The organism is Rhizobium sp. 01N447_2 (assembly GCF_056399245.1).
On the sequence record NZ_JBFTQY010000053.1, the window covers coordinates 1 to 45,441 of the forward strand.

Annotated in this window: 41 protein-coding genes and 3 pseudogenes; 33 read left to right on the plus strand and 11 right to left on the minus strand. The window is 56.3% G+C overall.

Annotation, left to right across the window (positions count from 1 at the left end; genetic code table 11):
• Positions 1–207: transposase (locus tag AC1ECN_RS27265; RefSeq protein WP_477954674.1), on the plus strand; the 207-nt coding region annotated here is incomplete at its 5' end.
• A 117-nt stretch (positions 208–324) separates the two neighbouring features.
• Here AC1ECN_RS27265 and AC1ECN_RS27270 read toward each other — a convergent pair.
• From AC1ECN_RS27270 to AC1ECN_RS27280, 3 genes are all read right to left on the minus strand, one after another.
• Positions 325–1,416, minus strand: coding sequence for an ABC transporter permease (locus AC1ECN_RS27270; RefSeq protein ID WP_477954675.1), 1,092 nt, complete (start codon positions 1,414–1,416; stop codon positions 325–327).
• The gene (locus tag AC1ECN_RS27275; protein ID WP_477954676.1) at positions 1,413–2,558 is read right to left on the minus strand and encodes a toll/interleukin-1 receptor domain-containing protein; all 1,146 of its coding nucleotides are present in this window, start codon (positions 2,556–2,558) and stop codon (positions 1,413–1,415) included. Before AC1ECN_RS27275 ends, AC1ECN_RS27270 begins: the two co-directional genes overlap by 4 nt.
• 330 nt (positions 2,559–2,888) lie before the next feature.
• Positions 2,889–4,232 carry a hypothetical protein gene (locus AC1ECN_RS27280; RefSeq protein WP_477954678.1) on the minus strand — a complete coding sequence of 448 codons (1,344 nt, stop codon included), beginning with the start codon at positions 4,230–4,232 and terminating at the stop codon, positions 2,889–2,891.
• A gap of 737 nt (positions 4,233–4,969) precedes the next feature.
• Here AC1ECN_RS27280 and AC1ECN_RS27285 point away from each other — a divergent pair.
• The 7 genes from AC1ECN_RS27285 (at position 4,970) to AC1ECN_RS27315 (ending at position 12,300) form a co-directional block, all read left to right on the plus strand.
• Positions 4,970–5,554 (plus strand): hypothetical protein, encoded by a 585-nt coding sequence (locus AC1ECN_RS27285; protein WP_477954680.1) that lies wholly within the window; start codon positions 4,970–4,972, stop codon positions 5,552–5,554.
• A 12-nt stretch (positions 5,555–5,566) separates the two neighbouring features.
• Entirely contained in the window at positions 5,567–6,904 is a 1,338-nt protein-coding gene (locus AC1ECN_RS27290) for a TRAFs-binding domain-containing protein (RefSeq protein WP_477954682.1), read from the plus strand.
• A gap of 285 nt (positions 6,905–7,189) precedes the next feature.
• Entirely contained in the window at positions 7,190–8,059 is an 870-nt protein-coding gene (locus tag AC1ECN_RS27295) for a DUF4231 domain-containing protein (RefSeq protein WP_477954684.1), read from the plus strand.
• Positions 8,060–8,087: 28 nt separating this feature from the next.
• On the plus strand, positions 8,088–8,939 hold the full coding sequence (locus tag AC1ECN_RS27300) for an N-acetylmuramidase domain-containing protein (RefSeq protein WP_477954686.1): 852 nt from the start codon (positions 8,088–8,090) through the stop codon (positions 8,937–8,939).
• 49 nt (positions 8,940–8,988) lie between these two features.
• Positions 8,989–10,134 (plus strand): patatin-like phospholipase family protein, encoded by a 1,146-nt coding sequence (locus AC1ECN_RS27305; RefSeq protein WP_477954688.1) that lies wholly within the window; start codon positions 8,989–8,991, stop codon positions 10,132–10,134.
• A 138-nt stretch (positions 10,135–10,272) separates the two neighbouring features.
• A complete protein-coding gene (locus AC1ECN_RS27310) occupies positions 10,273–11,607 on the plus strand; it encodes a tetratricopeptide repeat-containing protein (RefSeq protein ID WP_477954690.1) in 1,335 nt (444 codons plus the stop codon).
• Positions 11,608–11,610: 3 nt separating this feature from the next.
• Entirely contained in the window at positions 11,611–12,300 is a 690-nt protein-coding gene (locus tag AC1ECN_RS27315; protein ID WP_477954692.1) for a hypothetical protein, read from the plus strand.
• 98 nt (positions 12,301–12,398) lie between these two features.
• Here AC1ECN_RS27315 and AC1ECN_RS27320 read toward each other — a convergent pair whose 3' ends face one another.
• From AC1ECN_RS27320 to AC1ECN_RS27330, 3 genes are all read right to left on the minus strand, one after another.
• Complete coding sequence (locus tag AC1ECN_RS27320) at positions 12,399–13,133, minus strand: hypothetical protein (protein WP_477954694.1); 735 nt, start codon at positions 13,131–13,133, stop codon at positions 12,399–12,401.
• 41 nt (positions 13,134–13,174) lie between these two features.
• Positions 13,175–15,412 (minus strand): TIR domain-containing protein, encoded by a 2,238-nt coding sequence (locus tag AC1ECN_RS27325; protein WP_477954696.1) that lies wholly within the window; start codon positions 15,410–15,412, stop codon positions 13,175–13,177.
• A gap of 547 nt (positions 15,413–15,959) precedes the next feature.
• Positions 15,960–16,541 carry a hypothetical protein gene (locus tag AC1ECN_RS27330; RefSeq protein ID WP_477954698.1) on the minus strand — a complete coding sequence of 194 codons (582 nt, stop codon included), beginning with the start codon at positions 16,539–16,541 and terminating at the stop codon, positions 15,960–15,962.
• Between the two features lie 596 nt (positions 16,542–17,137).
• Between AC1ECN_RS27330 and AC1ECN_RS27335 the strand changes: the two genes are divergently transcribed.
• Positions 17,138–18,586: a toll/interleukin-1 receptor domain-containing protein gene (locus tag AC1ECN_RS27335; RefSeq protein WP_477954700.1), complete on the plus strand. Its 1,449-nt coding sequence runs from the start codon at positions 17,138–17,140 to the stop codon at positions 18,584–18,586.
• Positions 18,587–18,894: 308 nt separating this feature from the next.
• Here AC1ECN_RS27335 and AC1ECN_RS27340 read toward each other — a convergent pair whose 3' ends face one another.
• A complete protein-coding gene (locus AC1ECN_RS27340) occupies positions 18,895–19,785 on the minus strand; it encodes a LysR family transcriptional regulator (protein ID WP_477954702.1) in 891 nt (296 codons plus the stop codon).
• 121 nt (positions 19,786–19,906) lie between these two features.
• Here AC1ECN_RS27340 and AC1ECN_RS27345 point away from each other — a divergent pair, with 121 nt between their 5' ends.
• From AC1ECN_RS27345 to AC1ECN_RS27365, 5 genes are all read left to right on the plus strand, one after another.
• The gene (locus tag AC1ECN_RS27345; RefSeq protein WP_477954704.1) at positions 19,907–20,170 is read left to right on the plus strand and encodes a helix-turn-helix domain-containing protein; all 264 of its coding nucleotides are present in this window, start codon (positions 19,907–19,909) and stop codon (positions 20,168–20,170) included.
• Positions 20,171–20,313: 143 nt separating this feature from the next.
• Positions 20,314–20,700 carry an IS66-like element accessory protein TnpA gene (gene tnpA, locus AC1ECN_RS27350; RefSeq protein WP_477954706.1) on the plus strand — a complete coding sequence of 129 codons (387 nt, stop codon included), beginning with the start codon at positions 20,314–20,316 and terminating at the stop codon, positions 20,698–20,700.
• A 26-nt stretch (positions 20,701–20,726) separates the two neighbouring features.
• A complete protein-coding gene (gene tnpB / locus AC1ECN_RS27355; protein WP_477954708.1) occupies positions 20,727–21,215 on the plus strand; it encodes an IS66 family insertion sequence element accessory protein TnpB in 489 nt (162 codons plus the stop codon).
• Positions 21,212–21,439, plus strand: a complete 228-nt coding sequence (locus tag AC1ECN_RS27360) for a hypothetical protein (protein ID WP_064697618.1) — start codon at positions 21,212–21,214, stop codon at positions 21,437–21,439. The genes tnpB and AC1ECN_RS27360 overlap by 4 nt, the downstream gene beginning before the upstream one ends.
• A gap of 267 nt (positions 21,440–21,706) precedes the next feature.
• Positions 21,707–21,952, plus strand: coding sequence for a pYEATS domain-containing protein (locus AC1ECN_RS27365; protein ID WP_477954710.1), 246 nt, complete (start codon positions 21,707–21,709; stop codon positions 21,950–21,952).
• Positions 21,953–22,125: 173 nt separating this feature from the next.
• Here AC1ECN_RS27365 and AC1ECN_RS27370 read toward each other — a convergent pair whose 3' ends face one another.
• Positions 22,126–22,971 (minus strand): hypothetical protein, encoded by an 846-nt coding sequence (locus AC1ECN_RS27370; RefSeq protein WP_477954712.1) that lies wholly within the window; start codon positions 22,969–22,971, stop codon positions 22,126–22,128.
• 568 nt (positions 22,972–23,539) lie between these two features.
• Here AC1ECN_RS27370 and AC1ECN_RS27375 point away from each other — a divergent pair.
• The 12 genes and pseudogenes from AC1ECN_RS27375 to AC1ECN_RS27430 form a co-directional block, all read left to right on the plus strand.
• Complete coding sequence (locus AC1ECN_RS27375) at positions 23,540–24,064, plus strand: hypothetical protein (RefSeq protein WP_477954713.1); 525 nt, start codon at positions 23,540–23,542, stop codon at positions 24,062–24,064.
• Positions 24,065–24,096: 32 nt separating this feature from the next.
• A complete protein-coding gene (locus tag AC1ECN_RS27380) occupies positions 24,097–24,435 on the plus strand; it encodes a hypothetical protein (protein WP_477954715.1) in 339 nt (112 codons plus the stop codon).
• 29 nt (positions 24,436–24,464) lie between these two features.
• Positions 24,465–25,268, plus strand: a complete 804-nt coding sequence (locus tag AC1ECN_RS27385) for an N-acetylmuramoyl-L-alanine amidase (protein WP_477954717.1) — start codon at positions 24,465–24,467, stop codon at positions 25,266–25,268.
• Between the two features lie 80 nt (positions 25,269–25,348).
• Positions 25,349–26,446 carry a DUF3616 domain-containing protein gene (locus AC1ECN_RS27390; protein ID WP_477954718.1) on the plus strand — a complete coding sequence of 366 codons (1,098 nt, stop codon included), beginning with the start codon at positions 25,349–25,351 and terminating at the stop codon, positions 26,444–26,446.
• Between the two features lie 179 nt (positions 26,447–26,625).
• Positions 26,626–27,030: a hypothetical protein gene (locus AC1ECN_RS27395; protein WP_477954719.1), complete on the plus strand. Its 405-nt coding sequence runs from the start codon at positions 26,626–26,628 to the stop codon at positions 27,028–27,030.
• 95 nt (positions 27,031–27,125) lie between these two features.
• Positions 27,126–27,503, plus strand: coding sequence for a transposase (locus tag AC1ECN_RS27400; RefSeq protein ID WP_477954721.1), 378 nt, complete (start codon positions 27,126–27,128; stop codon positions 27,501–27,503).
• Entirely contained in the window at positions 27,445–29,016 is a 1,572-nt protein-coding gene (tnpC, locus tag AC1ECN_RS27405; RefSeq protein ID WP_477954723.1) for an IS66 family transposase, read from the plus strand. Before AC1ECN_RS27400 ends, tnpC (AC1ECN_RS27405) begins: the two co-directional genes overlap by 59 nt.
• Positions 29,016–29,312, plus strand: a complete 297-nt coding sequence (locus AC1ECN_RS27410) for a hypothetical protein (RefSeq protein ID WP_477954740.1) — start codon at positions 29,016–29,018, stop codon at positions 29,310–29,312. Before tnpC (AC1ECN_RS27405) ends, AC1ECN_RS27410 begins: the two co-directional genes overlap by 1 nt.
• A gap of 755 nt (positions 29,313–30,067) precedes the next feature.
• Positions 30,068–33,121: a toll/interleukin-1 receptor domain-containing protein gene (locus AC1ECN_RS27415; protein ID WP_477954724.1), complete on the plus strand. Its 3,054-nt coding sequence runs from the start codon at positions 30,068–30,070 to the stop codon at positions 33,119–33,121.
• Positions 33,122–33,463: 342 nt separating this feature from the next.
• Positions 33,464–34,798, plus strand: coding sequence for an RNA-directed DNA polymerase (locus tag AC1ECN_RS27420; protein WP_477954726.1), 1,335 nt, complete (start codon positions 33,464–33,466; stop codon positions 34,796–34,798).
• Positions 34,799–34,816: 18 nt separating this feature from the next.
• The gene (locus AC1ECN_RS27425) at positions 34,817–35,503 is read left to right on the plus strand and encodes a hypothetical protein (protein ID WP_477954728.1); all 687 of its coding nucleotides are present in this window, start codon (positions 34,817–34,819) and stop codon (positions 35,501–35,503) included.
• A 43-nt stretch (positions 35,504–35,546) separates the two neighbouring features.
• Positions 35,547–35,777 (plus strand): annotated as a pseudogene (locus tag AC1ECN_RS27430) (transposase); the annotation flags it as partial.
• A 94-nt stretch (positions 35,778–35,871) separates the two neighbouring features.
• Here AC1ECN_RS27430 and AC1ECN_RS27435 read toward each other — a convergent pair.
• The 3 genes and pseudogenes from AC1ECN_RS27435 to tnpC (AC1ECN_RS27445) all read right to left on the minus strand — a co-directional run.
• Positions 35,872–36,072: a hypothetical protein gene (locus tag AC1ECN_RS27435; protein ID WP_477954729.1), complete on the minus strand. Its 201-nt coding sequence runs from the start codon at positions 36,070–36,072 to the stop codon at positions 35,872–35,874.
• A gap of 30 nt (positions 36,073–36,102) precedes the next feature.
• Positions 36,103–36,714 (minus strand): plasmid pRiA4b ORF-3 family protein, encoded by a 612-nt coding sequence (locus tag AC1ECN_RS27440; protein WP_477954730.1) that lies wholly within the window; start codon positions 36,712–36,714, stop codon positions 36,103–36,105.
• Positions 36,711–37,943: pseudogene (gene tnpC, locus AC1ECN_RS27445) on the minus strand (IS66 family transposase); the annotation flags it as partial. The gene AC1ECN_RS27440 and the pseudogene tnpC (AC1ECN_RS27445), both read right to left, overlap by 4 nt.
• A gap of 8 nt (positions 37,944–37,951) precedes the next feature.
• Here tnpC (AC1ECN_RS27445) and AC1ECN_RS27450 point away from each other — a divergent pair.
• From AC1ECN_RS27450 to AC1ECN_RS27480, 7 genes and pseudogenes are all read left to right on the plus strand, one after another.
• A pseudogene (locus AC1ECN_RS27450) lies at positions 37,952–38,265 on the plus strand (DDE-type integrase/transposase/recombinase); the annotation flags it as partial.
• 10 nt (positions 38,266–38,275) lie between these two features.
• Complete coding sequence (locus tag AC1ECN_RS27455; RefSeq protein WP_477954742.1) at positions 38,276–38,683, plus strand: hypothetical protein; 408 nt, start codon at positions 38,276–38,278, stop codon at positions 38,681–38,683.
• A 417-nt stretch (positions 38,684–39,100) separates the two neighbouring features.
• A complete protein-coding gene (dcm, locus tag AC1ECN_RS27460; protein ID WP_477954732.1) occupies positions 39,101–40,360 on the plus strand; it encodes a DNA (cytosine-5-)-methyltransferase in 1,260 nt (419 codons plus the stop codon).
• The gene (locus tag AC1ECN_RS27465) at positions 40,353–40,811 is read left to right on the plus strand and encodes a very short patch repair endonuclease (RefSeq protein WP_477954733.1); all 459 of its coding nucleotides are present in this window, start codon (positions 40,353–40,355) and stop codon (positions 40,809–40,811) included. Before dcm ends, AC1ECN_RS27465 begins: the two co-directional genes overlap by 8 nt.
• Entirely contained in the window at positions 40,808–42,031 is a 1,224-nt protein-coding gene (locus AC1ECN_RS27470) for a type II restriction endonuclease (protein ID WP_477954735.1), read from the plus strand. Before AC1ECN_RS27465 ends, AC1ECN_RS27470 begins: the two co-directional genes overlap by 4 nt.
• A 129-nt stretch (positions 42,032–42,160) precedes the next feature.
• Positions 42,161–44,047 (plus strand): sigma-70 family RNA polymerase sigma factor, encoded by a 1,887-nt coding sequence (locus AC1ECN_RS27475; RefSeq protein ID WP_477954737.1) that lies wholly within the window; start codon positions 42,161–42,163, stop codon positions 44,045–44,047.
• Positions 44,044–45,441: ATP-binding protein (locus tag AC1ECN_RS27480; RefSeq protein WP_477954738.1), on the plus strand; the 1,398-nt coding region annotated here is incomplete at its 3' end. The genes AC1ECN_RS27475 and AC1ECN_RS27480, both read left to right, overlap by 4 nt.

Below are 45,441 nucleotides of genomic sequence, written 5' to 3' on the forward strand. Positions count from 1 at the left end.
CGCGGCACGCAGCCGGTCATTCCCAACAATCCTACTCGAAAGCGCATGCAGCCCTTCGACCCCATTGCCTACAAGCGCAGGAATATTATTGAACGCACCTTCTGCCGCCTGAAGGATTGGAGGCGCATCGCAACACGATACGACAAGCTYATGATCAACTTCGAGGCAACTTGCTACATCGCTGCTCTCGTCATTTGGTGGGCATGATTGAGTCTGGAGCCTAGGCGGGCGCCGAACGTAGTCGGTTCGCCACCAGCAATGCCGGTGGCTTCGGTGCCGGCAGCGGCGAAGTACCGGCCGTCTGGGCTGAAAGGCGATAGCCTCTCATTCCGCCTTTTTGCTTGATCCCCGCGTCCAGATCGCGGCGGCAAGCAGGATTACCGGTACGCCGGCTGTGGCCCAGAAGGCCTCTACGCCAGCGATCGCGAATGTAGTGGTAACGATTCTTATGGCAACCGCCCCCAGCGCCGCCCCGACAACAGAACCGAAGCCTCCCCGGATAAGAACGCCGCCGACGACGACGGCGGCTAGCGATTCCAGACTGCTATTGGTGCTCATCATCGGTGCGATCCCACCGAGGCGCCCTACAAACACCCATGCGGCTAGCGCCGCGATGAAACCAGCGAGTGCGAAGACGGTAAACCTTACGCGAGCAATCTGAACGCCGGCCAGTCTGGCGCCTTCAGCGTCCTCGCCAACCGAGAAGACGCTGCGCCCCCAGTCGGAACGGCTGAGCAGCCATCCCAGCCCAAGAGCTGTGCCCATCGCCAACAGCGGACCGCCGAGTTTGGCACCGCTGCCGAAGAGCATCAGCAAGTTGAACTCGAAATCGTATGTMTCGATCCCGAGAAAACTCATACTGCCCGTCATCCCAAAGACGATCCCGATCATGATCTGTCCGGTGGCAAGAGTGACCGCGAAGGATGGCATCCGCGTCCACTCAAGCAGCACCGCGTTGAGAATACCGCAGCCAACTCCGGTTCCTAGGCCGGCAAGCAAGGCCACGGAGTCGGGAAAGCCGGACGTACTTGCAAGCACCATGACCGTGCCGGACATCACCATCGTGCCGCCCAGCGAAAGGTCGACTGCGCCCGAAATCACGACACATGCCTGGGCGATCGCGAGCAGGCAGCCGACGGCGGCGCCCATCGCGAGTGAGCGGATTAGCATGGGCGACATCTGGTGGCCGGCTACCAGAAGCATTGCGACAGCTGCCAGTGCAATGAGAATTATGGGCAACGCCGCGCCCTCGAACATCCCGTGGCTAGGTCGCTCGGCGGATGCTGCGCGAAAAGATCCCAGATTTGCGTCTAGCCCTCCCCAGGCGGTCGCAGGGCGGGCCCGGCGGCGCCCATAAAAAAACAGCACTATGATCGCGATGACAATCAACCAATGCCAGAGAGTGAACGAACTCATGGCGTTTCCTTTTGTGTCCGGCCCATGCTGGCGAGCAGGCTGACCGCGATCTGATCGGCAGACCCCCTCGCATATTGAAGCGAGGCGAATATGTAGCCGAGACCCCGCTCTCGTGGGAATTCGGTGAGCGCCCCGGCATAGATCGTCTTATCCAGTGCGTCGGCGAATTTGAGTTCGCGCCGGCAATGTTTCGAGGCGACGTAGCTCGGGCTCAGGAAGACCAGCAGCCCGGCCGATTTCGTAATCATGGTCTCCAGCCGCTCGTCCCATTCCTCGCTAACGGGAATTTGCTCGTCGATCCAGATGCGGCTTCCACTGCCTGTGATCTTGTCGAGAATCGGGCGGATAGCGGCGATGTCCTTGTGCGCATAGCTGACGAAGTAGAAGGGCTCGCCGACATCCACCCCCCCGGGCGCAACCGGCGGCGGCCGTCCCGGACCACCAAAAAAAAGTGGTAGCGGCGAGAGCTGCGGGGGCTCGGCCGGTCGGCTCCCCCGCCGCCACAGCCCTTCGCAGCGAAAGAGCTCCGCGGCGTCGGTATCGCTCCAGTAGGACGTCACGAGCGAAGCGTCGTCCGCAACTGGTTCCTCCCCCAGCAACACGTCCGGGTGGATGTGATTTGCGAACGCCTCCTGTTGAATGTCGCTGAGGGCAACCGGCGGGCGCGAGCGGGGGTCGGCCAAGCCGATATGGCCTGATGCGGCATTCTCGCTGAGCCAATGCCGAAGCCACGCCTTGCCGTCCTCGGAGGTCGAAACAGCTTCCTCGACTTGGCTATCCGTTTTTTCGAGGCTGGCGGCAACGGCCTCCTGGGCATTGGCAACGGAGCGAGGTACATAGGGGTGGCGCCTCAGCGCCGCCGCTGCCTTGCGAGTGCGCGCAATCAGCGCACGGTCGGGTCGCCCCGGCTTGAAAAGCGCCTGGTAGCTTAGCCTGTGTCCCATCTTAACAGCACTTGTCAGCAGAGCCGACAGCCGGTCGAAGATCCGTGCCGTATCGAAAACGAGAAGGCCATCGACCGCAGTCAATGGTGTGGTGTCGAGCCCCCATCGCTCTTCGGGGCCCGCAACATAGGCATTGTTAAACTCTTCAAGATTCGCGGGGCAGGTGACGACGGCGCCCTCCACGCCGTCGAGGCACATTAACGCTCCCATTGCTTGTCGACCGAGGGCGCTGTCAGCAGCCGTGGTCAGTCCGTGCCAGGTAACCGGCGCCCTGTCTGGTCCGACGTCAATGCGCAGAGACGCCGAGCGCGCGGGAAGCTGCAGCCAGAGGGGGGCCACGAAGCAGAAATGATTGAGGAAGAGCGAGCGTGCTGGGTCGCCGTCTTCGTTTGCAGTCAGCATAGGCCATTCAACCTTCGCTACGACATGCCGAAGCTTTTCCAAGTCATTGTCGATCGTTAGAACATACATGCTCGGTCTCCAGCCGAGATATCCACGACTGCAGTGCAGCGCCGGGCCACGTGGCTTTCAGCTGACGCGCCAGCGTCGTTTTTCAGCCTGGAGTCCGTGACGGTCGCGCTTGCTCTGGCGATCATAGCGATCCTTGTCCAAAGCGCTGTCGCGATCGCCGCGCACGATGGTGAAGTCGATCTCCTGATCGATCTTATGCTCCTCCATCGCCGCCTTGACGACGATGGTAACGTGGCGATGCACCACCTCCGTCAGGCTATCGACGTCGATCAGGTCGAACTGGTTTGGCAGATAGATGTCCGACGTCAGGCTCCGATACTCCACGACCTTGCTGCCTTCCCGGCGCGACGAGATCGGCCCCGTTTCCTTCCAGCAAGCCCAATTCACGTAAGAGTCCCAGCCGACGAACAGGTCGCCGCCAAACTGGTAAAGATGGATATGCGCGGTGCTCTGCTCTTTGGAAACGACGATGCGGTCGCGCTCGTCGAAGCCGTTCGGGGTCCGATAGCCGTAGCGTTCCACCTCGGCGACAATAGCGGCGCTGCGCTGCGCCTCCAGCCTTGTGATGAGCTTGTGCCTCAAATCCTCGCCGGCGGCGCCGAGGTCCGGGATGACCGCATGCCAGCCGTCCACACGGATGAGGTAGCGTGGCGGGATCGTTGGTCGGTCAATCACCGATACGGCATGTTTGCGACGCGCCACCACGACGGCCGTGATCAGCAGGGCGGCCGCCGCGAGGAACAGCAGCAGCGCCGTAAAGACTCCCTCGTTGGAATAGGCGGTCGAGAATGTTGAGAATGCGAGGAAGCCGACTATCAGGCCACCGATCCCAAACAGCATCGGGGCGGATATCGAGAAAGCATCCTTGTACGGCTTGGCGATGCGGTTCGAGTGTGGTCCCCGTGCAAAGGGCACCATCGAGACGAGCACAGCCTTTATGGCGTCTCGAAACGGTCTATAGCTGCCGGGTTTTGCGCTGCGGCCGCCGACTGCATACAAAGCCCATTCCACGGCATCGGCTTGCCAGAATTCAGGCCTTTCTGTGATAGAGATTTCCTCGCCGGCTACCTTCGTCCATGCGTTGGTGACGATCGTGTGCTCATGGTAGGGCATCGCTATGAACTGTAGATGAAGTTCGCCCCGCACGCGCGGATCGTCGTCGCTATGGCGGAAGCGTTCTGCAGCGGGCTGCCATGCTTCTAAGCGTATATGTGGCGGATACTGGCCGTTCTGCGACTTGGTAACAAGCGCTCGGATTTGCAGTCGGCCCAAGGCTTCGACGATCGCATCGTAACATCGGTCGCGCATATCGAACGCTCGATTCCACACCGTATCGCTCGATGTGCGGTGAAAGGGTCGGAAGTCACTAATGCTTTGTTCATCGAGCACCGTGCCCGGCATCGCACACCCCCCACCTATCATCGTTCTACGACGAGCCCCGACACTCAATCTGGCATGAAATCTCTGCAAAGGTAAGAGGGTGAAAGCATAAAGATGACGCCTGTCCCGCCAAGCAACGTCAGCTAAGCGCTAGAGACCAGCGCGGCCAGTCCGTCATGGCCTTTGCGAAAGTCGACCGGCTTAGTCTCTACCATGATCCGCACTTGGTTTGATGGAAAGATCATGCCGGGACCGCGCAGGCACGCGCGACGGCGACGATCCGAGCGACTGACGCGCCCTCCTCAACACGAATGGTAACAGAACCTTCCACGATCTCCGGGTGGCTGGCCTCTTTGATCGGCGGCTCCGCAGCAGGTTCGTCAACGACCGCTGCTGCAAACTCTATGCCGGGGGTATTTCGACTGCCCGTGCCCCGCATTCCCCCGCATCGTCATCGACGTGTGCGCCGAGCAGCAGCTTGACCGCGTGTTGGATGATGTGTTCCCGCCGATCGACAACGCGCCGGAAAATGAAATGGCCCAGCAAACGCGTTCGCTGCTCGCCGATGGGCTAAGATGGGCCTCATCCCCTCAAATGAAATGCACATGCTGGAGTTTCTGATGAGGTTGTCATGAGAGAATCGGTCATTTTGCCAACTGGTTGCATCGCGTTAATCCTTGTTGCCAATCTCGCTCCCTTCGACAAACACGTRCATCCGTGTATGCTTAGCCGTCTGGACCAATTTAGGTGTCTCGATGATGGCTGCAGCCCAGGCCCACAAGCCGCCGAACAACGTTGTGCTCTTCAGCGGCCATATGATTGACGCGCCCAATCGCACGGTGCCGCGGTTTCCTCCGAACAAGGAGTCCGTTGCTTCCGTGGCAATTGCAAATACGCTTTCGGAGGTTGGCGTCACCCGGGGTGATATTGCCATTTGCGGCGGAGCGTGTGGTGGCGATTTGCTGTTTGCCGAAGCTTGCCTTGCACGAAACATGGCGCTCGAGCTCAATATACCGTTTGATGAACCCACCTTTTTGGCCAACTCAGTCGATTTCGCCGACGCCGGTTGGCACGACCGCTTTCTCGCCGTTAGATCGAGAGCGACCCTGCATGCTATGTCTCATGAGTTAGGCCCGCTGCCAACTGGCGAAAATCCCTACGAGCGCAATAATCGATGGATGCTTCAGTCCGCAGCTCGCTTTGGCACCGAGAAGATTGTCTTTATTGCTCTGTGGAACGGTGAGGGCGGGGATGGTCCCGGCGGAACGAAACATTTCATGGACGAGGTGCGTGACATGACCGAGCGGATTTATTGGCTGGATACCCGACAATTGTGGGATTGAAGGATCGTTGGCATGCCCGTGTGCTTTATGATTATGCCTTATGGCCGCAAGGCGACTCAGTCCGAGACGGGCTACGGACCGGCTGAGATCGATTTCAACGCGCTGTGGGATCGCGGCTAYGTTCCGACCATCAAAGCGCTCGGCTATGAGCCCGTTCGCGCCGATCAGGACAACGGCGGACTGATTATCAGCCAGATGTTGGAACGGCTTTACTTCGCCGATCTAGTCTTGGCGGACATGACGATTGCGAACGGGAATGTCTATTACGAGGTTGGGATCCGTCACGCGGCGCAAAAGACCGGCTGTGTTCTGCTTGCCGCCGACTGGTCAAAGCAGTTGTTCGACGTCGCGCAGCTGCGGACCGTCCGGTATCCCTTGCCCGAAGGCAACATTACCGACGACACTGCCACGGCCTTCCAGGCGAAGATCAAGAATGGCATCGCATCGCTGCGGGACGGGATTTCGCCAATGCACCAGTCGCTCCCGGGCTACCCAGCGAATGTAGATCCAACCAAGGCCACTACGACAAGGGAGCAGTTGGCAAAGCTTGCGGCGTTTCAAACGCGCGTACGCGCTGTTCGCGCTGCTCCGGCCAAGACGCGAATGCAACTCGCAGAAATCTTGGTCGCAAGCGAGGGAAATCCCCCTGAGAACTATCCGATTGCTCTCGCATTGCTGCTTCTATTGCGTGACAGCGTGGATACGCCGGCGGACTGGAACGTAGTACTCGACTTTGTGCGCAAGCTCCCGAGCAAGTTTACTGACGAACCGCAAATTGAGGAAAATCGCGCATTCGCTGCTGCCCAGGCCGGCAATGACGTCCAAGCTATCGCAGAGCTTGAGATGTTAATTGAGATGACGGGGCCGACGCCAGAACGCCTCGGCCTAATGGGTGGTCGCTATAAGCGCCTGGCCAAAATCGCTCGGTCCGATATGGAAAAGAAGCAGAATTTAGCCAAGGCGATCAACTGCTATGAAAGAGGTATGGAGATCGATCTCAATGGCTACTATTGTTCCAGTAATTTGCCCCGCCTCTACAGAATGCGCGCAAGGCCGGGTGACGAAGAGCGCGCGCAAACTACCGTGCGACTAACGATGGCTGCCTGCGAACGCGCCATGCGGCTGAACGTGGCTGATGAATGGCTGCGACTAACGCTGCTAGCGGCGGCCTTCGACCTCCGCGATCCTGACAAGGCGAACGAACTAGCTGACGATGTGATATCTGAAGGTCAACCGTCGTGGAAAGTGAACAGCGTGCTTGTCGACCTAGAGGTAAGCGTTTCCCAGGTGAGCGACACGGGGCAACGCACGCCGCTTACTGCTGTTATTGATAAAATCAGGGCAGGTTAAGCGATGCGTTGGACGAAAGGTCAGGCCGCATTTTTACCACAGGCACGCTTTTCCTTTCTTTTCCTTCGAAGAATGGGCGAGCTAGCCTTCCTAATTATAAAAGGTTGGGGTCCGACTAACTCGGTGGCAAACGTTTGAACCATACGAACTACCCTTGCAAACTCTGACTTTCATTTTTCTGATAAATAAATAACCACTACTCTTGATCGTTTCAATTGCCTCATTTACTCTCCTAGAGCGAGCATATCAGTATATTTGTGGTATGCAGGCTGGGGGCTGATAGGTATGTCCATTCTCGAATTCGCTGCCAATCGACAGGCAATCTGGTCGGCGACTGCAAATACCCTCAAATTTAAGATCGATTTTGCCCGGAAGACCTCATTCTTYCTTTCCATCTTGGGCGCCCTTGTTGCATCGCTTGCTAGCATGCAGGCTACTGACAACGTCCTTCGCACCGTGCTGATATCAGTGGGAGCAGTGGCGCTGGCCGCTACAGGAATAATTGGTAGCCAGATCCTAACCAGCGAGGGCATTCGCCAGCAAATTCGCGCGCGAGCAGCCTCGGAGGCGCTGAAGCGGGAGGCATTTTTGTATGCCGCTGCTGCCGGTGACTATTCAGACCCCGGTACCCGAGACAACCTGCTGAAGACGGCGTTGGAAAAAATCGAAGCCGAGATAAACGATCTTACACTTTTCCAAGCCAAAGCGCCCGGCCCAGGATCGTCTCCACGAACAAATCTATCTTTTGCAGAGTATCTCGATAAGCGGGTTGACCCGCAAATTAGGTTTTATGACCTAAAATCAGAGAAATATGTCAAGACTTCGAGGGTACTACACGGCATCGAATTCACGCTGGCTTTTGTTGCTGCGATCTTGACTGCGCTCGCTGGCGTCATTGGAAAGGGCGTTTTTGATTTCGCGGCCGTTATCGGCGTGCTGACAACCTGCGCGGCCGCCGTGATGGCTCACCTGCAAGCGTCGCATTATGACAATCTGGTGGTGGGCTACCGCGCTGCTGGTAGGAAGCTAGAAAACCTCAAGGCGACCACTGACGAAACGACGACAACGGTAGCTGCCTTTGCAAAGGCCACCGAGGAGGTCCTCGCGGCGGAAACAAATAGCTGGCAAGCCATGTGGTCAAACAATTCGAAATAGGATCGATCAAACTTAGCGGGGGTGGGAAATGTTTGACGAGGGAGCAGAACAGAAAATTGGCGCTCTAGCAGCGAAAATGCGCGTCGAACCAGCCGCGCTTCTCGCGGTCGCCGAGGTGGAGAGCGCTGGTAAAGCCTTCGATACCGTCGACGGGAAACAAATGCCTCTTATCCGTTGGGAGGGGCACTATTTCTACCGATTGCTGCCGCAATCGCTCAAGAAGACCGCGCTCACAAAAGGTCTGGCTCACCCCAATGCGGGCGGCGTGCCCAACCCAAAATCGCAGCAGGCGCGATACAATCTGTTGGAACGGGCCAAGCAGATTGACGAAGTCGCGGCACTGTCTTCATGCTCCTGGGGGCTTGGCCAGGTCATGGGCGCTCATTGGTCATGGCTGGAGTATCCGAGCGTTCAGTCCCTTGTCGAAGAGGCCTGTTCGGGCATCGTCGGGCAGGTCCAACTGATGTCGAAATTCATCGAGCATTCGAAACTGATTGACGAGCTTCAAGACAGGGACTGGGCCGGGTTCGCTCGTCAATATAATGGTCCAAGCTACAAGAAGATGAGTTACGACACTAAGATGGCGGCTGCATATACGCGCCATAAAGCGGCGGGACCCAGCACGAAACCGGATCTAGAAATTGAGGAAGATACGCCAACCGTCCTGCGCGTCGGCATGTCCGGCGTCGAGATCAGCCAGTTGCAAGAGCAACTGCGCAAGCTCGGCTATACCGTGAACGTCGACGGGGATTTTGGTCCCGCAACGAAGCAGGCAGTCAAGAAGTTCCAGGAAGATCATAGCTTGCTGGCAGACGGGATTGCTGGCCCGCTGACCTGGTCGATTATTGAGCGCCTGCAGGGAACTCCGGAGGAGGCCTAAACCGGGCGACGACCATTTCATACTGAGACAAAGATCAAGAGAAGTCGTCATGTCGCTAATAGAGCGTATCACCCGTCCCGGCAGCAAGAAGCTACTCTCAATCGATGGAGGCGGAATTCGAGGCGTGCTTGCTCTGGAAATTCTTCAACGCATTGAGGATCTGCTGCGACCCGACGGCGATGACGGGCGTTTCCGTCTGGCTCACTATTTCGACTACATTGCAGGTACCAGCACCGGTGGCATTATCGCGGCTGGCCTCTCTATGGGAATGTCCGTAAACGAAATTCTGGAATTCTACGAGACGTGCGGTACCCAGATGTTTGTTCGCGCGAATCTCCTCGAACGATTACGATACAAATTCGATTCCGAGCCGCTGGCATTGAAGCTGATGGAAGTGTTCGGAGGCGACACGACGCTCGGCTCGAGCAAATTGCAGACATTGCTGCTTTTGGTGATGCGCAATGCGAGCACCGACTCACCGTGGCCGTTGTCGAATAATCCCTACGGCAAATATAACGATCCGACGCGCTTCGACAACAATAGCAAAATTCCGCTCTGGCAACTTGTGCGGGCCAGCACGGCGGCGCCAACGTATTTTCCGCCTGAAGTTATCGTACTGCCGGGCGAGACTGAGGCGCAGGGCAAGCAATTCGTCTTTGTCGACGGCGGCGTCACGATGTACAACAACCCGTCATTCCAGATGTTTCTGATGGCTACGGTCGACAGCTACTGGGCATCCAAACCAGATGCCCGCTGGCAATCGGGAACCAACGAGATGTTGATCGTGTCGGTCGGCACGGGTACGAGCCCCGATGTTCGAGCCGGCCTCGATCCCAGTGACATGAATCTGCTCTTTAATGCGACCGCTATACCCTCGGCGTTGATGTTTGCCGCGTCGAACGAACAGGATCTGCTGTGTCGCGTATTTGGAGATTGTCGCGCGGGTGAATCAATCGATCGTGAGGTCGGCGATCTCTTGGGCAGCGCCGGTCCGTTGGCGAGGGAAACGAAGCTCTTCACCTATGCACGCTATAATGCGGAACTAACCCGCACGGGTCTGGACGCGCTCGGGTTGCCGCATATCAAGCCGGAGATTGTGCAGAAAATGGACGCGATCGACGGTATCTCCGATCTACGCGAGGTCGGCAGAAAGGCCGCAGGCCGGGTGAAGAAGGAACATTTTTCCGGTTTCTGAGCGTCCCATGTCGAGCCGCTCGGGCCGTGAACAGTATAACGTAGCGAGACCTGCCACCCGCACTGGCCGCCTCACGAAGAAGCAGGGAAATCGGCGATCGTATCGCGGTCATCGACGACGCGAGCTGGAGATTGAGAAATGCCAACTGAAGAGGCTGCAGTTTTAAAATGCTTCGTCATTATGGGTTTTGGAGAAAAGACCGACCCGGGAACCGGGCGACTGCTCAACCTTGACGCCACCTACCATAACGTCATCAAACCTGCGGCCCAGGCAGCCGGTTATGCTTGCGTGCGTGCAGATGAGGTACTGCATTCCGGCGTTATCGATATTCCGATGTACGAGATGCTTCTGGACGCCGATCTGGTGGTGGCAGACGTCTCGACATCCAATCTAAACGCAATGTTCGAGCTGGGGGTCAGGTACGCGCTCAAACCGCGCTCGACGATCGTCATCGCCGAAAGCAAATTCAGCAGCCCCTTTGACATCAATCACATCGTGATACGCAAGTATACTCATCTCGGCCCCGACATCGGCTATAGCGAGGTGGGGCGGATGCAACAACAACTGACACTGCTGATGAAAGCAATACAACGATCCAACGCGCCCGATAGCCCGGTCTATTCGCTTCTGTCGTCCCTGAAGCCTCCTACCCAGAAGATAAAACAGGCCTCGTCGCGCTATGCGAAAAGCCTTGTGACTGCGCAGGATGAAACATACGCAGCGCAGTGGCAGGAGGCCATGACAGCTCGMGCTGCCGGGGATTTTGTTAAAGAGAAGGCTACGCTTATTGGTATCTATGAGAGCCAGGCGGCGAAGTCTGGGGAGGACGAGAACGCTGCGAGACCGCGGGTTATCCGCGAGCTTGCTTTCGCGACGTACAAGATCGGCGACAAGGAGCTGGAGACAAACCCATCGGCCGCCGCAGCCGCCTATGAGGAAGCAATCTCACTTCTTCAGATTCTGGAACCCGACCAGACGACTGACCCCGAAACCCTAGGCCTCTGGAGCGGTGTCCACAAGCGTCGTTCAGCCCTGCCCGGACGAGCCGCCGATGATCGCTTGGCGGATCTGGACAGCGCAATCTATGCAGCAGAACGTGGATTTCTCATCCGACAAGATTATTACACAGGAATCAACCTTGCCTATCTCTTCGACGTCYGAGCCAGCATCAGCTCTGGCGAATCCAAGATCGCCGATCGTGTATTCGCCAATCGTGTGCGCCGGCGAGTCGTCGACGCGGCGGAGAAAGCACTCAATTTACTGCCGGAACAGTTTGAAGAGACGCAGGACCGTGGCACTAAGGTTATGACCCTGTATTGGCCGCAAGCCACATTGGCGGAAGCGCTGATCGGGCTCGATGATCCTCGTGGTGAGATAGAATTGGAAAAGGCCAAGCAGATGGCAGCAGCCGATTGGATGGTCGAAACCACGCTGCAGCAAATCGAAGATCTGAAAAGGATGCGCGAGGCGTAAGCTATGGCTCAGCGTATTATTTCAATTTTCCTGTCTACTCCATCCGACGAGATCAAGCAACTGAGGAAAGTCATGACGTTCCGGCGTCGGCTTGAAACGATCGGACTGACGGCAGCCTACCCGACGCGAGCCGAGTTCCGCGAGCGCGCCCGCATCGGGCTGCTGCGTGCCGTCGCGGATCTATTGCGCGATGACATGCCCAGCCGCGAGCTGAACGAGGAAACCGTTGCCTCGCCGGCCCTGAATGAAAATCTTGTTGTCTTGGCAAGGCAATACGACCAGTTACGCTTGGAAATGCAACCCGGCTCGCGGCGGACACGGCGTATGACGGCAATAGTCGAGGACATGAAAGCCGAGGCACCGGCAGCGCAAGGATCGCTGGCTTTCCTGATGTCCGATGACTCTGCGGGCCACCGGCTTGCTGCTATCGCAATACTTCAGGTGTTTCCCAGCCGTCAGCACGTCCCTTGGCTAACCGACAGGCTGGATCCTGAACTGGAAAAGCCGTTCATTGGCTACCAAGCTGCCATGGCACTTCTGCAGGCGGTTCGCAGCCTGCGCTCCGCTAACTGTGAACTGCTGAAATCCGAAATTGCGCGTGCGCACGAACTCGCGTCTCGCAATCCCCACGACCCGCCGAGAATTGCTGCCCTGGAATATGCACTTCGGGAATTGAAGGTGAAGTGTGGCTGACGGAAGGACCGCACTCGGTCCGGCGTGTTGTTGCGAACGGAGCAGAAAATCGGAACGGTAGCTGCAAAATGCGACCCTGCCGCGGCCGCCATCTCCCGTTACCGATCTTCATCCTGCCAGGTTGAGATCACGGCCGATTCCTTGCGGTAGGTGCTGAGATCCACGTCTTCGGACTCGGGGTCATCGCCCTCTCCGCCATGCAGGGCATATCCGTAGCCGCGCGGCAGCGCGGGGGATGCCAGGAACCATTCGAAGCTGCTGTCGAATATCCCTTGCCCGAGAGCCTCAATCGAAAAGACCCCGGAAATCTTCTCGCGCTCAACATGGGCCCGCACCATCTCGTCCACCTTGTGAGTGTGTTCGATATTTTCCTTTTGTTCGTCCTCGGTGAATTCGTACTGCTCCCAAGTTTCGTAACGATTGTCGCACTCCAGAAACGGCACCGCGTTTCTGAAGCAATCCGGCAGGTTCAAAGAAATCTCCAGATTGTGGGAAAATGCGACGCGCGGAATCGTTCGGCCTGTTTCTGGATCGAAGAGCACCCATGAGCTCAAACCCAAGCACAGTGATTCCAGTGAAAAGCCCCGCGCTGTGAAATGGCGTAGCATTTCGTCCGATACCGAGAGGTCGGCATTGCCAGAGTCCCGGCAACGATGGGGAAGCTCCTCCGCCCCCTCGCTGTGCACCGCAATGCCTAAGGAGCGCAGTTCCTGCGCTGAGATTATGATTTTCGGAACAGGCGCATCGTCCTCGGCCTGTGCGTTCGCGAGAAATGCCAGTACCCAGATGCCTACCAATGAGATGACTGCCGGAGAGACGAGAACTCGCTTCATAGCGACCTCCACTGTTTCAACAGCAGGGCTGCGGAAAGGCGCTATAGGCCCAGTTCCGCGCGAACCTGCATTATTAAACTATCTTTTAAATTGCGCTGCTGCAACTCATTGAAGTCTTTCCCGATATCATCCCGCCATTGTTTCAGGATTTTCAATTTGTCCTGGGCATTTTTATTCTCCATTGGCGGCCCGCCAAGGTAAATTGTTCTTGCCTTCTCGCGATCTCCGGCAAACATCAACGCATGGGCATAGTTGAGCCAGACGAATTCGCGGTCCGGCGCAAGCATGGTTGCCGCCTGGCCGGCCCAGACGGCCCGGGAAAAGTTCCGGGCGTTGGTCGCCGACCAGCACAGTGTTCCAAGCGCGCGCCCGACTCTGTCCACCCGGCTGTTCTGGCGATCAGGCGAGATGATGGTGGCTAGCAGATATTGCTCGGCTATTTCCAGGGCGTCGGCTTCCCGATTGAGGTCGAGCATAAGCTCGGTCAACCGGCGGTAAGAGGTTTCGACTTCATTTTGCCAGGCTGGATCTTCCTGCGAGGCGGCAAGCCCTTCCCGGATGGAAAGCGCGCGCCTCAAAGCCGTTATAGCGCTATCGGGATCGGCGGTTTCGCGGAGCTTGGCCATATTTTCCAGCATTGAGGCGGTATCGCGCCTCCACATTGGCGGCGCATCCGCCACTGCTATCGCGGCTTCAAGCTGATTGATGCCCTCCTCATAGCTTTTGATTGCTATATCCTCCTCCCCAAGCTGATCGAGAACGTGGGCACGCCGGTCGAAGCTTGATGCGAGATCGCGTTTCCGCCCCAGATCTTCAGGCGAAAGGGATGAGAACTCCCGCGAAAAGGCGATGTCGCGATCGGCCCAACTCAGCGCTTCCTGGGGATTTTTCATCTCGATCAAGGCATCGACGATCCGTTGCAGAACCACGGACACGGAGCTTCGAACATTCGCCTTCGAAGGAGCGATGGAAAGCACATGTTCATTGATGGAAAGGCTCTCCTGATAAAACGGCAATGCCGCCGCGGGTTGCTTTTGTGCTATCCTCAAATCTCCAAGGCTTGAGAGTGCATCGGCAAGCGCTTCCTGTGATTTCAGCATCTGCGGATGATCGCCCTCAAGCCTGCGAAGCAAAACAATGGCTGCGCCCAGATGCAGATCGGCCTCGGTCGGCTGCTTTTTCAGGAGCCAGGTTCCCATCCTCAGATGCCCGAGGGCCAGCCTCTGCTGCCATTCGGCGGAGTCCGGTGCCTGCGCAGCCTGCTGGTGGGCAATCGACATTGCATTTGCAAGGGCGCTAAGCTCTGCTTCGCCGTCGCCGATCCCCTGCCCGGCATCCGCCAGCCGGTTATAGGCGACGAAGTAACCGACGGGGTCTCGGGCTATTTCAGTTGTGGGTGTCGAGGTTGGCGGAAGGATCGCCAGCGCGGATTTGTACCGCTTGCGTGCTCCGTCAGGATCGCCGTGCTCAAAAAGCACGACGCCTTGCGAAATCAAAAAACTGGCGCGATCCAGTGTTGATCCTGACAGGCTCGCTTCCGGTGCCGGATCCACCGCCTGGTCGACAGAGACTTTGTCTTTTGCCTTCTTCACTTGCAGCGAAAGCGATTGAACGCTTCGATTTCCTGAAGCAACAACCTGGTCGAGAAAGCGCCGCGCGCGATCACGCTGTGTCTCTGCAACGATCCTTGCCCTGTTGGCTTCGATGGCCTGCCAGGCGGCAATCAGAGCAGCAATAGCGAAAACGCTTGCAGCAACGGCGAAGAACCTCTGGCGCTTCGTTTCCTGTCGGGTGTACTCAAAGCCCCGGATCAGCTCTGATATCGTGCTTTCGCTTGGCGCGTCCTCATCGTGTTCGTCAAGAGGCTCGTCCAGTCGAAGCCAATGCTGCTCCACCGCCATAACAGCGAGGGCAGCATCGCCGGCGGCGGCCTCAATGGCGCCATTGATGTTGATGATCACAGGGATCTTGCCATCCGCCAGGGCGACATCGACCTCACGCTTGACCCAAGGCGATTTCAGGGCTCCGGCCCTGCCGACGACGACCAGCTTGCGGCTTCTGCGAACCTGGCGCCGCGTCTCGCGCCTCAGGTCTAGTCCGGCTACATACTCGGTCTGGTCAAGAAAGACCCGAAACCCTCCCTTTTCCAGCCGGCGCTTGAGCTGGCCAGGATAGTTCTTTCCGTCACCATGGTTGTAGGACAGGAAGAAATCGAAGCCGAACACCCAATCGACCAGGCGCGACACGAATGAATCACGATTGAATGTATCGTCCGACACAGTTTGCTACCGGTTGGGAAGAGGCAAGCAAACATAGTCTATATTGGGTTTACTACGAACGTACAAACCCTGCAGCCCTTCCCGGCACGGCTTGGATTCCGAATTGAATTTAGTTCTGGCCCGCTATCGCCGTCCATCGCGGCAACTCAGGAAACAGGGCCTGAAGCATGAGGGCAATCGCTTCCGGGTAGGAACCTGGAGTGCGCGTTACCGTCGGGGGGCTATGCTGTCATGATCTCCGTCGCGACACCGCAGCGAAACAGTATCCCGTTTGTCTGACACTCCCGCAGTGGCAAAGCGTCGGCAAGTGCCATGCGCGCCGCCTCCCGCCGATATGGCCGCCGATGCRTTGGTCGTGTCTCACCATTCTTCCAGGCTGTTTTCAGATTGGCAGCGAAGTTCTGCAGATCGATGACCAATGGCTTCTCAATTTGCGCATTCAGTCCACGACGATCAACCCGGTTCCCTAGCTCTTCCTGTGCCGCGCGGACGCTTGCAAACAAAAGCACTGGGTCCCGCTGTTTCCAGCAATGCCCGTAGCCGCTCTTTAACCGCTTCGGTCACATCGGAATGCGCAAGAACACGGGCGGCCGGCGGGACGGGAGGATGATAGCGCTTGATCACACGGCCACCGGTGCGCGCCTTCTCCTGCAGCTCGAAGGGCAGCCGTCGCATCCATGCCAACAAACCGGCCGTAGCCCACCAGGCGACGCACGATGGCGCCGTTCTTTTGCTCCACATGCGCCTGATCGTTCTTTCGATAAGCGCGAGAGCGCGTCACTTCCAAACCCTCGCTGCGGCACCAGGAGACGACAAATGCGTTCATGAACGCACTGTCGTTGTCGAAGTCGACGCCCAACAGCGGAAAGGGAAACCGCGAGCTGGCCTGTTTCATCGCCACGATCACATTACCGCTGTCACGTGTGCGGACCGGGACGCACTCGGTCCAGCCTGTGGCAATATCGGTCAGCACCATCGTCTGCAGGAAGCTTCCCGACGAAGACGTGCCGGAACCCGCGGGAGCCGTGCGATTGGCGGAGATGCTCGCGATATCTGCGGTGAGCGCCTTGGCCGCTTCACCGCTTGAAAGGCCGATCAGCGTCTTGTTCTTGGCTCTCAGGGAACGCAAACTCAGATGGATCGATGCCGTTAAGCGAAGATCGCCGACCCTTACGTAATAGCCTGCTTCGTCTGGATGGAACTGGGGGACTGCGGAACGTAGTTCAGTAGTTGTGATACGACTGTGCGCTTCGCATTCGCGAGATGGTCAAGAGCCTCCGAACTCATATTGCCCGTCGAAGGCCTGATCATCTATTTGAGAGTCCGCGACACTAGTGGAGTTACAGGAAAATAAGATCGGTGCAAATCAGGATAGCCCGAGGCAACTGCGCAAACTTGCATCACTGCTCTGCCCCGGTCAGTATACACGCATAACGTTACATTTTAAGCGGCCACATGTTATGTTACAATTTAAATTGCACGTTTTAGTTAAGCATTGCAGAAAAGCCTGCGCCTTGGCGCCCTCTCTTATTGAACTATTCGACTCGAAGAAGACCTCATCCATGTGATTCCCCGTGCAACCACTTGTGGGCATAAGCGAACCACTACGCCCCGATTGGCGCTTGCAGGATAGCTACCAAAACTTGTATAAGCAATACATGTTATAATCGTTTCTGGTGCACGACGTGACTTTACTTTTGTTGGAGCGGGGCGAGGAGAATGTCGATGAGCGAGGTGGGTGTTTTTATATCGTACAATCATAAGGACAAGAAAATTGCAGATGCGGTTGTGGAAACGCTGGCTGCGTTGTCGCAGGAGCTGAAGGTCTTCATCGACCACGCGGGCCTTGAGGGGGGCGATGAGTATGAGCCAAAGCTCTCAGACTCCATTCGTAGATCCCAGTGGTTCGTCATCATCTCAAGCGGCCTGGGAAACGTTGAAAGAGATATGAACTGGTGCTTCTACGAAGCCGGCCAGTTTAGGGCAAAGCTGGAAGCGACAAACCAGCTAAATGCGATCCGCGACAGGCTGTGCTATTTCTACGATGGGAAGCCCCCGAGCCAGCTAAGTCGATATCAGGGTACGAGGGTTGCACTCACTGACCGCAACGACAACAAACTGAATGTTACGCAAGAAGCCGAAGATTCACTCAACTACGAAAATACGGATTTATTTGATTTTTTATGTTTGTTGCTGACGAAATCAACGGATCATGCGGTCCGGAATATCAATGATCAGGGTATTCGTAAACTGATGCGTACGGGTGTCCGAAGGATCACTCACGTATTCTTTTCGGATAGGCCAGATAACATTACTGCTGAAGATGTGTTTCAGCCTCGGATTAAATTCACAATTCCCTCATCAGGAACGACTGGCAGTCTCGAGGGTCTCAGCCCAACCACCAAGATCGATGGGGAATACAATATTCTCCCCGTTATATTCGGTATTTCCGGCACCAGCACGACGTGGGCTGACATAAAGAGCGCAGCATGCAATATGAACTGCGATGAGCCGATGCCATTGTGGGTCGACGATCTAGAAACGGCTTCCCGCGAAGTTGCAAGAGGCAAGATACCCACTCAGACTGAGTTTCTCTGTCTCGGTCTTGACAAGCAATTCTATCGCCCGGTTTTCGCGCGCAATATAATCTACAACTCTGGAAAAATGGATTCGTACGTAGCTTTTATTCCGTCGCGGGATCGACGGTTTGACGTTAATTTCCGCTCATCTCTGCTTCTCAGCGCGCTTATCTTGACGATCCGATTTCGCCAACGCGTTTTGCCTTTGGTAGACGAGATCACCGACAATCTTGCGGCTGCGGGGGAAATTAAGGCGGAACTGCTGCTACGGCTGCAGAAAACCATTGTGATCGTTGAGGCGGAGGCTCGCGAGTTCGGCCTTCTGCCACCCAAGGATGCGAATGATGACCCGCCGTTGCTCAACGGTTTCCGCGACGGTGCCGATAAATCGGCACTTCGCGATGAAATCAAGAAATGGTCGAAAACCAGAGCTTTGATCTTCGACAAGATTGCTGCCGCCGAGGCTCCTGGTAAGGATGTTACTTGGTCAGACGCTGCCGTTGAAGTTTCGAACACATTTTTCGGCATGAAGCAAACGAACAGTGGGTTTTTGCAAACACTTTGCAATGAGTTGCTTTATATCGAGAAAGATTAATTGACGTCCATGAATGGACCGCTCGGCATTTATCGCGTGTACGTCGTGAATTAAATGCCGAAGTTGCGGCCGTCAACTCCTTCTTGCTCTTAGATCGTGGCCACCAAGGCAAGGGCGCTCCTCCAAACAATGAGCGTACCAGGCAAAGGCGCGTCCGCGCCGGCGCCAGTTCGCGCACGGCTTGACCGGTTAAAAGGGCAGCCGCAGGAGGGTTAGCAAAGCGCCGCTCGCAACGAGCGGAACCGGGGACCGACTGCCCCCGGCAAGCCGTTCCGCTTGGGGCGACACCCGTGGCGCCCCCCCTCGCCTCACCTCACCGGCCGTGCCAATGAGCGGGCGATATCGACAATGTCATCGCGCGAGGCGGTTGGGTCATCCTTGCTCCAGGCGACCCCAAGCCCGATCCTGAAGTCGATGCCTCTGACCGCTTTCAACTCGAAGGCCCGGTTCGGCAAGCCTTCGGTCCATTCCGGCGCAAAGCCGATGCCAAGCCCGGCCGAGACCAGCGACACCAGCGAATAGGTGTCGTCGCAACTATAGACGATGTTGCGGGTCAGATCGTATTCCTCGAACTTCTCGTTGAAGTACCGCTCTGTGTAGGAGAGGTTCTTGCGATTAAAGGCGATGATCTTCTCCGAGCGCAGGTCGTCGATGGAAATCTCCGCCTGCTCCGCCAGCCGGTTGCTCCTCGCCACCGCCAGCAGATAACGCTCATGGGCGATCGACGAGAAGCGCAACGAGCCGATGTTTTCCACTGGCCGGATGAAGCCGAGATTGATCTGGCCGTTTTCCAGGCCGCGGATGATGTCGCCGGTATTGCCGCTTGAGATATGGATGCGGATATCCGGGTACTTGCGGGCGATCTTTGCCAGAAACGCCGGCAGCACGCCGGTGGTGGCCGGATAGACGGTGCCGATCCTGATCTGCCGGATCGTCTTGCCGGCCACCGCCCTGGTGATCTCGGCGGACAGATCGACCTCGCTCAGGATCCCGACGCAGCGTTCGTGGAAGATCTCCCCTGCCCGCGTCAGTTCCACCCGTCTGGTCGAGCGGATGAACAGCGGGCAGCCGAGTTCGCGCTCCAGCGCCTGCACATGGTTGCTGAGCGCCGGCTGGGCGATGCGCACCTTGGCGGCCGCCCGGCCGAAATGCAGTTCCTCGGCCACCGCGACGAAGTAGGAGAGCTGGCGTAGTTCCAATTGCGCGTCTCCTCATCAGTCCGAGCGCCACCGAACGCTCGATCGCTAAGCGCGGACGACAATTCTAATATGTAGAATATATCCGATGGATTAATGTGATGCAAGATGGTGCCCATGAGACATGGACACTCGCGCACGCATAGCTTGGAACCTGCGAAATCTCCGAGTCTCGCAGAAAATCACACAGGAGAACCTCGCTGTGGACGCCCAGGTGGATCGCACTGTCATCAGCGATTTGGAGAGAGGCCAGCACAATGCCTCCATTGATCTCATCGATCGCCTCGCTGCCGCGCTGTCAATTGACATTTCTGTGTTTTTCTCTGAACCGCCGCCGTCCGCAGGCAAGCCAGAGCCAATGAGGGCCGGAAGAAAGCCAAAGGCGTGATCTCTCCTCCAGGGCGATTCGCCGAGCGTCGTTTTTCAAATAGTCTCAGACTCTATCTTCGTAACCGGTGTTCCGCTCCCACTTTGTCTTCGCCGCCGTGATCTGCGATCGGCTTTCCATGGATGAGTAACGGGAGTTTCTCCATGGAGCGTACATTGGAGTTTCTCACGACCAGGAAGTCTGGACGTGAGCCGCATCGGAATTGGCCAGACGACGTCAAGGCGCAGATTGTTTCAGAGAGCCTTCGCCCAGGCGCGATGGTCAATGAAGTCGCAGAGCGACACGGCCTGAAGCCGAACCACCTGTCGACTTGGCGAACGATGGCACGGCAGGGCAAGCTGGTTCTGCCAGCACCCGAAGATGCCCTAGAGTTCGCAGCGGTGCTTGTCGAGCCACCGGTATCGGAGCCGCCAATCAAGAAAGCCAGTCGTCCGGAGATTATTGTCGGCGCTGTCACCATTCGCCTGGAAGAAGGCGCATCCGCCGCCCGGATCGCCGCTGTCGCGCGTGCTTGTGCGGTTCCGGCATGATCTTTCCATCGAACCGGGTTCGGATCATGGTGGCGACCAAGCCTGTCGATTTCCGCAAAGGTCACGACGGGCTGGCGGCGCTGGTCAAGAACGAGTTGCACAAGGACCCGTTCACAGGAACAGTCTTCGTGTTCCGGTCACGCAAGGCGGATCGGTTAAAGCTGATCTACTGGGATGGCAGCGGGCTGGTAATGGCCTACAAGCGGCTGGAGGAGCATACGTTTACTTGGCCAGATATCCGGGATGGTCTGATGACCTTGGGACATGCACAGTTCGAAGCGCTGTTTGCGGGCCTCGATTGGCGGCGTGTCCGGTCCGTTGAGACAAGGGCGACCATCGCCTCGCTCATCGAAACCGCAAAACTCAATGACGTTGAACCGCTTGGTTATCTCGCCGACGTGCTCACCAAAATAGTCAATGGCCATCCCAACAGCCAGCTCGAAGAGTTGTTGCCGTGGTCATACAGGACCGATAAAATGCTCCCAATAGAAGAACAGACGTGGAGCATGCCATGACAGAGCAGAGCATCTCGTGGGAGCAGGACGGCATCGACACCGGCTGGTTCTTTGCGAAAAATATCGGCTCAGTGAGAAGCAGCACCAGTTATCGATCTGGAGGCTGGTGGTTCCTTCCAAAGTGGCTACCTGACACGGCAGAAAACGATATCGGTCCTTTCAAAAGCAAAACTGCCGCGTTGGCAGAAGCAGAAAGGCTAGCTGCTCAGCAGCTCACAAAATAGCTGGAGGCATCGACGTCTGCTCCCGTGGCCCCACAACAGCGCTTACGTTGAAGCCGGCCAGCGGGCAATTCCAAATCGAATACCGCGCAGGCAAAGCCTTTCGCCGAGGCCATCGAAGTCACGCCATCTCCCACGAGGACTGCGGAACGCGGCAGGGATATAGATCCAGAGGGCCCGAATAAGGGCCAATTTGGCGGCAAGGCGGAGGCAGACGGGAGGTGCCTGAGGGTGATTCGGAGACCTGGGGGTATTAACCGCCAGACGCTGATGTTCGATCTTGTTGTTGATCAGACCGATGCCAAAGCGCTTGAGGGCGACGTTACGTTCTATCTGCATCCGACCTTAGCAGAACCCGTCTATGTGGTCCGCGCAACTGACGGCAGGACGACCCTGGAGGACTGCCATGCCTATGGCGCGTTCACGGTGGGGATCAGTGCGGACCGAGGAAAGACCAAACTTGAACTGGACATCGCAACAGACGAAAAACTGCCCGCATGGTTTAGGCGTCGCTAAGTTGCCGCGCCTCGCGGCAGCAGCCCCTAGCGACTTCGCGCTTCTCAGGGAATTCAGTTAGTAAGACGGGATGCTACTGTGACTGGCTTTCAACTATACCAATTATGCAATTAAACGCTGCTTCCCACCTTGCATCTGTGTTTTTCGCAATGTTCAACGAAACGAGGGTCACCTCAACCGGCGAAAGCAGCCTTCTCGCGAAGCTTTACATTCGTGATCCATCCAATCACCTTCTCCTTTGAGTCGCCGGTGCTCGTAACAAAGACGTCCTCGCACCCCATGCCCGATTTGCCTGACTCGTTCTGGCCCTTCATTGCAATCTGCACATCCAGAAGCGTAGCAGTCTGCGGCACGAAGGCGACCGCACTTTGCAGGGTCATACCAGCGGGGAGCGACTTGGCCAAATCGCCGAGTGTTGCGTCCTCGACAGTGGGTACGCGGCCTGGAGGCGGTGACGGTGGAGGCCCGACCGGCTTCACCGCCAGCTTCACCAGATATTCGTTGATCGTGCTTAAATGCAGGACTCCGAGGCCGACGCCACCCTTGTCGAAGATCGGCATGCGCTTGTAGCCCTTCGCCGCCATCGGCGCGACGAACGCGGTCTGAAGTACCGTTGCGTCGAAATCGTTGGGATCTAGTTCTACCTTTAAGGCGCTTGACGCGTCGATCATCACGCCGGGATCGGTCACCTTGATGGCAGCAAGCTGCTCGTTTTGCGACATGCCGAAAGATTTCTGCGCTTGCGCACTGGCGGATTCGAAATTGTCGCGGGCGAAATAGAACGCGATCACGGCTCCAACCCACGCCCCCACCAGCGCCAAGATGCCGGTGACAAGTTTGTCGAAAATGTTGACCAACGGAGTGAGTTCAGGCTTCCCGAAGGCCCACACCCCAAGGCCTATGCTTGAGACAACGAGAGCTCCGCCTATCACGCAAACTGCACCGCCCATAACCAGCCGGGAAAGCTTGCCACGCTCCTCCGCCAGTTTGATAAGATAGTCGCCGGACGTGTCACTCATTGTAGGCGTCCCCCTTGGTGTAGACCAGCGACAACGCTGTATTCTGTGCTACAGAGCGCCAGAGTCGTTGCAATACGATATTGCTCGGATCAGGCCACGAAACGACTAAGAGAGTAACTCAGGCTACCCCCTGCCTTTTCGTGAGAGCTTGCGTGCATCCCTTTTGCAGTATCCTCATCTTTGCTCGCGCGCCCGAAAAATCTAAGCTCGAATAAAGGACGTTTTTAGTCTCTCTGTTTCGAAACTTGACCTTCGTTCGGCTGGCAAAAGTATCACCCATGTCCCGCACATGTAGAAAACTACTTGTGTTACGAAGGACGTCAAGGTCAATTGTCACGTACTGACAATTTTATATCTACAACTTAGCTTACACAAAAATTTTACATTGTACAAGACGTGCAACAAAGGAAAACACATCTTGAAGTAACCGCTAAGATTCCGTATTGATGGCGTGTGGCACGCAGTGAAACTTTTAGCGGAGAGAATATAGAGCAACCGCGCAGGGCAAAAGCGCGAGCGCAGCCACCCACTTCGCTAGACCACAACGCATTAAGGGGAGGATAGCTAAGTGCAAATAGCGGCACGAAGAATATCGTCTATTTTCGCCATAATGGTTTTCATATTGGCGATGTCTGGATGCATGTCGATTGTAGCGCCCTACGACAGTACCTTCGATCAATACCTTAACAAATTTTCCGAGGATACTGCTAAGTTTACGGCAGCTGCAAAAGCGGGTGGCCCGGAGCGCATCTACAAATCAAGGGAAACCGTCGAATATTATGCCGCATCATATAACGTTTTAGACCGGCTTTCACAGCGAGCCGCTAAGACGCGAGCCCCAGCCCCTTGCCCAGGCAGCAAAGGGTTATTGGCTTTTTCACAACTCCCATCCAGCGTAAGCCCGCTGCCTCAGGATTACCAAAGCTTCGACTGCCGAGAGTATCAGCTGTACGGCGTTCGGTACTATCTGGACCAGTTGAACTATGGGCATAGGAATGACGGAATATTGAAGCCCGGCGAGGCTCAGAATTACGGCGGACAACTACAAAACGCGATTCTTGGGGCAATTTCGACGTTTGCTCTTACTAAGTGAGTGTACGCACCACAGGAGCAGAGGAGGATTCGATGTCAGATTTGAGCTCAACTGTTAGCAGTCTATCGAAGGCCATTATAGGCGAAGCAACAAAGATTGGGGGAGATTTGTGGTCGAAAATCCAGCAGGCTTCTAAGTTCTATGTAAGAGCATACACGCAGGCCCTTATCGATGCAGCCGGCGGCGTAGCTATGGGAGACATGACGCCTGAAGAAGGTGTAAATTCGGCGAAAGCCGCAGCTTTCTTCTTTCACATGATGGTCGCACAGGCAACGGAAGCCACTCTGGCTGCCATTCAGAAGTTCTTTAATGCTGTGATCGACACTTTGAAAGTCGGAATCAACGCCGCATTGCCATTTCCTATCCTTTGACTGCGCAGCACCATGACGGGAGCGGCTAAATGAGAATAGATGAGGCATATATTCATTTGAACATTATCAGGGACTACATCCCTGAAGGCAACTCGAACAGGCCCGGCACCAAGCTTTCGCCGAGCATGATCACAATTCATAACACAGACAACGATCAGCCGGGGGCTAATGCGGCAGCGCACGCCAAGTATCAGAAAGGTGCGGACGCGAGGGGACGCCAGGTCTCCTGGCACTTCACTGTCGATGATGGACCGGTTTACCAGAGTTTGCCGATCAATGAGGTCGGCTGGCATGCAGGATCTCACACAGGGAATGCGTCCAGTATAGGCATCGAGATTTGCATGAACCCTGAGCTCGACACGCAGGTCGCGTACGACAGGGCCGCTCTTTTGACGGCGGTTCTCGCGTATCAAAGTCGCATCGCTGTACCTAAAGGAATCGTCCAACATCACTATTGGACCGGCAAAAACTGTCCCCGCGTGTTGCGAGGGCGGACCGGGGGCTGGGAAGCCTTTCTCATAAAGGTGACTCAGTACGCGCGGGACCTAAAAGACATTGCCGCGCCTGACCTAGTGGTTGCAGACGATCATCACGAACACGGAGGAGGCAATGCTTCACCGGGAGGTTTGGCGAGCAACGATCAAGTGGTGATTGCAAGCGGTGGCCTCCGTCTGCGCAGCGGTCCGGGAACGGAGTTTGACGTTACATCTTCACTTCCATTTGGTGCGAGAGTTGCTGTTCTTTCTCGGATCGGAGACTGGGCTCAGGTTGATGCAACGAGAGACGGCGGCGCGGACGGGTTTGTGCACGCATCGTTCCTCCGACCCGTTTAAGATGGCGAAGTGTCGATCGAAACCCTAGAATGCACTGGAGAAGTCATGGCCGGTAGATCAGATCAGTGTCCGGGTGAGCGATGAGCGGCGCAAATGAACCTCGCAAACTTTGGTCGACACTTGTTGTGACCTGCCTGTCTGCCGGGATCGGCTGGAGCGGGGCAGCACTTGGACAGGCAGCCGATTCGCAGCCTTGGAAGGTCAGCGGAAAGCTGATCGGCAAATCGAAGAATTTCGACGGATCCGACAGCAAGAAATCTAAGGACGTCAGCGGTATCGCGTGCGCAGCGAGTTCGGGGTACCCACGCGTTTGCCTCGTGGCTGACGACGAGACCCAAGGTGCGCAGATCGTGATTCTAGAGGACGGAAAGCTGATTGCCGGCGATTTCGTCCGACTGATCGACGACAGCTTCGCTAACACGCCGCTTGAACTCGACGGAGAGGGTGTAGCCTACGCCGACGGCTTCTACTATGTCATCGGTTCGCATGGCCGACCGCGTCACGAAGATGGCAAAGAGGACTCGGCCGAGATCAATGCGCGGGTTAAGGCGAGCAGCCGGATCTTCCGTATTCGTTTTGCGTCCGATTCCATCGACACCAAGACCGGTAAGCTCGTTGGCCAGCCTGAATTGGCGTCTTCGCAGCTGCTGACCAAAATTATCAGGCTGATGCCTGAGCTGCAGCCCTTCGTTGACAAGCCCCTAGAGGAGAATGGTCTCACCATCGAGGGCCTGGCAGTGCGGGAAGGCACCCTGTACGCGGGATTCCGGGGGCCGATCCTAACAGATCACCGGGCCGCCATTTTGTCCGTGCCGCTGGGCGTGCTGTTCGACAGTAAGACGGGAGACGCGACTCTGCTAAGGCCCGAGTTGAAGGTCGACACCTTCGGCCATCCACGTGGCGTTCGCGATCTTCTTACCTTCGAAGGAAAGTTGCTCGTTCTCGCGGGTCCGGAGAACGATCCGACCAAGGGCCATCCCATTCAACTGGGGGATTATGCGGTCTTTTCGTACGACCAGAAGGCCAACAAACTCGTTGATCTCAAAGGGTATGGCAGTGAGGTCAAGCCAGAGGCACTGCTGCCACTGAGCGCGAGCGATGGCAAACTACGCGCCCTTTTGTGGTTCGATGGGCCGGACGCAGGTCAGCCCACACCTATCGAGATCGATCTTAAATAGACGGCGGGACCACCGTTGGTTTTGATTGCCACCGAGAATTCTGCGCGCAATGCCACTGACGCGAAACACAAAGTCAAAATAAGAGCGACGTAACGAATTTCATAAGCATCCGGTGAAGCTTGCAATTACCCATAAGTAGCTGACTCGTTTACGAAAAGCTTTCGCTCAAAGAATCACTTGTGATTCTGTATCGAGCTCCTAATTCTCTTAAGGTCGATGAGGTCACCAAAGTCCACCTGGACATCCGATTCAAACGGATCCGAGTGCTGCCGCCCATCGGCAAGAAGAAGCGATACCCAGCTTTGGACCTTACCGTCATCCACGCGGTAGAGCCCAATCCTCCGGCCGGCCGCAAGCGCATCGAGTGGAAGCTATTGACGAATCTTGAGGTGCATAGCTGCGAGGAGGCAGTCGAAAAAATCAAATGGTACCTGATGCGCTGGAAGATTGAGGTCTTCCATAAGATCCTCAAGTCCGGTTGCCGGGCTGAAGATGCAAGACTACGAACGGCCGATCGACTGGCAAACCTCGTCGCCGTGTTTTGCATCATGAGATGGAGAGTGCTGTGGTTGACAATGCTGTAACCGCCCGATTGGCACCGCCTGCCGCCTAACGTCTTGATGGCCTAAGAGACGTGTTTAACGACGTCGTTAGCGACGTGTCTTAGGCGAGGATTGCGATGCGTGTTGAAATTCTTGGGCAGGAACGTCGACGGCGGTGGCGCGAAGAAGACAAGCTTGCGATTGTCATGTCGGTTGGGGTTGCTGGAGCCACGATCACAGAGGTTGCTCATCGTCACGATTTAACGCGGCAGCAGATATACGCCTGGCGTAGCGAGCTCAAAAAGAAGGGGCTTTTGTCGGCATCTGCGAATGCATTGTTCATTCCAGTCGATATGAATGCCGTGCAGACCGATGTCCCTGAACTCAGGGAGAGCTGCTGCGGGATGATCGAGCTAGACGACAAATCTTCCGGACGATCCAGCCTTTCTCAAGGCAATGATTGCCGCTTTGCAGGCGGAAAACGCGAAGATGTCGGCCACATTGCAAGCGCATGATCAGTTAATCCAAACGCTGCGGCTGCGCATTGCCAAGCTGAAGAAACAGGTCTTCGGCAAGTCCTCCGAAAAGATTGAGCGTGAAATCGAGCAGTTGGAACTGGCGCTTGAGGATCTGTTGATCGCCGCCGCTGAAGGCAGTACGGCGCCAATCGATGAACCTGATGAGGCGGCGTCTGTTGTTCCCTTGGCGGATACCTCTGAAAAGATCATGCGCCGGCGCCCACGCGTCTCGGACAAGGCGGTTCGCGAGCGCCGAGAGCTCGATCCTGGCTCCTGCTGCCCGGAATGCGGAGGTGAATTGCGTCTTGTCGGTGAGGACGTCAGCGAAATCCTCGACATGATCGCCGCGCAGATGAAAGTCATCGAAGTTGCTCGACTGAAGAAGTCCTGCCGCTGCTGCGAGAAAATGGTGCAGGTGGCAGCGCCCAGCCGCCCGATACCGGGCAGCATGGCTGGCACTGGTCTCTTGGCGTACATTCTGGTCTCGAAGTTCGACGACCATTTGCCACTGTACCGTCTGAACGAGATCTTCGCCCGCATGGGCGCCGACATTCCCGACAGCACGATGGTTGATTGGTGTGGTCGCGCCATGCAGGTTCTGCAGCCTCTCATCGAGCGGATCGAAACGGCGGTCATGGCAAGTGACCTGCTTCATGCGGACGACACCCCGATCAGGGTGCTGGATCGCTCGCTGCGAGACAAGGGGTTGGGCAAGGGTGTGAAGAAGGGCAGGATCTGGACGTATGTCCGCGATCAGCGTCCATGGGCAGGCAGTTCCCCGCCCGGTGCAGTCTACTATTTTGCTCCTGACTGGAAAGAAGAGCACGTCCACCGCCACCTCAAGCAATCAAGCGGCATCCTTCAGGCTGACGGCTACAAAGGATATGGCAAGCTATACTCGCCTGGAGAAAAGGGAGAATCTCGCTTCAAGGAAGCCGCCTGCTGGGCTCATTGGCGACGAGACTTCCACGATATCTGGACATCAAACAAGTCCGAGATTGCGCGAGAGGCTCTCGATCGCATCGGAGCGCTTTACGACATCGAGCGAGGCATCAACGGCCAGCCTCCTGAGATCCGGCTTGCCGCGCGTCAGACCCAGAGCAAGCCTAAGGTCGATGCATTCCGCCACTGGGCTGAAGCTCAACTAACGCGCATTCCGGGCAAAGGCGATCTGGCGACAGCTTTCCGCTACGGTTTGAGCCGATGGTCTTCACTCTGTCTGTTCCTCGAAGACGGCCGTGTCGCGATCGACAACAATGCCGCCGAGCGGGCACTACGTCCGATAGGCGTGGGAAGACGGAACTGGCTCTTCGCGGGAGCCGATACGGGAGCGGAGACCTTGGCACGCGCCATGACGATCATCGAGACGGCAAAGATGAATGGTCTTGACCCGCAAGCCTATCTGACTGACGTGCTCGATCGCATCCACGATCACAAGATCAATCGACTCGACGAACTCCTTCCGTGGAACTGGTCGACGATCACCGCAATCGACGCAAAGGCAGCCTGATGGCGACAGTCACCTACGTCCGTACGATCAAATTTGTTGCCGAAATTCTCGAAGAGGACCCGGAACTTCTTCAGGCAATCGTCTCCAACGATGATAATCTGAGCTACGGCAGCATCATCTCCGTGTACACCGGAGACGACGAATCCGTGACCGCACTGACGGACGACGRCATGGACGAATTGGAGCAGATGCTCAAAGATGCCCGCCGCACATCCCAAGAATGGAACGACTTCCTCGACAGCTTTGTTGACGACGAGCTGCTCGTCGCTCGCATCAAAGCAAAATCGCCGCGGTAGCAATCGGGCGGTTACACAATGCTCGCGCGCACAGCGCCCGAAACATCAGACCGCCACCGGGAAATACGGTCGTCTGGCGCGGCCTCAGCGATAACGCTCTGGTGCTAATGTTTAAAGAGGAATTTGGTTGCGGGGGGCCTGATCGTACCGAGACTTACAATTTCAAGTCTCATCATCTATTTATTTTGCGAGATACCTGCCGTGCCGCCAATACGGTCTTGCAGGCCGTAGCGCTTGGCAACCATGTCCGTCGAGCCCTGGTGGCACAGTTGCCCTGCTCTGCGAGCCGGCCTGCTTCAGAATGTGGTCACCAGCACGTCCCGAGGGACCATGCGGCAAGAGGCCCTTAATCGCCCCTCGCCAGTGTAAGGATTATGGATCCGTAGCGCTGGCTCGTCAGACTAGCATTTCGTCGTGGCATCTTAATATCCCTGCAAGACCGTGGACCCTACAAAATGTAATTCGTCTAGCCAGAAATAACTCCACATAAATTCAAATTGGATTGCCAGCAACAACCTGTTGATGTATTCTTTCAGAGGTACAAACTCGGAAATAATAGTAATGAATAGATGGCTTCCTGTCTGCATCAGAGCAATAGAGGAACTTGCGGGATGCTCCGGCACCGTCTGTCGACAATTCGTCTGTTTCCACAGATATAGGTATACACGCACAACGTTATCACTAGCATACAGCCTCTATAGACAGAGTAATAGTGAACCTTAATGAATTCAAATGATCAGTCGGATTGAGCTAAAATGCCTCAGCCGTGCTTATTCTTGAGTCACTCTGGAGCAGATACAGAAGCTGCTAGCGAACTCAAACGCAGGATCCTTGCCTCGGAAGCGGCGAAGACCGCCGGCTTGACTGTCTGGTTCGACAAGGATGACTTAAATCCGGGCGACATATGGCAGCGTGAATTAGCGGACGCGATAAGCAAGCGTGCGACGGCCTTTGCTGTTTACGTTGGCTCTAGGGGGGTGGTGAACTGGGTCGAACGCGAAGTAAGCCTTGGGCTCTCGCGAGCGACTGGTGAAAATGCCATCCCGTTCATTCCAATTTTGGCAGCAGACGCCTCCGGGTCCAAATCTCTTCCGCCATTTGTGGCACAGCACCAAAGCGTCCGGGACCCGCTCAATGATCAACAGGAATTCGCCAAATTACTAACCACCATCGTTGCTGGCCCAGAAAAGCGTCGCTTCGATGCAACGGATCAGCCCTTTATCGGCCTCCGCTCAATGACTGAGGATTGGGCGGATAGGTTTTTTGGGCGCGAGAAGGAGACGGAACAAGTCGTCACGCTTTTGCGCCGCTACAACCTAGTGGCAATTGTGGCCGAGAGTGGAGCAGGTAAATCGTCTCTCGTTCAGGCTGGATTGGTCCCTCGGTTCCGGGGTGGAGCCCTTGAGGAATTAGGTGGTCGTGAGCCCGATGATCGAATCCGCCACGTAGTCATAATGAGGCCTGGCGCCGATCCATTGATTGGTTTGAAGGACGGGATCGACGCTGCGGCACGACTACTGAACTTAGACTCCGAACATCGCCGCAGGTTACGCGAGCGCGTTGATCTGAACCAGCCATATGAAACGGCTCACGCAATTCGTTGCGACCTCGATCCGAAAAAGACGCAGTCACTGTTGTACGTCGATCAATTTGAAGAATTACTTACACTGGCGCCGGAAGAGGCCCGTCAACCGTTCATAGACTTGCTTCTTGCGTTAGCCGATTGGGGGTTCCATGCTTTGCTGACAATCCGTTCAGACTATTTCAATCTCCTCAGTGGACATACCCGTCTTTGGCAACGGTTGGGGGAGGAGGGCAACGGCGCCGTCTACAGATTGCGCGGCATCAGCAATGAAGGCCTCGTCAAGGTGGTAAGTCGACCGCTAGAAATGGCCGGCCACACAAATGTTGATGAAATCAATGCTCTGGCTAGCGCTTTCCAGCGCGACATGATGGATCAACCGGGGGACCTAGCCTTAGTGCAAATGGCGCTACATGCAATATGGCGCCGTCGTCAGGAGGCGGGGGGACTGCTTGAGGCGTACCAGAAGGTCAACGGAATTGCCGGCGCTCTTGCTTACGAAGCCGATAATGTTCGCGAAACAAAGCTGTCTGTTCAAGAGCAGAATCTACTTGTTCCTCTGTTTGTCCGCTTGATCCGGCTCGGTGATACTGGAGGTGCAACGCGCCGTGCGGCACGTCTTGCAGACCTCGACGAGGTGCGAGCAAATCTCGCCCGGAAGCTGACAAGCAGCGCCTGCGCCCGTCTGCTGGTGACTACAGAAGGAGAGTCGGTTGAACCTGCACATGAGGCGCTAATTACTCAGTGGGTTTGGCTGCAGAATCAGCTCGGTGGCAAGGATACCTCTCTTGCAGTTCGACGCCTCGGAAGCCTGATGGACAGCGTAGCGAATTGGGTCGCTGCACCGGCAGTCGAAAAGCCTAAGACACTCGCCAATCGCGCAGACTATGATCGCTACGCATCACTGAAGGTCCAGCACAATGGCTGGCTCACCACTGTTGAGAGCGAATATGTTACAGATAGTGGCGAGATTTTTCTCCTTGCGGAGAAGGATAGACATAGACGCGATCGCTTACGCGCGTGGACAACTTACGCATCCCTGACGACAGCGCTTATCCTTGGCTTACTAGCTGCAGCGACGGGTTATTTCTATTTAATATCAATTGAGCAACGAAATGAGGCCCAACGTTCAGAGTCTCTTGCATTGGCTGGCCAATCGCTAAGAGAGACTGAGGTCGGCAATCCCATAGCAGCTCTCCGTCTCGCTCTTCAGGCTCTACCAGACGATCTTTCTAACCCAAAACGGCAATTTGCCCCCGAGGCACTGGATGCGTTGCGACAAGCCGTAATAGCGGCTTCAGGGGAAAGCGACATAGTGCTGAAACACAACAATGATGTAACCTCGGTCGCCGTTTCCCCCGATGGTGCATTGCTCTGCACCACCTCTAAGGATCGTGCAATCAAGCTTTGGAATGCCAACACTGGAGCTCAAATTTGGGAACAAAGCGCTTCCGCTCCTGTTCGAGGGCTCGCCTTTAGCTCGGATGGGCGACAGATTGCTAACGGTTCATCAGATCATACCGCGCAAGTAAGAGATACCGCTGACGGCCATATCATCTCTCAGTTGGTAGGCCACACTGAAACGGTCACAGCGGTAAAGTTTGCGCCTACGCAGCAGATTGTTGCCACAGGCTCCTATGATAGAACGGTTCGGCTGTGGAACCCAGTAACGGGAGAACCCATCGTTACGTTGGGAAGTTTCGACCAAGGAGTCCTCTCTGTTGATTTCAGCCCGAACGGCAGCGTTCTCGCGGCCTCATCATATCAGACGCTAGTCCGCTTCTGGGATGTTCAAACCAAGCGTGAACTAGAACCTTTGCCGCAAACGCATGTTGACGCTGTATACGCCGTTGCTTTTAGTCCAGATGGCAAGAAACTAGTGACAGCATCAAGCGACGGCACCGCTGCTATCTGGGAATTTCCAAGCAGACTTTTAGTCCGGACCTTAAGGGGCCATAAGGGTGGGCTCTACTCGGCGGCGTTCAATAGGACTGGAACACAGATCATTACTAGTTCCGCCGATCGAACTGCACGTGTTTGGGATGTCCAAACTGGGCGCGAGCTTGCGATTCTGACCGGGCACCATCGGGATATCTTCTCCGCGGCATTTAGCCCAGACGGCAACCGGGCCGTCGTCGGCGGACAAGCCGACAATGCGAGGGTCTGGACGCTCTCTGTTCCAGATGGGCAGGAATTGATCAATCGAGCAAGGAAACTTCTGCAGTAATTCCGACATATGACAAAAAGGGAGGATGAGTCGATGTTGACTAGTGGATGTATTTCTCGGAGGCAATTCATAACTGGTCTTCTTTCAACAGGATTAGCGGCTAGCTTTAACCTAGTCTTGAGAGGTAATTCGTTTGCGAATGTTGACTACTTACTAGAAGACTCTGTGCGAGCATGTATACCTGTTTCTCCAGTAGAAACTCTCTATCATTTGCCCCAGCCCTTTGAGGTAGGCATAATCCGCGGAAATGATCGACTAAGGTGTGCCCTCGCGGACAAAACACTTGATATCATCAAATCCGGCTTTTCAGCCGATCGCTTTGGGGTTCCGGAATTACTCCCCGTGCCAAAGCCTATTGCGCCCGGCATGCGTCAATATTCTATTTTCGAACTCGGCGATCTTTTGGTTTACAATTCACTTTCAGTGCAGCTTGCGCGTGAATATGAATCGTTCCGGCCCCGCCTGGACCAAAACGTTGTGTTTTCATATCGAGTGAATCTTGAAAACATCGATTTGGTCGGCGGTGTTCAAAGCCATCAGGCGTTTCGGCAACATGCGATATATTCAGATCGCGCAATTATGTCTGAGTATATTCTGAAAGTTGATATCAAAGAATTTTATAAAAGTGTATCACTTGGCAATTTAGAGAGAATTTTATCGTGTATCACTCGCCAGGAAATCATAGCAGAATACTTGATGAATATTGTACGATACTGGAGTTCAACCGTTGACAGCGGCCTTCTTGTCGGTTCTCTCGCGTCCAGCTTGCTTGCGGAAGCCGTACTAATTCCAGTTGATCAAAAATTGTTGCGTAGCGGATTCCAATATTGCAGGTTCTCAGATGACTTTGTGTTCTTTTGCTCCAGTCAGAATGAAGCACACGATGCACTCGGCGCGGTTACTGAAGCCCTCGGCGATATCGGATTGGCAATAAATTCTACAAAGACAAAGATCGTTCGCAAGAAAGTAGGTTATCCGGCGGATAGTTCTGAAATTGCCGGATCCGGTAATTTGGACACGAGACACGGGCCCTCTGGAGGTGAGCAAGAGTCTCCGTTGGACGAGTCAGATTCTCCCCCGCGAAATAACCACCACCGCGGCTCCGAGAGGAGCTCATTGAGGAAGGTGGGATGTGATGAATTATTTCTAGCCGCGATGGAATCTCACTCAGCGGGCGCCATACAACAGTGGATGCGATCCGCCGTGTTTCTCCGCGATAAGCGTCACATTCAGCTTGCGGCACGGTTCGTCGCCGAGCAGCCACACCATACAGCCTTTTTTGTTAGCGCGGTGAAGACGATGCTTCGTGGAAGAACGCGCACCGATTGGGATCGCGTTCTTGGAAGCGTCTCGGAAGTGCTACTAGATGATACATCTCACCCATTTTCACGCTTAAAGGGCTTTGTGCTCATTCGTGGTAGCGCCGCCGGCGCCTCAAGGGCCACGGCATTTTTGCAAAAAGGCGAAGGCGCCGACGACGGATATCTTCATCGGCTTGCCATCGAATGTCTAGGAACTGAGCCTGTCGCTCGTTCAATCGCAGAGCGGTACCAGCATTCCCCACATGGGTGGTGTCGTCGGGCTGCGTTAAGAAAGTTAGCTATGGCACCAGACAAKCAACACAGCCAGTTGGGAAGCGAGACGGATGATCCGATCACCTATGGGCTGCGTACTTGACCGGATTTGCCATATCGGTTGGCCCTCAACCTCCTTAAGGCGGCGTGCAGATTATTAAAAAGACAACGACCTCGCATCTACAGCGCAAGTTGTGGGAATCGACCTTCAGGACCCGATCTGGAGCCGAAAGAAAGCTTTCTGAACTCGCGATTGCTTGGTGGCGCACAATTCACAGAGTGGACCAAGATCCGAGCAGCTTCGGAAGCGCTCAAGGGCGCAATATACACCTATGCGGCATCCGCGGATCCATATGATGGCTCACGGACCGCCGATTTACGTTTCGACGAGGAATGCGAAAAAATTGCTGAGGAAATCGAAGACCTGTTGGGCGTGCTCGAGACAAAACAAACGGCGGCATCCGCGCCCACAGCGCCCTTTGCTTCTCCATCCGAATACATCGATCGCCGGGTGCGCAAACAAGTCGCCTATTATGAAGAAAATGCTACACATTACGTTCCCATAGCGCGGAGGCTGCGACGTAGCGAATTCGCTCTCTCATTGCTGGCCGCAGTTGTTACGGCGGCCGTAGGAGTGGCGAACAAAGACCTGTTCGGTCTGGGTTTCGATTTTGTAGCGCTGACCTCGGTTCTGGCAACAATAGGCGGCGCGATCCTTGCCCAAATTGAGGCTTCTCGATACGATTTTGTCATTTCTACCAATCGCACTACTGCCCGCAGGCTCAGTGACCTTGCCCCGTTGAAATAATCCATTTTGAAGTAAGCTCTGGCCCATTTGAGAGGACCAGAGGATGAAGCGCAATCGTTTCACAGACGAACAGATCATCGGCATATTGAAGGAGCACGAGGCAGGCACGCCGGTCTCGGAGCTTTGCCGCAAGCATGGCGTCAGCGATGCCAGCATCTATAAATGGAAGGCCAAGTTCGGCGGCATGGAGGTGTCCGAGGCCAAGCGGCTGAAGACGCTTGAGGACGAGAACACGAAGCTGAAGCGGCTTCTGGCGGATGCGATGTGTAACCATCCGGTCAGGGCCGCAGTAGCCTCGGCTTCTTACGGTTTCGTTCTGCAACGAGCTTCGATGGCGGGTTGGCGTCTCCGCGAAGATTGCGGATAATTTATTGAAGGTTTTCGATGCCGACTTCGGTAAACAAGACAATGTGCTCGCTGCGCTCTGAGGCTGGATAGTCGTCATATGCAGACACGCAGCCATCTTCGGAGAACATCTCAATCGAGCATTCCCGCAAGAAGTCTTCGTCCTCATTGAGCATCGTTGCCACGTATTTCAAGGTGTACAGGGCGGAGTTGCGATAACCCATGATGCCTCGATCTGTGTTTTTCAGATTTGGTCAGTGCTGCTGGTTTTGGCTCTTCGCAAAGCCAGCCTTTCCAAGCGTCCGACGGCGGGCAAGTCTAGCAACACGGTCTTGAACGATATCGACGCTTATATCGACGGGGTCGAAGCGGCCACCATACCAATGCACAAACTCTCGATGCTGCGCATGTCGTGGCTTCGCCATGACGTTGAGGAATTCCTCGAACCCCGAGGTGCTACCAACATCTTCCGGTGGCGCTCTGCGCTGACCATCAACAAAGCGCGGATATTCGATCCCCGGACTACCATCCTCTAATTCCTCGACCGTGATGGTGTGCCGCCAGTTATCGCCGAAGTCATAGGTGTATTTGAAGGTCGCGATCCCACGCTCGATAAGCGCCCCGATGCGGATGTTGCGAGCCGCAAAGGTTTTTCGCTCATAGAGGTCTTCTGGATCCGGCACATCGTAACACCGGCCACAAGCCTCGAACTCGAACAGATGATAATCCTCGAACAGCATCACCGCCTGAATGACATCGTGAAGCCCCTTCAAGCTCATCGTGAGGGGAACCTCGACCCTGCGCCAGATCGAAGGCTCGATATCGTCGAGTTGGATATGTAGTCGAGCGATGCGATCGACGGTCATGATGCCAACGCCATCGTAGGACGCAGACCTGTCCAATTCCAAGGGAGCAGGTCCGCAAGCTGTGTCATCGGCATGTCAGCGATACGAGCGAGAACATCGGCCAGCCAGGCCTGAGGATCAATGTCGTTGAGCTTGGCCGTCGTGATCAACGTTGCCATGAAGGCAGCACGATCAGCGCCGCGATCGGAGCCTGCGAACAACCACGATTTCCTGCCGAGCGCAAAGCCGCGCCGAGCGCGTTCGGCGGCATTGTTGGTCAGGCAAATCCGACCGTCGCCCAGGAAGGAGGTAAAGCCCTCCCAGCGCTTTAGCATGTAGTCGATCGGCTCGGCGACGGGCGAGCTGCGCGACAGCTTTGTCCGCTCGGCCCGCATCCAGGCCTCAAGCTCTTCGACGAGACGACGGCTGTCCTGCTGACGTCGCGCCAGTCTTTCACTTGCAGCGAGACGATTGATGTCACGCTCAATATCGAACAGGGCATCGATCCGTTTCACGGCCTCGAGCGCCACCGGCGAGATCGGCGTGGCGTTCTTGCCGCGTTTGGCGTTGGTGGCGATGTCGGCAAGCACGAAGAACTTGCGACGCGAATGCGCCCAGCACAATGCCTGGGTCAGCGGACCGGAATCACGGTCCATTTTGAAGAGTGGGTTGTAGCCGCCATAGGCATCCGCCTGCAGAATGCCGGTGAAGTTCTTGAGGTGGCGCTCGGGATGTTCCTGTCGCCGATCGCGGGAGGCATAGTAGAGGGCTGCCGGTGGCGACGTTCCGCCGAACGGCCGATCGTCCCTGACATAGGTCCAAATCCGCCCGGTATCGGCCTTGCCCTTCGCCAGGATCGGCACGGTCGTGTCATCGCCATGTAGACGCTCGGCAGCAAGCACATGCGCCTCGATCAATCCGTGCAAGGGCTTCAAGACCGCTGTGCAAGCGCCAACCTGGTCGGCAAGCGTCGAGAGGCTGAGGTCGATGCCTTCACGGGCATAGCGTTCACTCTGCCGGTTCAGCGGCTGATGCTGACCGAACTTCTCAAACAGGATCATCGCCAAGAGGTTTGGTCCGGCAAAGCCGCGCGGCGTCGCGTGGAAAGGTGCCGGCGGCTGGGCGATCTTCTCACATTCCCGGCACGAGAACTTCTCGCGCACCGTCTGGATGACCTTCCACTGGCGCGGGATCACTTCCAATGTCTCGGTGATGTCCTCACCGAGTTTTGCCAGCCTGGCCGAGCCACAGCGGCATCTTCCAGACTGTAGCGGAATGGGCTGCCAAGTTCGGCCGAGAATATGCCCGTTCCATCCGATGTCGATCCAGGGGAAGTTTGCCGACAAGTGGGCGGGCCGTCGACGCTGATGGTTATGTTCTCGATGTTTTGATCCAGAGCCGCCGGGACAAGACGGCCGCACTTCGGCTGATGCGAAAGCTACTGAAGGGCAGTGCGTCACGCCACGTGTCATGATCACCGACAAGCTCAGATCCTACGATGCCGCCAGAAGAGAAATCATGCCCAGTGTCGAGCATCGCTCGCATAAGGGCCTGAATAACCGGGCAGACGACAGAGCAGGATATGCCTTCGGGCCGCTTCATCATTGCCTACTCACCAAAGAATGGCATCGACTGGTCTGTCAGCTGGCAGGGCACGCAGCAGGAATCGCTGGTCAGCATCATTCCGAAAATTGTCGAGACATTGCGAGCGTCCACGGACAAACTTCAACGCCTCATGACAGCCGAGGACGAGGCCGAGGCGAAGAGGAGAAAGGAGCGGCAGGAGGAGTGGGAAAGCTACGAACGGCGGGAGGATGCCCGAAGGGTCGCTCAGGCTCTTACCGACAGTCGGCAGCAGCTTGCTGAGACCATCGAGAAGTGGGGCAAGGCGATGACCGTCGAACGCTTTTTCGCGGATGCGGGGGCGCGGTTGGGAGGTGTCGATGAAGAGCGCCGCCAACGTCTGACAGAGCGGCTGGAGCTGCGATGATGGGAAACGTGGATCCACTGGATTTCATCGAACATTGGCAGGCGCCTGAAGAAAGATACCGGTCGAAATATGAATAGCCAGCGCAGCCTCCGCCGCATAACGCCGCGAAAGAAACATTGAAGAATACAGGAGAAATCAGCATAGCGCCGCCCCCCGGCGGGATTTCGGGAGTTCTCGACACGGAACAAGCGGTTACCGGCCAGCCGCAGGAGCCTCAGCGCAGCGACCGAAAGGGTGGCGGGACCGACTGGCCCCGCATGGGCCGTCCCGTCTGGAGCCGCCACCGTCGCGGCGACCCGAAAATAATCTGTACATCAACCGATCCGTCGGTAAGAACATAATAAGAACATGGATTGATCGCTAGGGATTTTCCTGTCATTTTGTCAAAAAATGACCCAGCAGCGATTCGAGGACAGCATGCGCCACAATACCCGGACGGAATTTACGGCTCTTCGGGAAAAGGCGGGAATGACCGTTGCGCAGGCAGCTGAGTTACTGGACGTGTCACTGAGAACGGCCAGACGGTATGAGGATGGTGAAAGCCAGCCTCGCCGTCTTGAGATCAAGGCACTCGAGAGAATTGCGCAACAAGGAGTAAAGGAGCCCCCGACACGGTTTCGTTTCATCGATCTGTTTGCTGGTATCGGTGGCTTACGTCTGGGCTTCGAAAGCATCGGCGGTCATTGCGCCTTCACATCTGAATGGGATCCGCACAGCCAGAAAACCTACGCCCTGAACTATCGTGACAATCACCAGATCGGTGGTGACATTCGCGAGTTCTCGCAGGATCCGGGAAAGATCCCGGAGCATGACGTCCTGCTCGCAGGCTTTCCGTGCCAGCCATTTTCAATTGCCGGTGTTTCAAAGAAAAACGCGCTTGGACGCCCCCACGGCTTCCTATGCGATACGCAGGGTACACTGTTTTTCGATACGGCGCAGATCATCGCACATCACCGGCCTGCGGCTTTCGTCCTGGAAAACGTCAAAAACCTGGAAAGCCATGATGGCGGGCGCACCTTTGCGACGATCATGAACGTCCTCACCAATGAGCTCGGCTATCACGTCCAGCACAGGGTGATCAGCTCGGAATCGTGGGTTCCGCAGAAGCGTGAGCGGGTATTTATTGTCGGTTTCAGGGAGCCGACAGATTTCGATTTCAGCTCGCTTGTTATCCCGGACCCGAAGAATGGCCCCAAACTGGGCAGCATTCTTGAGCCGCACGAGGAAGTCCACCCGAAATATACGCTGACACCCCGGCTCTGGGAGTATCTCCAGAACTACAAGGCCAAACATCAGTCCAAAGGCAACGGGTTCGGCTTCAGCCTCTTCGGGCCAAATGACGTCACCCGGACACTTTCGGCGCGCTACTACAAGGATGGTTCAGAAGTTCTGGTCGAGCAGCCGGGGAAAAGACCGCGGCGCCTGACCCCACTCGAATGTGCCCGATTGATGGGTTTTGATCGGGGCGACCGGCGTTTCAAGATCGCAGTTTCTGACACCCAGGCGTACCGGCAGTTCGGAAACGCTGTTGTGGTACCAGTCGTGGAATTTGTCGCGCAGGCCATGGAAAAGCACATCATGGCGGCACTGCGAAAGGCTGAGCAGGAGCCGGCGGTCATCGAGGCTATTCGTTCTGTGACGAGACCCGACAGGGTGCAAATGACTGCGAATGGCTGATACCGTTTCTCCCGAAATCAGAAGCCGGATGATGTCCGGTATCCGGGGCAAGAACACAAAACCGGAGATGATACTGAGGCGTGGGCTTCACGGCCTCGGTTTCCGCTTCCGTCTGCATGACAAGCGCCTGCCCGGGAAACCGGATCTTGTGTTTCCCAAATATCGGGCGGTGATATTTGCCCACGGATGCTTCTGGCACGGCCATGACTGTCATCTCTTCAAATGGCCATCGAGCCGTCCGGACTTCTGGCTTGCCAAGATCAACCGTAACAGGGAGGTCGATGTCCGCTCGGAAGCCCTTCTTGCACAGGATGGCTGGCGTCAGTGCATTGTGTGGGAGTGTGCAATGAAAGGGCGAACAAGGCTTCCGTTGGAAGAGCTGATTGCAGAGTGCGCCCTCTGGCTCAGGACCGACGTGCCAAGAATGGAAATCCGGGGGCGGGACGCATGAAGAGAGGATCCCTTTCAGACTATTTTGAGGGGATCGTCGTCAAGCGGCTCAGCGCCGTCGAGACAACTCCTGCAACGTCCAATCAGCATGAATTCAATGGATCGGCTTCGCTGCGACACCTGCTGGGTGATGCGGACCGAAAAAACATACCCACCCGCTTCATCTGGCTGGGTGAAGAGCAGGAAGCCATCACCGTCGAGGGCATGGTCAGTTGGTATGATGCAAGGAGAAGCCACCCCAACCGCACCGAATATCGCCTTTACTACTACGGGAATGAGATCACCGGCATGATGTCCGCCGGTGACGTATTCTTTCTGGCCATATGCCGGGACGCATCGGCAATGGTTATTGTGACCCCGTCTGGCACAACTATCCAGAACCAGCTTGTCTGGCTGTTCGGCCTTGAAGACCAGCCGGAGTTCCAGTTCACGTTCCAGCAGATCGAAGGCAACAACGACGCCGAACTCGACTTCGCGGCGCGTTATATTCTCGACGAGCTCGGGCTCGAACTTGAAGAGCCGGAAGCTGACAGGCTCGACGATCTGATCGAGCCATTCGGGCTGAAATTTCCCAGAACGAGAGAGTTTTCCGATCTTGCCCGCACGTCACTTCCAGATGTCTCGGCTCGCGACGACGCTGACGGCGCTCTCGTGGCGTGGATGGATCGTGAGGAACAGCTGTTCCGCAGGCTGGAGAGACGGATAGTCGCCGAACGTATCAGCAGCGGATTTCAGGCGACTGATGGCGCTGACGTCGACGGATTTCTCAACTTTTCTCTCAGCGTCCAGAACCGCCGAAAATCCCGCGCCGGTTCAGCGCTTGAAAATCATCTTGAGGCCGTCTTCACCGATCACGGGATTGCCTATGTAAGGGGAGCTGAAACAGAGAACCGGAACAAGCCGGATTTTCTTTTCCCTGGCCAGAGTGAATATCGCGACCTCACCTTTCCTTCCGAGCGGTTGACGATGCTTGGATCGAAATCAACACTCAAGGATCGCTGGCGCCAGGTGCTTTCTGAAGCCGAGCGAATACCGGACAAGCATTTGCTGACACTCGAACCCGGCATCTCGGAAAACCAGACCGATGAGATGCGGACGAAACATCTTCAGCTGGTCATCCCGAGAAGCATCCAGACTTCGTTTCGACCGGCGCAAAGGGATTGGCTAATCAGCGTCCGCGATTTTATTGGGTTGGTGAAACGTCGACAGATCCGGATCTGAGGTCGATCAAGTTTCGACCTCTTGCGGGCGTTGTTTTTTAATCTCTGCAATGTAGAGATGTGTCGGGGCATATAAACGGGGGAGTCAGGTGCATAGAACGGTGGCGGCAAGAAGTGATGGACGCTTCCGGTGAATGGCCATGTCCTCGAGCTGTCATCTCCGCTCGCCAGTATTTCTCCGCTGTTTCGTCTGGCCCTGATAAAGGGCGAGGAAGCATCGGTCCTGCTTCATCTTCGTCGACACGCACCTATCAACGGACGGGACGCTCACGGCAGAACACCCCTGATGATAGCCGCGACAAACGGGCGGGCGGGCATTTGCGAATTGCTCGTCCTCGAGGGCGCTGATGTCTCCCTCAGCGACGCTGAGGGATGCACTGCCGTCGACCTGGCGACAAGATACGGCCATCATGTTATCGCTTCCAGCCTCCAGGCCAGAATCGCCGTGTCGCCGCCTGGGGTCACTGACGCCGCTCCAGGCGCTGATCCGGGCGAGGCGATCATCGAAGGCTGGGAGGCCGAGGTAGAGTTTCACGCTCCTGCTGATGGCCGTGTCGCTGATGAAGATGTCATTGCGTTGCAGGTTGCCATCGCGTCACACCGTGTGACCCGGGAACGCGACGACTGGGAAACCGCTGATATTTCCCTCCCCGCCAGCACCACGGAAAAAACTACCGTTGCGATCCCGCAGACGGTCCATGCAATGATAGCCAGCGGTCTCGCTGCGGGATGGCTTACTGACGATGCTGTTACTGCTGCATGGGCGCGGGCCAGGCCGGAGCATATCCGTCAATTGCGGCAGTTGCTCGCCGCGGCCAACGTCAGGGTTTTCCCTGCCCGTCCCGGCAACCCGTTCCAGTGGATCAGCAATGCGGAACCGGCAAGTCGGGATCTCGATCTCTGCCAGGAGGTTTTCGGCGTTTTCCGCGACACGTGCGCCGACCGGCTGGACACAGCTGAAAAATACAGGCTGGAGATTGCCGACTTCGGACCGTTCAGCCCCGATCGCGAGGCCAGAATTTTCGGGAAGGTTGCCGAAGCCCGTGGGCGCCTCGTAGATGCGTTCACCGGGTTTCTCCAGATAACTCCCCTCGCCCTGCAGGGTAAACTCCTGCCAACCGAAGAGGTTGTGGACGATGCTACGGAGGAGACTGATGACGAGAGCGATGTTTTCGAGACCGGAGATGATGTCACGTCCGAAACGGGCACCGGCGACCCCACAGCAGCAGAACTCTTCCTGCGGGATTTTATAAAGCTCTTCGATGAGCTCGAGCAAAAGATTTCGGACAGGCAATCCCTCGAAAGTCTGAGACTGGCGCTCGATAACTACCGCAGGGCCAGAGACCGGGGCATGGAGGGAGGCTTGAAGCTGGTGCCCTGGCTGGCGTATCGATACCGCAGAAGAGGATTACCCATCGAAGACCTCGTTCAGGAGGGCAATATCGGGCTGATGCGGGCGGTCGAAAAGTTCGACATCACCAAGGGCAGCAGGTTCGGATCATATGCGGTTTGGTGGATACGTCAGGCCATGCTGCGGGCCATCGAAGACCAGTCTCGCCTCGTACGCGTCCCGGTCCATATCGGTGAGTTTGTCAGAAAGACGGAACGCATCCGGCAACGAGTGAAGGCCGGACTCGGCCGCGAGGCGACCGTCGAAGAGATTGCGAGCGAACTGGAGGTTTCTCCGGGTAAGATCAGAAATGTTCTTGCTATCCCGGGCGCGCCCTTCCCTGCTGTTTCGCGATCGCGGGTCGACGACAGTGTCCCGCTCCCCGATCGCCGCCATGACCTAGCAAACCTGCGCTCCCTTACCAGCGAAATGCTCTTGATGTTGCCGGCGAGAACGGAGCGTGTACTTCGTCTCCGTTTCGGCATGGGAGGCGTTGAGGAACACACTCTCGAAGAGGTCGGAGAAAAGTTCGACGTGACGAGGGAGCGCATCCGGCAGATCGAAGCGAAGGGTTTGCGGGTGCTCCGGCACCCGAACAGGTCAAAAAAACTGGAGGCGTTCCTTTGAACGAACCTGTCAGGATCACAGGCGCGCGAAATGCGCCGCCGCGCGCCAGCGCTATGATCGAGGCCCTGCGTGGCCTGGGCTACTCTGCAGCCACGGCGCTTGCTGACATCATTGACAACAGCGTTGCCGCCCATGCCACGACAGTTGACCTCACGTTCATCTGGAACGGTACCTCGAGCGCCATTTCCATTCTCGACAACGGCGATGGAATGGATGACGTGCTTCTCGACCGGGCCATGCGCCTCGGTGAAAGAAGCCCGCTTGAACAGCGCAGTGGTGGAGATCTCGGCCGGTTCGGCCTCGGTCTGAAAACCGCCTCGTTTTCGCAGGCGCGTCGCCTTACCGTGGCGTCACGAAGAGATGGCGTTACCAGGACCCTGCGCTGGGATCTCGATATCCTGCGCGACGACAGGAGCGGCTCCTGGTCACTTCTTGAGGGACCGGCGCAGGGGTCGGACGGGCTCCTCGGAAATCTGGAACCTCTCGAGCATGGCACGCTCGTGCTTTGGGAGAACATGGACCGCATTGCTCCGCGCGGCGCAAGGTCACAGGATTTTCTCGAGCTGATCGATGTAATCGAGAAACATCTGGCAATGGTTTTTCATCGGTACATCGTCTCGCGCAAGCTGGCGATCCACATCAACGGCAAACCGGTGCAGGCATGGGATCCTTTTCTCGAGGGACGCGCAGACACGTGGCGCTCCGGTCGCGACCGGTTTTCTGTCAATGGTTACGAAGTAGCGGTCGAGGGATTTGTTCTTCCGCACAAGGATCGTCTCCCGGAGAAAACCTGGGCCGATGCGGCCGGACCCGATGGCTGGACATCGCAGCAGGGCTTTTACGTCTATCGGAACGAACGCCTTCTCGTAGCAGKGCACTGGCTCGGACTTGGTCGCGGCCGTTCCTGGACGAAGGATGAGCCATTTCGTCTTGCGCGGATCAAGCTGGATATCCCGAACAGCGCCGATGAGGACTGGAAGATCGACATCCGAAAATCGACAGCACGACCTCCACTGGAGGCCCGTCCCCGCCTGTCCCTGTTCGCCGAAGATGTCCGCCAGCGGGCACGGAAGGTTTTTGCGTTTCGCGGCAAACCGGATCGGAGCGCCAGGGGCGGACCTGTCGCACCCGCGTGGCGCGCCGATCGTCTGTCTGGCGGTATCCGATACAGGATAGATGAAAACCATACAGCGGTAGCTGCTGTGCTCGAGCAGGCGGGTCCGCTGCGCGCCGACGTCCTGGCAATGCTCCGGATCATAGAGGAAACGGTCCCGGTCCAGCAAATCTGGCTTGATACAGCCGAGGCGAAGGACACACCGAAGACCGGTTTCGAGGGGACGCCGCCGGATGAGCTGATATCCATCATGCAGACGGTATTCAATAATCTCGTCAGC

Bases quoted from the DNA above. Each gene is read 5' to 3' on its own strand.
- AC1ECN_RS27275 (WP_477954676.1), bottom strand. From the start codon at position 2,558: ATGTGCCTCGACGGCGTGGAGGGCGCCGTCGTCACCTGCCCCGCGAAT.
- AC1ECN_RS27280 (WP_477954678.1), bottom strand. From the start codon at position 4,232: ATGCCGGGCACGGTGCTCGATGAACAAAGCATTAGTGACTTCCGACCC.
- AC1ECN_RS27285 (WP_477954680.1), top strand. From the start codon at position 4,970: ATGGCTGCAGCCCAGGCCCACAAGCCGCCGAACAACGTTGTGCTCTTC.
- AC1ECN_RS27300 (WP_477954686.1), top strand. From the start codon at position 8,088: ATGTTTGACGAGGGAGCAGAACAGAAAATTGGCGCTCTAGCAGCGAAA.
- AC1ECN_RS27305 (WP_477954688.1), top strand. From the start codon at position 8,989: ATGTCGCTAATAGAGCGTATCACCCGTCCCGGCAGCAAGAAGCTACTC.
- AC1ECN_RS27315 (WP_477954692.1), top strand. From the start codon at position 11,611: ATGGCTCAGCGTATTATTTCAATTTTCCTGTCTACTCCATCCGACGAG.
- AC1ECN_RS27320 (WP_477954694.1), bottom strand. From the start codon at position 13,133: ATGAAGCGAGTTCTCGTCTCTCCGGCAGTCATCTCATTGGTAGGCATC.
- AC1ECN_RS27335 (WP_477954700.1), top strand. From the start codon at position 17,138: ATGAGCGAGGTGGGTGTTTTTATATCGTACAATCATAAGGACAAGAAA.
- AC1ECN_RS27345 (WP_477954704.1), top strand. From the start codon at position 19,907: ATGGACACTCGCGCACGCATAGCTTGGAACCTGCGAAATCTCCGAGTC.
- tnpA (WP_477954706.1), top strand. From the start codon at position 20,314: ATGGAGCGTACATTGGAGTTTCTCACGACCAGGAAGTCTGGACGTGAG.
- tnpB (WP_477954708.1), top strand. From the start codon at position 20,727: ATGGTGGCGACCAAGCCTGTCGATTTCCGCAAAGGTCACGACGGGCTG.
- AC1ECN_RS27360 (WP_064697618.1), top strand. From the start codon at position 21,212: ATGACAGAGCAGAGCATCTCGTGGGAGCAGGACGGCATCGACACCGGC.
- AC1ECN_RS27365 (WP_477954710.1), top strand. From the start codon at position 21,707: ATGTTCGATCTTGTTGTTGATCAGACCGATGCCAAAGCGCTTGAGGGC.
- AC1ECN_RS27370 (WP_477954712.1), bottom strand. From the start codon at position 22,971: ATGAGTGACACGTCCGGCGACTATCTTATCAAACTGGCGGAGGAGCGT.
- AC1ECN_RS27380 (WP_477954715.1), top strand. From the start codon at position 24,097: ATGTCAGATTTGAGCTCAACTGTTAGCAGTCTATCGAAGGCCATTATA.
- AC1ECN_RS27385 (WP_477954717.1), top strand. From the start codon at position 24,465: ATGAGAATAGATGAGGCATATATTCATTTGAACATTATCAGGGACTAC.
- AC1ECN_RS27390 (WP_477954718.1), top strand. From the start codon at position 25,349: ATGAGCGGCGCAAATGAACCTCGCAAACTTTGGTCGACACTTGTTGTG.
- AC1ECN_RS27400 (WP_477954721.1), top strand. From the start codon at position 27,126: ATGCGTGTTGAAATTCTTGGGCAGGAACGTCGACGGCGGTGGCGCGAA.
- tnpC (WP_477954723.1), top strand. From the start codon at position 27,445: ATGATTGCCGCTTTGCAGGCGGAAAACGCGAAGATGTCGGCCACATTG.
- AC1ECN_RS27415 (WP_477954724.1), top strand. From the start codon at position 30,068: ATGCCTCAGCCGTGCTTATTCTTGAGTCACTCTGGAGCAGATACAGAA.
- AC1ECN_RS27435 (WP_477954729.1), bottom strand. From the start codon at position 36,072: ATGGGTTATCGCAACTCCGCCCTGTACACCTTGAAATACGTGGCAACG.
- AC1ECN_RS27440 (WP_477954730.1), bottom strand. From the start codon at position 36,714: ATGACCGTCGATCGCATCGCTCGACTACATATCCAACTCGACGATATC.
- AC1ECN_RS27455 (WP_477954742.1), top strand. From the start codon at position 38,276: ATGCCTTCGGGCCGCTTCATCATTGCCTACTCACCAAAGAATGGCATC.
- dcm (WP_477954732.1), top strand. From the start codon at position 39,101: ATGCGCCACAATACCCGGACGGAATTTACGGCTCTTCGGGAAAAGGCG.
- AC1ECN_RS27465 (WP_477954733.1), top strand. From the start codon at position 40,353: ATGGCTGATACCGTTTCTCCCGAAATCAGAAGCCGGATGATGTCCGGT.
- AC1ECN_RS27470 (WP_477954735.1), top strand. From the start codon at position 40,808: ATGAAGAGAGGATCCCTTTCAGACTATTTTGAGGGGATCGTCGTCAAG.